At 50.7% G+C, this 57671-nt stretch carries 51 protein-coding genes and 6 tRNA genes (1 of these 57 running past the window's edge); 29 read left to right on the top strand and 28 right to left on the bottom strand.

Going from position 1 to position 57671, the window contains the following annotated elements; all coding sequences use genetic code 11:
- From GWK77_00285 to GWK77_00265, 5 genes are all read right to left on the bottom strand, one after another.
- Positions 1-820, bottom strand: partial view of a ribonucleotide-diphosphate reductase subunit beta gene (locus GWK77_00285; protein QHU92626.1) — the 5' portion only. The gene continues 158 nt to the left of window position 1, outside the view; only the first 820 of its 978 coding nucleotides appear in the window; its start codon is at positions 818-820; its stop codon lies beyond the left edge, outside the window.
- Positions 821-836: 16 nt separating this feature from the next.
- Positions 837-3239, bottom strand: coding sequence for a ribonucleoside-diphosphate reductase subunit alpha (locus GWK77_00280; protein QHU92625.1), 2403 nt, complete (start codon positions 3237-3239; stop codon positions 837-839).
- A gap of 373 nt (positions 3240-3612) precedes the next feature.
- Complete coding sequence (locus tag GWK77_00275; protein QHU92624.1) at positions 3613-4131, bottom strand: hypothetical protein; 519 nt, start codon at positions 4129-4131, stop codon at positions 3613-3615.
- Entirely contained in the window at positions 4131-4673 is a 543-nt protein-coding gene (locus GWK77_00270) for a GNAT family N-acetyltransferase (protein ID QHU92623.1), read from the bottom strand. Before GWK77_00270 ends, GWK77_00275 begins: the two co-directional genes overlap by 1 nt.
- 291 nt (positions 4674-4964) lie before the next feature.
- A tRNA-Ser gene (locus tag GWK77_00265) sits at positions 4965-5056 on the bottom strand.
- Between the two features lie 75 nt (positions 5057-5131).
- On the opposite strand from GWK77_00265, the gene GWK77_00260 reads away from it, so the two are divergent.
- Positions 5132-6286 (top strand): ATP-binding cassette domain-containing protein, encoded by a 1155-nt coding sequence (locus tag GWK77_00260; protein ID QHU93407.1) that lies wholly within the window; start codon positions 5132-5134, stop codon positions 6284-6286.
- Positions 6283-7500, top strand: a complete 1218-nt coding sequence (locus tag GWK77_00255; GenBank protein ID QHU92622.1) for an FtsX-like permease family protein — start codon at positions 6283-6285, stop codon at positions 7498-7500. The genes GWK77_00260 and GWK77_00255 overlap by 4 nt, the downstream gene beginning before the upstream one ends.
- A gap of 95 nt (positions 7501-7595) precedes the next feature.
- Here GWK77_00255 and GWK77_00250 read toward each other — a convergent pair whose 3' ends face one another.
- Positions 7596-8633, bottom strand: a complete 1038-nt coding sequence (locus GWK77_00250; protein QHU92621.1) for a hypothetical protein — start codon at positions 8631-8633, stop codon at positions 7596-7598.
- 77 nt (positions 8634-8710) lie between these two features.
- Between GWK77_00250 and GWK77_00245 the strand changes: the two genes are divergently transcribed.
- Entirely contained in the window at positions 8711-9181 is a 471-nt protein-coding gene (locus GWK77_00245; protein QHU92620.1) for a hypothetical protein, read from the top strand.
- Positions 9182-9237: 56 nt separating this feature from the next.
- Positions 9238-11166, top strand: coding sequence for a hypothetical protein (locus GWK77_00240; protein ID QHU92619.1), 1929 nt, complete (start codon positions 9238-9240; stop codon positions 11164-11166).
- Positions 11167-11249: 83 nt separating this feature from the next.
- Here the strand turns inward: GWK77_00240 and groL are convergent, their stop codons facing one another.
- The 4 genes from groL to GWK77_00220 form a co-directional block, all read right to left on the bottom strand.
- On the bottom strand, positions 11250-12893 hold the full coding sequence (gene groL, locus GWK77_00235) for a chaperonin GroEL (GenBank protein ID QHU92618.1): 1644 nt from the start codon (positions 12891-12893) through the stop codon (positions 11250-11252).
- 19 nt (positions 12894-12912) lie between these two features.
- Positions 12913-13179, bottom strand: a complete 267-nt coding sequence (locus GWK77_00230) for a co-chaperone GroES (protein QHU92617.1) — start codon at positions 13177-13179, stop codon at positions 12913-12915.
- A gap of 69 nt (positions 13180-13248) precedes the next feature.
- Positions 13249-13668 carry a hypothetical protein gene (locus GWK77_00225; GenBank protein ID QHU92616.1) on the bottom strand — a complete coding sequence of 140 codons (420 nt, stop codon included), beginning with the start codon at positions 13666-13668 and terminating at the stop codon, positions 13249-13251.
- A 28-nt stretch (positions 13669-13696) separates the two neighbouring features.
- Positions 13697-14554, bottom strand: a complete 858-nt coding sequence (locus GWK77_00220; GenBank protein QHU92615.1) for a hypothetical protein — start codon at positions 14552-14554, stop codon at positions 13697-13699.
- 141 nt (positions 14555-14695) lie between these two features.
- On the opposite strand from GWK77_00220, the gene GWK77_00215 reads away from it, so the two are divergent.
- A complete protein-coding gene (locus GWK77_00215) occupies positions 14696-15982 on the top strand; it encodes a hypothetical protein (GenBank protein ID QHU92614.1) in 1287 nt (428 codons plus the stop codon).
- Positions 15982-16509 carry a hypothetical protein gene (locus GWK77_00210; protein QHU92613.1) on the top strand — a complete coding sequence of 176 codons (528 nt, stop codon included), beginning with the start codon at positions 15982-15984 and terminating at the stop codon, positions 16507-16509. Before GWK77_00215 ends, GWK77_00210 begins: the two co-directional genes overlap by 1 nt.
- On the opposite strand, the gene GWK77_00205 is transcribed toward GWK77_00210, so the two are convergent.
- From GWK77_00205 to GWK77_00175, 7 genes are all read right to left on the bottom strand, one after another.
- Positions 16498-16797: a hypothetical protein gene (locus GWK77_00205; protein ID QHU92612.1), complete on the bottom strand. Its 300-nt coding sequence runs from the start codon at positions 16795-16797 to the stop codon at positions 16498-16500. The genes GWK77_00210 and GWK77_00205 overlap by 12 nt on opposite strands.
- Before the next feature lie 188 nt (positions 16798-16985).
- Positions 16986-17261, bottom strand: a complete 276-nt coding sequence (locus tag GWK77_00200; GenBank protein QHU92611.1) for a hypothetical protein — start codon at positions 17259-17261, stop codon at positions 16986-16988.
- Between the two features lie 29 nt (positions 17262-17290).
- A complete protein-coding gene (locus GWK77_00195) occupies positions 17291-17632 on the bottom strand; it encodes a hypothetical protein (protein ID QHU92610.1) in 342 nt (113 codons plus the stop codon).
- 147 nt (positions 17633-17779) lie between these two features.
- Positions 17780-18073, bottom strand: a complete 294-nt coding sequence (locus GWK77_00190; GenBank protein QHU92609.1) for a hypothetical protein — start codon at positions 18071-18073, stop codon at positions 17780-17782.
- Positions 18074-18140: 67 nt separating this feature from the next.
- Complete coding sequence (locus GWK77_00185) at positions 18141-21593, bottom strand: hypothetical protein (GenBank protein ID QHU92608.1); 3453 nt, start codon at positions 21591-21593, stop codon at positions 18141-18143.
- Positions 21594-21668: 75 nt separating this feature from the next.
- A complete protein-coding gene (locus GWK77_00180; GenBank protein QHU92607.1) occupies positions 21669-23825 on the bottom strand; it encodes an AAA family ATPase in 2157 nt (718 codons plus the stop codon).
- A 3-nt stretch (positions 23826-23828) separates the two neighbouring features.
- Positions 23829-25127 carry a UDP-N-acetylmuramoyl-L-alanyl-D-glutamate--2,6-diaminopimelate ligase gene (locus GWK77_00175; protein ID QHU92606.1) on the bottom strand — a complete coding sequence of 433 codons (1299 nt, stop codon included), beginning with the start codon at positions 25125-25127 and terminating at the stop codon, positions 23829-23831.
- Between the two features lie 40 nt (positions 25128-25167).
- Between GWK77_00175 and GWK77_00170 the strand changes: the two genes are divergently transcribed.
- From GWK77_00170 to GWK77_00160, 3 genes are all read left to right on the top strand, one after another.
- The gene (locus GWK77_00170) at positions 25168-26469 is read left to right on the top strand and encodes a hypothetical protein (GenBank protein QHU92605.1); all 1302 of its coding nucleotides are present in this window, start codon (positions 25168-25170) and stop codon (positions 26467-26469) included.
- Positions 26470-26487: 18 nt separating this feature from the next.
- Positions 26488-27411 (top strand): peptidoglycan bridge formation glycyltransferase FemA/FemB family protein, encoded by a 924-nt coding sequence (locus tag GWK77_00165; GenBank protein QHU92604.1) that lies wholly within the window; start codon positions 26488-26490, stop codon positions 27409-27411.
- Positions 27412-27581: 170 nt separating this feature from the next.
- Entirely contained in the window at positions 27582-30137 is a 2556-nt protein-coding gene (locus tag GWK77_00160; protein QHU92603.1) for a valine--tRNA ligase, read from the top strand.
- Here the strand turns inward: GWK77_00160 and GWK77_00155 are convergent.
- A complete protein-coding gene (locus tag GWK77_00155) occupies positions 30124-30477 on the bottom strand; it encodes a hypothetical protein (GenBank protein ID QHU92602.1) in 354 nt (117 codons plus the stop codon). The genes GWK77_00160 and GWK77_00155 overlap by 14 nt on opposite strands.
- Before the next feature lie 196 nt (positions 30478-30673).
- Positions 30674-30766, bottom strand: a tRNA-Ser gene (locus GWK77_00150).
- Between the two features lie 108 nt (positions 30767-30874).
- Here GWK77_00150 and GWK77_00145 point away from each other — a divergent pair.
- The 7 genes from GWK77_00145 to GWK77_00115 all read left to right on the top strand — a co-directional run bounded on the left by GWK77_00145 (position 30875) and on the right by GWK77_00115 (position 33571).
- Entirely contained in the window at positions 30875-31282 is a 408-nt protein-coding gene (locus GWK77_00145; GenBank protein ID QHU92601.1) for a hypothetical protein, read from the top strand.
- A gap of 31 nt (positions 31283-31313) precedes the next feature.
- Positions 31314-31844: a hypothetical protein gene (locus GWK77_00140; GenBank protein ID QHU92600.1), complete on the top strand. Its 531-nt coding sequence runs from the start codon at positions 31314-31316 to the stop codon at positions 31842-31844.
- Positions 31845-31951: 107 nt separating this feature from the next.
- Positions 31952-32028, top strand: a tRNA-Arg gene (locus GWK77_00135).
- A 9-nt stretch (positions 32029-32037) separates the two neighbouring features.
- Positions 32038-32125: transfer RNA gene (locus GWK77_00130), tRNA-Ser, on the top strand.
- A gap of 23 nt (positions 32126-32148) precedes the next feature.
- A tRNA-Ser gene (locus GWK77_00125) sits at positions 32149-32238 on the top strand.
- 11 nt (positions 32239-32249) lie between these two features.
- The gene (locus GWK77_00120; protein ID QHU92599.1) at positions 32250-33122 is read left to right on the top strand and encodes a hypothetical protein; all 873 of its coding nucleotides are present in this window, start codon (positions 32250-32252) and stop codon (positions 33120-33122) included.
- Complete coding sequence (locus GWK77_00115) at positions 33119-33571, top strand: 50S rRNA methyltransferase (GenBank protein QHU92598.1); 453 nt, start codon at positions 33119-33121, stop codon at positions 33569-33571. Before GWK77_00120 ends, GWK77_00115 begins: the two co-directional genes overlap by 4 nt.
- Here GWK77_00115 and GWK77_00110 read toward each other — a convergent pair.
- Positions 33504-34268 carry a hypothetical protein gene (locus GWK77_00110; GenBank protein ID QHU92597.1) on the bottom strand — a complete coding sequence of 255 codons (765 nt, stop codon included), beginning with the start codon at positions 34266-34268 and terminating at the stop codon, positions 33504-33506. The genes GWK77_00115 and GWK77_00110 overlap by 68 nt on opposite strands.
- A 95-nt stretch (positions 34269-34363) precedes the next feature.
- On the opposite strand from GWK77_00110, the gene GWK77_00105 reads away from it, so the two are divergent.
- Complete coding sequence (locus GWK77_00105) at positions 34364-34852, top strand: Hsp20 family protein (GenBank protein ID QHU92596.1); 489 nt, start codon at positions 34364-34366, stop codon at positions 34850-34852.
- Between the two features lie 113 nt (positions 34853-34965).
- On the opposite strand, the gene GWK77_00100 is transcribed toward GWK77_00105, so the two are convergent.
- From GWK77_00100 to GWK77_00075, 6 genes are read right to left on the bottom strand one after another with little or no spacing between them, the layout of a single operon-like run.
- Positions 34966-35346, bottom strand: coding sequence for a hypothetical protein (locus GWK77_00100; protein QHU92595.1), 381 nt, complete (start codon positions 35344-35346; stop codon positions 34966-34968).
- 58 nt (positions 35347-35404) lie between these two features.
- Complete coding sequence (locus GWK77_00095; GenBank protein QHU92594.1) at positions 35405-35779, bottom strand: hypothetical protein; 375 nt, start codon at positions 35777-35779, stop codon at positions 35405-35407.
- Positions 35780-35796: 17 nt separating this feature from the next.
- Positions 35797-36162: a hypothetical protein gene (locus GWK77_00090; protein ID QHU92593.1), complete on the bottom strand. Its 366-nt coding sequence runs from the start codon at positions 36160-36162 to the stop codon at positions 35797-35799.
- Positions 36159-36458, bottom strand: a complete 300-nt coding sequence (locus tag GWK77_00085; GenBank protein QHU92592.1) for a hypothetical protein — start codon at positions 36456-36458, stop codon at positions 36159-36161. The genes GWK77_00090 and GWK77_00085 overlap by 4 nt, the downstream gene beginning before the upstream one ends.
- A complete protein-coding gene (locus tag GWK77_00080; protein ID QHU92591.1) occupies positions 36455-36913 on the bottom strand; it encodes a hypothetical protein in 459 nt (152 codons plus the stop codon). The genes GWK77_00085 and GWK77_00080 overlap by 4 nt, the downstream gene beginning before the upstream one ends.
- Entirely contained in the window at positions 36913-37290 is a 378-nt protein-coding gene (locus GWK77_00075; GenBank protein ID QHU92590.1) for a hypothetical protein, read from the bottom strand. Before GWK77_00075 ends, GWK77_00080 begins: the two co-directional genes overlap by 1 nt.
- Positions 37291-37386: 96 nt before the next feature.
- Between GWK77_00075 and GWK77_00070 the strand changes: the two genes are divergently transcribed.
- The 12 genes from GWK77_00070 to GWK77_00015 all read left to right on the top strand — a co-directional run bounded on the left by GWK77_00070 (position 37387) and on the right by GWK77_00015 (position 54967).
- Positions 37387-37464: transfer RNA gene (locus GWK77_00070), tRNA-Asp, on the top strand.
- A 195-nt stretch (positions 37465-37659) separates the two neighbouring features.
- Entirely contained in the window at positions 37660-38676 is a 1017-nt protein-coding gene (locus GWK77_00065; GenBank protein ID QHU92589.1) for a hypothetical protein, read from the top strand.
- Positions 38677-38762: 86 nt separating this feature from the next.
- Positions 38763-40031 carry a hypothetical protein gene (locus GWK77_00060; GenBank protein ID QHU92588.1) on the top strand — a complete coding sequence of 423 codons (1269 nt, stop codon included), beginning with the start codon at positions 38763-38765 and terminating at the stop codon, positions 40029-40031.
- The gene (locus GWK77_00055; protein QHU92587.1) at positions 39998-41851 is read left to right on the top strand and encodes a hypothetical protein; all 1854 of its coding nucleotides are present in this window, start codon (positions 39998-40000) and stop codon (positions 41849-41851) included. Before GWK77_00060 ends, GWK77_00055 begins: the two co-directional genes overlap by 34 nt.
- Before the next feature lie 43 nt (positions 41852-41894).
- A complete protein-coding gene (locus GWK77_00050; protein QHU92586.1) occupies positions 41895-44507 on the top strand; it encodes a hypothetical protein in 2613 nt (870 codons plus the stop codon).
- A 24-nt stretch (positions 44508-44531) separates the two neighbouring features.
- Positions 44532-45431 (top strand): hypothetical protein, encoded by a 900-nt coding sequence (locus GWK77_00045; GenBank protein ID QHU92585.1) that lies wholly within the window; start codon positions 44532-44534, stop codon positions 45429-45431.
- Positions 45432-46078: 647 nt separating this feature from the next.
- Positions 46079-46516, top strand: coding sequence for a hypothetical protein (locus GWK77_00040; protein QHU93406.1), 438 nt, complete (start codon positions 46079-46081; stop codon positions 46514-46516).
- Positions 46509-48371 (top strand): DUF87 domain-containing protein, encoded by a 1863-nt coding sequence (locus GWK77_00035; GenBank protein ID QHU92584.1) that lies wholly within the window; start codon positions 46509-46511, stop codon positions 48369-48371. Before GWK77_00040 ends, GWK77_00035 begins: the two co-directional genes overlap by 8 nt.
- A 15-nt stretch (positions 48372-48386) precedes the next feature.
- Positions 48387-51458, top strand: a complete 3072-nt coding sequence (locus GWK77_00030) for a peptidoglycan DD-metalloendopeptidase family protein (protein QHU92583.1) — start codon at positions 48387-48389, stop codon at positions 51456-51458.
- Between the two features lie 9 nt (positions 51459-51467).
- A complete protein-coding gene (locus GWK77_00025) occupies positions 51468-53015 on the top strand; it encodes a hypothetical protein (protein ID QHU92582.1) in 1548 nt (515 codons plus the stop codon).
- A 184-nt stretch (positions 53016-53199) separates the two neighbouring features.
- On the top strand, positions 53200-53616 hold the full coding sequence (locus GWK77_00020; GenBank protein QHU92581.1) for a hypothetical protein: 417 nt from the start codon (positions 53200-53202) through the stop codon (positions 53614-53616).
- Between the two features lie 319 nt (positions 53617-53935).
- On the top strand, positions 53936-54967 hold the full coding sequence (locus tag GWK77_00015; GenBank protein ID QHU92580.1) for a hypothetical protein: 1032 nt from the start codon (positions 53936-53938) through the stop codon (positions 54965-54967).
- Here GWK77_00015 and dnaN read toward each other — a convergent pair.
- Both dnaN and dnaA read right to left on the bottom strand, forming a co-directional pair.
- Positions 54964-56064, bottom strand: coding sequence for a DNA polymerase III subunit beta (gene dnaN / locus GWK77_00010; protein ID QHU92579.1), 1101 nt, complete (start codon positions 56062-56064; stop codon positions 54964-54966). The genes GWK77_00015 and dnaN overlap by 4 nt on opposite strands.
- A 260-nt stretch (positions 56065-56324) precedes the next feature.
- Entirely contained in the window at positions 56325-57671 is a 1347-nt protein-coding gene (gene dnaA, locus GWK77_00005) for a chromosomal replication initiator protein DnaA (GenBank protein QHU92578.1), read from the bottom strand.

Raw genomic sequence — 57671 nt, 5'->3', positions numbered from 1 at the left:
TGACATATTGATTGACATAATCAGCGTTTAGGCCCAAGATGCCCTTTGGCAGCATGTCCTTGTTGTACTCTTTCTCCAGCTCAACCGCCTGCAGGATAAGCCCGCGAATCTCTTCAGCAAATTCCTGAGTTTGCAGTTCTGGATTTTCGTCCAAGATAGTCAGCAGCAAATTAATACCAAAGGTCAGGTGTAAGTTCTCATCCTTGGTGATCCAGTCCAGCAGTGTACCGACATTGCGCAGCAAGTTACGCTGGCGGAAGCTCATACCAACCATAAAGCCCGAATAGAACCAAATGCCCTCCAGCACAATATTATACGCCACCAGCGAGCGGACAAAATCTTTCTTGCCCTCCAGAGAGTAAATGTCCAAGTTTGGATCAAGCATCACATCCAGGTGCTTGTTCTGGAAATCTGCCTTGTCGGCCAGCGACTTCTTGCCAAAGCCCGCCGCGTAAATTTCCTCGCGATCAAACGGAAACGTCTCGATGATGTACTCAAAGGTCATGAAGTGGTTGGCCTCTTCCCACATCTGCTTTGACAGATACAGCTGTGCTTCAGCGGCGTTAACGTATGGATAAATACCAAAGGCCAGCGACTTGTTGATTAGTAGCTCGTTTGGGTTAAGGTAGCTAATTACCGTTTTGAGCGCGTGCTTTTCCTCGTCACTGAGTTTTTCAAAATCTGCCAAATCCTGTACCAGCTGCACCTCGTTAGGAAACCACGTGTTCGCCACCGCTTGGTTGTATAAATCATACGCCCACGGATAGCGGATTGGATGCAGTGATAAACCGTCGCGTAGTCCTGAACCTAAAATACCCATTAATATTTCCCTCCTTTTATTTATTAACCTTGGCAAACCCAAACCCGCGCGTTTTAGCACCAGTTCGAATCTTCTGTTCTGCTAATTTTTCTACCGATACCGTGGTCTGCTCTGACTGATGGCGCGGCTTGACGTGCAGATAGTAGGTGGTTTTCAAACCACGGCGCCACGCCTCAGAATAAATCTCCACATATTCATCAATATCGCGAGTTTCAAGATACATATTGCGGCTAATCGCCTGGTCAACCCACTTTTGCGCCCGCGCTGCCACCTCGATAAAGGCGTAGGGGCTAAGCTGGAAGCTAGTCTTGTAGACATCACGCAGTTTTTGCGGAATGCCGTCAATGTGCTGAATATCACCCTGCGCGGCAAATATTTCATCCTTCAGACGATCCCACAAATTCAGCTCTTTCAAGTCACGAACCAGATTATGATTCACTTCCAAAAACTTACCATTTAAGGTCGAGCGGCTGAAAATCTGCGCAAACTGCGGATCAATACCCGGCGTCGTACCCGCCACGTGACCGATGTTAGCGGTCGGGGCGATAGCCATCAGCGTCGCATTACGCATACCTTTTTTCACTTTTTTGCGCAAACTATCCCAGTCCAGGCGCGTTTTGCGATCAATCTTTACCTTTAGCTTGCGATCATCAGACAATGCATCCAATGTATCAACTGGCAGCAGCCCCTTGCTCCAGCCGCTACCGTTATATGTCGGATAACTGCCCAGCTTGGCTGCTAGATCCGCCGACTGGTCGATGGCGTGGTAGCTGATGAATTCCGTCAATTGATCAATTAACTCATACGCGTCATTCGACTCATAGCAGTAGCCGAGCTTTTCCAGCACATCGGTAAAGCCCATAACGCCGATACCGATTGCCCGCGTCTGCTGATTTGAGTGCATCGCCTCTGGAATTGGTGTCTGGGTAATGTCCACCAGATTATCGAGCTGGCGCGTTGCTGCCCGTGCCGCCTCTTGCAGCCGTTCCCAGTCCCATGTCTTATCCTCGCGCAAGAACGCCGACAGATTGATACTGATGAGGTTGCAGGTAGCGATATTTTTCTCATCCTGCGGCAGGGTAATTTCCGTGCAGAGATTAGACAGGTGAATCGTACCGGTATTGTTGTTCAGGGCGCGGACGTTAATGGTGTCTTTCCACGTCAGCCATGGGTGACTGGTGGCCTGCAGGCTGGTCAGGATTTGCTTGAACTGCTGACGGGCTGGTACTTTGTCAAAGACGCGCAGCTTACCAGCCTCCGCCAGCTTGACATACTCTTTGTAGCGAGCTGAGAACTCCTCACCATATAGCTCGGGCAGATCCGACGTTTCTGCTGGATCAAACAGATACCAATCTTGGTCTTTCTGCACTCGCTTCATAAACTCATCAGAGATGAACACCGCAGTGTTAGCAAAACGCGTTCGCATATATGGATCGCCGGAGTTGGAACGCAGGTCGATGAACTCCTTGAAATCAATGTGCCAATTTTCCATATACACCGCCGCCGCGCCCATCTTTTTACCCTTGCGTGACACAGCAAATAGCGCCGTATCGATCATCTTTATAAACGGGATCGGCCCGGTGCTCGTTGTGTTGGTTGTCTTGACTGGACTGCCCGACGCTCGTAGCTTGGTAAAGCTAATACCAATGCCGCCCGTACCTTTGGCAATCCACATAGTGTCGCGAATCGATTTAGCGATTGACTCCATGTCATCCTGTACTTCCAACAAGAAACAGTTACTAAGCTGCGGGAAGGCGCAGCCAGCATTAACCCGAGTCGAGCCGCCTGGCACATACTCCAGATTGCTCATATGATGATAGAACGAAATTGCTGCGGCTGTAGGATCTTCTTCGTTGTAGCTCAGCCCCATAGCGATACGCATGTGGGTAAACTGCGGCGGTTCAATTGGCTCACTGCCGTGCTTACGTAGAGCGTAGCGGTTACGGTTGGTAATCACGCCGAGATATTTACTGAGGTCATCTTTAGCAGGATCAAGTGCTTCGCCAAGCTTCTTTAGGTCAAACCGACCATCACCCATCCGCTCATCAAGCAGACCGTCCTTAACCGCTGCTCTAACAAACTTCGGGAACTCCCGCGCGTGCAATCTCTTTAACTCAGCTGCTGTCTCGTAATCACCTAGTGTATTTTTGTAAATATTCTTCAGTAGAAGCCGAGCCGCGATCTTATCATAATCTGGATCATCCTTGACATTTTGCAGTGTCGTCTGAATCACTGCCTCGTCTAGCTGCTCAGTCGTAATCCCATCAAATAGCGTCAGCTGCAACTCGGTCGCTACCTGCACCACCTTTGAAACCTGATCCGGCAGCCCGTCGCAGGCCTTCAAAATCGCCGCATTAATTTTATTTGCATCAAACGGCTCTTTCGTCCCATCGCGTTTGACGACGTTAATTTGTTGCACCTATTTCCCTCCTTGATGCTCAGCAAAACTACCGCCGACCTCTCTACAGTGGCGACTGACACCTCTCGTCTATTTGCTTTTTGTTTAGTACCCTCTACACATTTAGTGTATATATACTATGATAAAGCACTAGATGTGGCGCGACAAGAGGATTTGTGAATTTTACAATGAAAACAGCTCACTAACTGATTATTCTCTGCCAACGAACCACGGAGGCAACCGTTAGTAGTCACCCCTCGGGCATATCGGCGAGGATATCGTCCGGTGATCACCAGCTAATATCGACGTCTTGCATGAGCAGTATCCATAAAATCATACACAAAATCTCCGCTTCGCGGCAGGAAGCAAAAGGCTTCTCTGTTAGAAGTGGCGCTTAGTGGTTGGTCACCGGGAGCATAGCGAAGGATGCATTTAGCATCGCTGCTAGTAGCGGCATCGAACGTCGGTTGTGCTGAGCCGGCCACTTCATTGCGTATGCCGACAAATGGTAGCTCCACGCCGATTTCTTTGTACGATTTCCAATCCGTGCAGCGATATGGCCGGGCGCAGTTGGCAAATTGAGAGCATAAACTCCACCGTCAACTGCATCCATACCATAGTACATCTTAGCAATTCTGGCGTTGATACAGGCTCCAATGCACATCAAGCAAGGCTCAAGAGTTGAATACAACACAGCGTTTGAAGCCACACTCCAAATTCGATGTCCAAGACATTCAATCATTGAATTCTCTCCGTGACATGCAGGACCTCCGCGAGCAACACAGGTCTCCCCAATAGCAACCACTTTCCCGTCAACCGCCAAGACACAGCCAATGGAGTTCTCGCCATTCTGCATCGCGCTACGAGCCGCACCCAATGCACGCTCCATTAACCGAGAATCGTATTCATTCATCATTGACCACCGTACAAATTTCCACAAGTCACTCTTTCAAACCCTAGAGACGAGTACATCTCCTCCACTGGCGAGTCCGCTTCAGTCTGCAGCAGAATTGTAGGATTGTCGTGCTTAAACCGCGCGTTTACCTCACGCACTATTGCTTTTGTAGCAAGAGAGCCGTAGCCTTTTCTTCTGGAATCAGGGGCTGTTCCTACCGAGTAGATCGCCCCAACATCTGGCCCAATCAGGGCCGAGCCGACTGCGACACACCGACCGTCTACCGTAACCTTGCTATGTACGGCATGAATCAACGGATGCTTGGGCTCCTGTTGTGCATACGACCGCACATATGCAAAGGGGAGCCCAGAATAGCCAATCCCCTCGCCCTCCTCCTCGGAAGTGCCATACGCGGCCTCGAAGACCATCAACATATCCTTATCGGGCCGATCCACGATCGTGGTGGAAGCTCCCGAAGAATCGGTGGTCGAATCGTCTGTTAGCGCAGTGTTATCGGCCAAGACCATCCATGCTTCACGAGATTCCAGAGAAAAGGACATGTCGTTAAGCGAATCCGTAGTCCAGATGTTGAAAGGATATCCGTACTGCCTACAGTAGGTGGATATCTGCGCCATGTCCCCCTTCGAAGGCGCCCTCCCATCAACGCGGTAAGCGTAGTTCCAGTAGCAGTCGTCAATTCCCGACTGCCCTTGGGCATACCACCATCCATTCCCAATCGAATGAATCCCACGCAAAAAGACGCCAACGTTTGCTTCATTGTGGAATTGAACGAGTTTTGGTAGGATCATAACTTTCATTCTATCGATGGCGCCGAGGAATAAGTATCACTCTGGCGGAAGGACGGGGATTCGAACCCCGGAGGCCCCGTGAAGAGCCTACACACTTTCCAGGCGTGCCAGTTCAACCACTCCTGCATCCTTCCATGATGCATATTATAACAGAAAGTCCGCTAGCGGTTGCAACCGGAGCGGCTTTTTGTCTATAATAAAAAGCAATGATGAACGATCCTTCAACGCGAATTAAACTTACTAATGTAACGAAACGATTTGGCTTTGGTGACGCCGAGCAGGTGGCGCTGGACAATGTCAATCTCGAGGTCAAAAAGGGCGAGTTTATCGCCATCGTCGGCCCGTCCGGTTGTGGCAAGACTACTCTGCTCAACATCCTCGGGCTGCTCGACCACCCCTCAGAGGGTGAATATTACCTCGACAACAAACCGGTCGAGGATCTGACGGCGACCCACCACGCCACAATTCGCTCTCGCGATATTGGCTTTATTTTTCAACATTTCAATCTTATTCCACGCCTGACGGTGATTGATAATGTTGCCCTGCCGCTTACTTATAAAGGCATCAGCAAAACCAAGCGCCTCCAAGAAGCCAGCCGGATTTTACGCAACTTCCATCTGGGCGAGCGCGAGTATTATCTGCCGCATCAATTATCCGGTGGTCAAGTTCAGCGTGTAGCGATCGCCCGAGCACTAGTCAATAGTCCATCAATCATCCTGGCCGACGAGCCGACCGGTAACCTCGACTCCAAGTCCAGCCACATCATCATGGAGGAGCTGTCCGATATTCATCGACGAGGCAACACGATTATCATGGTGACGCACAATCCAGAGCTGCTGTCCTATGCCAGCCGGGTGATTTCTATGCTCGATGGGCGCATTGATACTGATACGCACCATATCAAGAAGATCTTTAAGCAAAAGCTGGGCGGTGATGACCAACCAGCAACTCCAGCTAAATCAACTCCATCACATACAGCAACCGCCAAAGACGCAAACGATGAGTCGGAGGAAAAAGCCAAGCCAACCGAGCCAACAAAGACCACTCCCGAGAAGCAAATGGCTGAACAGCCGGCCATAGCGACTACTCCCGACAAACCTGCTAGCCCAGTGAAGTCCCCGGATGACCTCCCGCCAAAGCGACCGCTTGGCGCCACCTCGGCCAAAGCAACCACAAAGACTGTTAAAGCCGACAGCGATCATGGTAAAAAATCAGCAGATTCTGATGCCGCAAAAACCGCTGCTCCATCGACCGACAAGAAACCCGCCCCTAAATCCGATAAAGCCGACGACGCAAAAACCGATGCCGCCAAATCAACGAAGAAACCAGTCAAAAAAGAACGGAAAGCTACGAAAAAGTCATGAAAATGCTCCTCAATAATCACTTCGAGAACGCGGTCGAGTCGCTCAAGTCAAATAAAGTCCGCACCTATCTGTCGATTTTTGGCATCATGGTCGGCATCGCCAGCATTACCATTATCCTGTCATTACTGACCGGCACGAGCCGCCTGTTTGGTGATCAGTCCGCCAAAATCTCTGACACCACCGCACTAATCCGGTCTGGCAGCGAGGCGCGGCCGGATTCGTTACTGTCACTCAGCTCCGGACACGCCGCCCAGATGGTGAATACACTGACCGAGCAGGACGCCCGAGAAATTGCCAAGGCGACCAACAACAGCGCCGCACCACTGGCAACGTTTCGCACAAATATATCAACACCGGACGGCAAGACTAAACTAGAGCGCACCACCGTTATCGGTAGCTCAGGCGAACTGGCCAAACTCGCCGGCCTCAAGTTGCGCGAGGGACAATTCATCGACGAGGCCAACGGCGTCGTGATCGGCAAGCAGCTGTCAATTGACCTATTCGGTACTGAAAAATCCCTCGGCAGCGTCCTCAAGCTTCGCGGCGAAACGCTCACTGTCGTCGGCGTTCTCGACGAGCCAGAAACTGCGCCTAGTTACCTCGGTGTTGATTTTAATCGCTCCATTATCCTGCCGCTGGCCGTCAGCAAAAAGTTCACCCAAAACACCGCCCAGATCCAGCAAATCCTCATCACCGCCGACAATGGTACGGCGCTGCAAACCAAAATTGATGCAGCCAAAAAAGTCCTCGCCCAGCAACATCAGGGCGATACCGACTACCACACCTTGGTCGGCCAAGCCATCACCGCACCGAATTCACACCTGGTGAACGCGCTCTCGACAGCCATGGCGGTTATCGCCGGCATCTCGCTACTGGTCGGCGGCATCGGCATCACTAACATCATGCTGGTTTCGGTTGCCGAACGCCAGCGCGAAGTCGGTATCCGTAAAGCCGTTGGCGCCACCAACCGCACTATCGTCGCCCAATTCCTCATTGAATCAGCCATCATCGGCCTGTTTGGCGGTATTCTCGGCTACGTTATCGGCCTCGGCGCGTCATTCCTCCTCGGTATGTACCTACCATTCACCCCGGTTCTCGAATGGCAAGCAGCCGCCCTGACCATCGGCGGAGCACTGATCATCGGTATGCTCTTTGGCATCTATCCAGCCAGCCGCGCTGCCGGTAAAGACCCAATCGAGAGCTTGCGCCACTGATTCACACAAATCCGCCACGACCTTCAATGGGCTCTAAAATAAAAGCAACGCCCCGCTCCCCGGGCGCCGCTTTTCATGTTCTAGATCAAACTGACTTACGACAATTCTTTCTTTAACTGCTCCACCAATGCCACTGGCTCTGGATTAACCCCGTTGAGAATGCCCGCATAAATACTGACAATCTCACCAAGCGCCAGACCCCACAGCAGCTGCTCAAGCAGCGTCTCGCCCTGTAGCTCGACTACTTCGGCCTTCGGGCGCATACCCGATAGCAACCGATCGGTCAGCTCCATCCGCTCCCGAATTCGCGGACGCTCAAGACTGCTCCGAAAATCCACGACCTTATACGGCTTATCGACCGGATGTGATGACCAGCCGATGAACTCATTGTGGCTGAACTCCGGATATTGATTCCAAAACGCCACGTTTTTCGCTGACTCGTTAAAGCTAATCTTCCACTTATACGCCAGCGGCCATGTCAGCTCGCCCGCATAAAACACTTGGGTCGAACCAACGAGCTTGAGCGCCAGTTGCTTGGCATAATTATCCGCCGTTGGCACCTCCTCAGCCCACTGGCTCAGCTGGTCCTTCAGCCACGTACCACTAGCTGCCACTGCTTGGTACAGACTATCGTCAATCACCTCAAACTGACTGAGCAGCTTTAGCAACCCACGCAAATGATAAATCGTTGACATCCGCGGCTGACCGCCCGACGGAACGCGCACCCGCGGCAGATTATCTGCCTCGGCCGCCGCAAACAATTTTCCGCCCGTCGCCATCACCGCCAACTGACAGCCGCGCTGACGAGCCTGCTGATAGCAACTCATCGTCTCCTCGGTGTTTCCCGAGTGGCTGATAGCAATAACTAGTGTTTTTTCATTCACAAAATTCGGCAACTGATAACCCTTCGTCACTTCAAGTGGCACCGTGACCCGATCCGCCGTCAGCACCTTGACCATATCCGCCGCCAGCGCTGAGCCGCCCATACCCGCCAGCACCACATTAGCCACCTCACCGGGACTCGCCGGTGACTCCACCTCGGCCGCAAAGTCCGTCTGCATCGTTACCGCCACCGCACTCGTTCGTGTACTACCCGGATCGCGCTGCGCTAAAAGATTTTTATCGTCAAGCATCTTGAAATTCCTCCTTTTCCTGTGTTACAGTATAGCATAGAAAGCAAGCATAATCGTAATGTGAAAAGAGGTGGGGTATGACAATTCAAGACAGCGGACAAGTCAACAGCGATCAAGATCTAGCTAGCGTGTTAGCGGGCGTCTCTGGTGGCAATGATGATAATCTACGATTTGAAGAAACCGGCGCCCAGGACGCTGACACAACTAGCCGCCCGACCAAGCCACAAACCAACACCACGCCCGGATTGGTCACGCCAGCACCGCGGCCAACCACCGACAGCACTAGTCGGCCATATGCCACGCCGACCGATATGTCGCTTGATGATATCAAGCAAAATGCCCTCAGCGAGCTTCGGCCACTGGTTGGCAAGCTCAACGTCTCGCCCGAGGAAAAATTCGACACCTACCTCCTGTTACTGCGCTCGACTGACGACACCTCGCTGATCGGCCCGGCGCATGAAGCTGCCGTTGCTATCCCCGACGAAACCCGCAAAGCACAAGCGCTGCTTGATATTATCAAGGAAATTGATTTCTTGTCGCAGAGCTGAGACCTGCTATTTATGTATAATTTGCTAATTTATTAGTTTTATTGTACAATTCATACATGTCTTTAGTTACATCGGAGCGTAGCGACAGGTATTGTCCTATTTCTGAAACATCAAGTGTCAGTCCAGAAACTATGCGGGATGTCGCTGCGGCAAAACTCCAGCTCTATGAAGAAACACTCCATGACCTCCTCAACCAGCAATCCCCAGACCAATTATCAGGCCTGTATGACATGCCAAGTTACGACGCCCCCTTTGTTCGTGACATGCTCGGGCTGCGCGGTGGTGGCGTCAAAGATTTTTCAGATATTGCTAAAACTTCCACTGATCATACAGCCATTCGCAATACAGCTCTCAACCTGGGCTTTCTCCATGAAGAGCTTGGTGACAAACTAGAACATAGTGGTAGACAGCTTGATGTTGCGCTGCCCCGTGACATGCAACCTATCGGTGATGTATCTGCAATAATTGTACCAGGTGGAGCTGGTGCCACTAATGGGATCCGCCTACTCGGTGCCCTCGCGGCAATACAAGAAGGTAAAATCAACACCTCAGAAATTATCCTCACCACCTGTGACCGTCCAACCACTGAAGCAGAGCGCAAGCGAGCCGAAGCACAGGGTTTTAAAAGCGACGCGACTGAATTTGAACTATGTCTTGGCGCTGCAGCATCCCTTTTGGGGGACATTTCTTGGGAAGAAAGTACTCTACCAACTCCATACGAAAGTAATGACTTGACAAAAGTACATCAGGGGTGGGCGAGAATATCGACGCCACACGGCACGCAAATTATCAGTCTCAGTGTATTGTCGGCTCCAATTGACAGCAACCGTACCATGTCCGATGGCAGTAAGCCGCGTCGTGCCAATACCCAAGAAACCTTTAGGGCTGCCTTTCCTCTGCTCGATGAGGGCGGCAAGATAGCAATCGTCTCGTACGATACTTGGATACCGTATCAAGAACTAGCGGGACTCGATACCTTTCTGCTCGAAAACAACACGGATGTCGTTGCATTTGGCCCACAAAAAACCGAGCGCCTCACAGGTGGTTCTATCCAGCAACCCGAGCAAGTCATTGATGAAATTGTCAAAGTATACACTTATTATGTCAATCTTTTAGTCAAGGCCGAGACCCGTATCGAGAACCAGCGCCGTATACAACAGTACGCCGAAACGGCTATTCCAGACATGACCGAACTACGCGACGCCAAAATGCGTATCGGCTATCGCGATATTCCATTTGCAGCGAGCAGTGGCTTACTTCATGAACTGCGTCAAGAACCGTTGGTTGACCTAGCCAGCCATGGTATTGCCGGCCAATCTTATTATTCTCGGCGCAACGCCACGACCGGCGCACGTGTTCCTAGCGTCAACAAATCGATCTATATCCGAGAGTCAGTTGCAAGAAAACTGGCGGACATTAACACCTTTCTCCAAAGCCCCGAAGTTACCAAATTTTTTGGTAGTGCCGTGGAGGTATATGTTGAGGAGGGGCTACGCTCCACTGACATGCAATCATCACTATATCACCAACTCATACCAAATAGCATTCGACGCCATAACTCTGACCTCCAGGAAGATGATATCTATAAACGGCGCGACGAGATCATAGCCAAACCTTCGACTGCCAACAACCCGTCGCCACACGCAACGGGCGGAGCGATTGACATCCGCCTGCGCGCCAAGCCGAGCCCCTGGACACCAGACTTTGTAGCAGACAGCTTTATTGACATGGGTCATGTAGACGGTGACACCGGGCCGCGCAATAATCCTGATTATTTTGAGCAAGCAACGCCACTGGCGGACGAGGATATAACCACTCAGCGAAATCGTCGCTTTCTGTATAATCTGCTGACCGCCTATGGGTTTACGGTCAATCCTCACGAATGGTGGCACTTCGACTACGGCAACCAGCTATGGGCATTTGTGCGGAATTACCAGCTGGGCGAAAAAGCCGTACAGGCGCTGTTTGGAGCTACCGATAACTAGAGATGAAGACACCCTCATTCACACGTTAAAACTCCCCGCCGTTTCCAGCGAGGAATTCCATTCTTAACGATGTATGTAGAGCCTTACATCATCCCCATACCTGGCATGCCGCCAGGTGCAGCTGGAGCTTCTGGCTCTGGCACGTCGACGACCAGTGCGCCCATGGTTGCTGCAGTTGAGGCGATGGATACTGCGTTCTGCACCGCTTCCTTGGTGACGCGCGCCGGGTCGATAACGCCAGCTTTTTTAACATCCACCAATTCATTCGCAGGCTTCATAACATTAACGCCAAATCCAGCCTTGCCCGCTTCGACTTGCGCCAGTAGCGCGTCGGCATTCAAGCCGGCATTACGCATAATCTGCAGGAATGGCTGCTTCAAGGCGTCCTTTAGAATCTGCCGGCCAGCCGCGATGCTGTCTGCACCAGTCACCTTCAGACCGCCAGCCAAGTTCACCAAGGTTACGCCACCACCAGCGACGATTCCCTCAGCCAAGGCTGCCTTGGTAGCCGCCACAGCGTCGTCCACGCGGAACTTCTTTTCGTCAATTTCTGTCTCGGTCGCACCGCCGACTTTGATGACCGCCACCTTGCCAGACAGGGCGGCTGCCCGCTTGTCAAATTGTTCCTTTTCGTATTCGCTGGAGGCATTGTCGGACAGTGCCTTGATCTGAGCGATCTGCTCCTTCACGGCTGATGGCTTGCCCGCACCCTCAACGATGGTGGTTTCGTCTTTACCGACAATCACCTTGCGCGCTGAACCCAAGACCTCCAGGCCAGCATTCTCAAACGTCAACCCATGATCTTCAGAAATCACTGTTGCGCCGGTCAATACCGCGATGTCGCGCAAAATCTCCTTGCGGCGGTCGCCAAAGCTTGGCGCCTTAACAGCCACGGTGTTAAACACACCTTTCAGCTTGTTCAGCACCAAAATACTCAGCGCTTCACCTTCAACCTCATCAGCGATCAACACCACGTCCTTTTTCCCACTTTGTGCCAATTTCTCCAGCATTGGTAGGAACTCCTGCACGCTAGAAATTTTCTTATCGGTGATCAAAATCGCTGGCTTTTCGTAAACCGCCTCTTGCCGACCAGTGTCGGTGACGAAGAATGGACTGACCCAGCCCTTATCCAAGCTAAAGCCTTCAACGACCTCTGCCTCCAACTCCAAACCTTGGCCAGCTTCGACTGTCACCACACCGTCTTTGCCAACTTTCTCGATGACACCAGCGATCAATTTGCCAATTTCCGCGTCACCCGCCGAGATAGTTGCCACCTCGGCCACGCGCTCAGACTTGCCCTCAATTGGCTCAGCTAATTTATTTAGCTCTTTGACAATTTCTGCGCCAGCCTGCTCGATACCCTTGCGCAGCTCCATTGGGTTGTGGCCCGCTGCGATCAACCGGTTGGCTTCCTTCAAAATCGAATAGGTGAGCACTGTTACGGTCGTGGTGCCGTCACCAGCCTGCTTGTTCAAGTTCTTGGCTGCCTGCTTGATCAAATCAGCACCAACCTTGTAGCCCAGCGTCTCGTCGTCTTGCTCACCCAGCTCAATGCCTTCCGCTACCGTCACGCCGTCGTGCGTCACCGTTGGTCCGCCAAACCCCTTGGCAATCACCACATTGCGGCCCTTTGGTCCGTAGGTTACCTTAACTGCGTTATACAGCGCCTCGGCACCACCCAACACGCGAGCACGCGCATCATCATCGTAAAATACTTTTTTTGCCATAGTTTAAACTCCCCTTTTCTCAAACAACCGTTGCTAAAATATCTTCCTCGCGGACGATCAAATATTCTGTACCGTCAATCTTTAGATCCGTGGTCGAATATTCCTTATAAACAATTTTGTCACCCACGTTGACATTCTTGACGTCGCCGCCAACCGCTTTGACCTCGGCTACCACTGGCTTCTCCTTCGAACTATCCGGCAAATATAATCCGCTGGCCGTCTGTGTCTTCGCCTCCTCGCGCACCGCTACCACGCGGTCACCGAGAGGCTTGATAGGTGTATCCATATCATCCTCCATTTCGTTAACAATACACCCATTGTACCGCACTAAATTAGCACTCGTCAAGGGCGAGTGCTAGAAATCAAACTCCATGACCGCCCCACCCGGTTCCTCTGGATTTACCTGCTCTTCACTAACAACCAACTTTAGCCGATCATCCTCACCCCTCTCAATTCTCCCCGATCCACGAACTGCTTTCCCTGCCCCAACCGTAACATCTCCAGTCGCTCGAATAGAGGACTCATCATAGCCCGTCAAATCAAGCACCATGGTTGCATTTAGCATAATTGTCTCAGCACCACCGTCCTGTTGGTGTCGCCGTGTCGCCAACTCATTACCATCAAAATTAGGAGTCACGACCAACCGAAGCGCAACCGCGCCTACCTTGCCAGGTATCTCAGTGCTACGCTCGAGTGCTTCTATATATTGTTGTCTCAGAAATACTTCCGAGTTTAAATCGTCAGGGGTGATAATATCATATAAACGTATAGGCATCTTTAGTATTATAAACTATTCTGATATATCATGCAACATTATGTCCAACTTGCTGAATCACTGCATCCATAACGGAGCGGTAATAGCCTTGTTGATTTCTAAGCTGCCAATTCTTCAAAATGAGCTCGTCACCAAAATCACGACCCGTAAACCCAGACCACACTGCCATATACTTAGCATCTCTATGTTTTCTAGCAATTGCATTTGCTTCATCAGCGGCAGCTTGACTTGATTTAATATCAATCCCAACCTTAACACCGTTATAATTCACGACAATATCTATACCGTCCAGTTCTTCCTCATCGTTTGCACCCCTGATGCCGTGCACTTCCTGCATTGAACTTAGGACGCTCTCTGCTGCAATCTCCTGTCTCATACCAACGAGGGTTATTTGTGCTGCATTTTCTGCATATCGAGCGATTTCCTCGCTCTTACCCATCGTTAAAGCAACACCGCCAACAAAATCAGTTAACTGCCACATCCGCGAGCATTGCTCCGCATCTATTATCTTACGAAGAGCATGGTTAAATGTTATTATTGGACCAAGTAATTTCTTTTTCTCAGGACGCTCCATCATTTTGCCATGCTGATCAAGCTGTCGCTTCGCTAACAGCCAATTTGGTGTCGCCGCCATGAGCGCTAATTGACGAGTTTGGTCGCTCTCATATTTGCGGGTTCGCCCCACTCGCTCCGATACGGCTTGTGCAGCCATAATAGCAACTGCTTTTGCGCGCAGCACACTAGGCAAGCTTTCGATAAGGTGTACGCCCCACTCTTCGGTGTTACTCTTTTGTGCTGGCTGTCGCTCAGCTCTTTGAGACCTTACTTCATCGATTGTTTTTTGATACTCTGGTGTTTTTGTGACAGCATACAATAAGTCATTCACCCTGCCCCAACGAGGTGGCGTCAACCTTCGTGCTGATGTCCGTTCATGATTAAACATAACTACAATGTATACTAGCATAAACTTGATAAAAAATCAACTTCCTGACTCACTACCTATGTCAAAAGATGCTATACTATATCCATGAGACTCTTCAAAACCCTCATCTCGCGCATTCTCGCCCGCTCTGTCACTACATTCTTCCTGCATAATCCGCACATCAAGCTCGTTGCCGTCGTCGGCAGCGTCGGCAAAACTACTACCAAATCAACCCTCGTCAGCGTCCTAAACTCCAGCTATAAAGTCCGCACCAACCGCGGTAATTTCAACGCCGAGTTTAGCGCGCCGCTGGAAATTCTCGGTGTTGACTCACCACAGAATCCCCGCTCGGTATGGAATTGGTTATCGGTCTTGGGCCGAGCCCGCCGTGCTGCCCGCCGCCAGCATGACATCGACGTTGTCGTCCAAGAATTCGGCATTGATCACCCCGGCGAAATGGCTGCGTTTGGTCGCTATATTCGCCCTGACATCACCATCGTCACCGCCATTGCACCCGAGCACATGGAGTTTTTCGGCTCACTAGAAACTGTCGCCCGCGAGGAGTTCGCCCTCGCTGAATATAGCGAAAAAGTGATCTACAACCGCGACGACATTCGCCCCGAGTTCGTGGACTTCGCCGATTGCAGCCAAATCATTTCCTACGGCACCGAGCCGGGCGCCGACTACCAGATGGCTATCGGTAAATTTACCAGCGGCAAGGGCTTTCAGTGCCGGCTCATCCACGCCGACCAAACCTCGCGTCCATTCATCATCCCCGTTGTCGGCGCGCATCAACTCCGCGTTGCCGGCGGCGCAGCGGCGGTGGCGTTGGAGCTTGGACTTGACATCGAATGTGTGATGACCATGCTCGAGAATTTCACGCCAGTCAGCGGCCGCATGAATATCCTACCTGGCATCAACGACGCAACCATCATCGACGATTCGTATAATTCCAGTCCCCTCGCTGTAAAATCCGCCCTGACAACCCTCTACCAGCTGCCCGCCAAAACCAAAATCGCCGTCCTTGGCGACATGAACGAGCTGGGCGAGACCGCGGCTGCCGAACACGCTGCCGTTGGCGCACTGTGCGACCCAAAGCAGCTTGACCACGTCATCACTGTCGGCCGCTTGGCCGAGCAATTCCTCGCTCCAGTTGCTCGGCAAAATAGCTGCACCGTCACTTCGTTCGCCAAGGCCACCGACGCTGCCAAGCTCCTCGCTCGCCTGGCCAATAAAGACACTACTTTTCTCTTCAAGGGCTCCCAGGGTGGCATCTATCTCGAGGAGGCCATCAAGCCACTCCTCAAAAACCCCGCCGACCGCCAAAAGCTCGTCCGCCAGTCAGACGCGTGGCTCGAAAAGAAACAGCGGTTTTTTGAAAGCGACCATTGATGAGTGAAAATGCTCCATCAAAAAAATCAATTGCTACCCGCATTATGCGTTGGCTTATTTATGGCCTGACGATTCTCATTTTTGTGCTTGCAACTGCCCATAATGACCACCTACATAAGCTCAACTCTGACCAATTTGGTCCACCCGACTATTATTATGATTACTATCTGCACGACTCAATGTGGTTCATTGTGGCCATGCTTATCACCTTGCTCATGATAGGGATAACGGACCGGTCAATCGCCGCCCGCCGTCAGGCCCTACGCAATCGCTGGCCACTGGTTATAACAGGCATCCTGTTTTACCTCACAATACTCATACTGCTCCTCGACATGACGATCGGCGGGTGGGGCATTCCTGGACGCTGCGGTAGCGGATTTTCCAGGGGTAATTGCTTTCTGGCTGATGGGCTGGGAGAGTTTGTGTACCTATTCTGCGTACCACCACTTTTCATCTGTGGAACAATTCTTATGACTATCAATCACCGCACCAAGTACCGCCAGGGTCGTAAAAAATCACTGCGATAGCTTATAAAGGAACGCCAGCCAGAACAACGCCGCTACCGCGAGGCTACTGAACGCACAGAGTTTATATACACCCCGCAGCCACACCACCATCCACACTCCCGCCGCCGACAACAGCATCGGCAGCGCCATTGCTGCTATCTCAGTAACATGATATTCACGAATCCACCACGTATCCCACCTCGCCACAATAAAGAGCAGCACGCACAAAGCTATCGGTGCGACTACCAGTAAAATCACGACCGTATCGCTTAAATATGGCTTGTCTGTCGTCGCTACATTGTCTTTCATAACCTACCCCTCATGATAAATCGGTTGTGTTAGTTAATCAACCTATCACCGCGACCAAACAGCCGCCAAATCATTGCACCTAAATTTATTTCTCACAACTCACCCCCTTCGGTAGTCTATTTAATTTTATTAATCCTCGTGGTTTGTAACCGTTTGATCCTGGCCTCAATGCGGGCGATAAATAGTCTTCAGGCTTTAAGGCGTAGCACTTCTCGTTTATGTCTTTTACCAAAACTAGGCATGCCTTTTGAAATATTATTCTCTTTATCATCTTCTTTATCTTCGTTAAGCTCTGGTTTACCATTGCGGGCTGTATAGAGAATTGGGTCGGTGATTTCAGGATCGCAGGCGTCGTCGATGCCGTCAAGGTCTTCGTCTTTCCCTGAAGGTTTCAAAAAGGCTCCACAGGGTTGATTTTTATCTGGTGTACCGTTTTCGTCGATATCCTGAGACTTGTAGACCATAGCCACATATTCTCCTCTTTTTCTCACCGCTAAAAACGTATATCACTATATAAATCCCAACCAATCCAATAAGTTAAGATTGCGACAAAAATAAGAACAATAAACACCCAGATAAGTCGTTGCCACCATTTTTCAAGTAGAAAGACATTTACAAGCGAGCACAAAATTACTACTCCTGCTATAATTTTATAGAGCATAGAGGTTTGGTCACTTATTAGATTCGCTACCATCCAGCTATATAACCAGAATACGACTAGAAGTCCGGTGAACGTTTGAATATACAGACCAGCCACCCGTCTTTTTTTACTGATAGATTTTTCATTTATTAACTTACCAGATATATTATCATTAACCATTTCTTTATTCTTCACAACCAACCCCCTTCGGTAGTGTATTTAGTTTTATCAATCCTCGTAGCTTATATTCTTTTGATCCTGGTTTGAGTGCTGGTGATGGATGGTCTTCTGGTTTTAGGGCGTAGTAGCCTACGATAACTTCAGTATCGTTAACCCCAGAGCTTAGAACTGAAATTCCCTCAGCCCAATAGCTATGATGTAAGCTAATACCGCAATAACCCCAACAAGTATCCCAGGAATACACCATAATTTTATCCTGCCTCGACAACAAACTAGGATAGCTCCCCCGATGACAAAGGCTCCAATTCCTATGAGTAGATAACCGAAATGAGCTTCAGAGTAATGTGGAAATATGAATTTTTCAGCTATTATTTGATAGATTACGAGCGTGAGGATGGGAATTATCCCTATAATTATAGTGATTATGTTTTGACACGTTTGTTTATTCTTTTTCACAACCTACCCCCTTCGGTAGCTTGTTTAATTTTATTAATCTTCATAGGGTGATTAGCCATGTGCTACTTCACCGTCCCCCTGCGAATGGCTGTGAAAACCAAAAATAATGAAAACATCCTTCTGCCAGTGCAAATGTGCATACGATGAGCAGCACTACGGCAATGGAGCGTAGACTTTTTATAAAAATTACCGTGAGCAGGTTTATAGCTATACCGATCACACTTGCCCACACAAGAATAATCCCTAACAGTGAGTTAACTTGCCTCGGATTCATGTCTAGATTCGGTATTCCCGCGAATAGGCAAAATGCCATTATTACCAACAAACACGTATATACTATCAAGACGTATTTTGCAACTTTATTGTTCTTCACAACCAACCCCTTCGGTAGTGTATTTAGTTTTATCAATCCTCGTAGCTTGTAATCTTTTGACCCAGGTTTGAGTGCTGGTGATAGGTAATCTTCTGGTTTTAGGGCATAGCACTTTTCGTTCACATCTTTTGCGAGGATAATCGGTGTTCCTTTTTTAATATCACCGTCATCTTCTTTCATAATGACCAATTTCTCGAATGCTAGTCCACGAGTTTCTTCGCTTAAAGTATGTCCTATCAGTGCATCAGCATTATTCTGGTTTTTCGACTTGCCAACGTAATCGTTTGTGACACCAGTCAGGTTAGCTGCTCGCGTATTGCGAAAGAGATAAATCCGATCCTCATCTTCGCCAAGCGACGATTTACCGTTGCGAGCGGTGTAGAGAATTGGGTCGGTGATTTCAGGATCGCAGGCATCGTCGATGCCGTCAAGGTCTTCGTCTTTGTTGGCGGCTTGGATAAATGCACCACAGGGTTGATTTTTATCTGGTGTGCCGTTTTCGTCGATATCGTCCGGGTTTGGACCTTTGATGAGAATGGTTTGGTAAAGATTAAGTTTGTGCCCTTTTTCGTCAACTCCAGACAACTCGAGGGTATGATAACCAGCCGGTATGGTAGCTGGAATAGTTACGGAACTATCTATTTTTCCATCAGCTCCCGCGAATACCTCACCTAGCTTTATTGGATTTGAATATAGGGTTATTTTTATCGGCGATAGTGATTTGTACGGTATTTCGTGTGTCTTAATAGTTAAAATTTCTTTTTTAACAATTTGACCACTAGCAGATTGATAATGTACCACTCGCATATCCTCATCTTCATTCTGCACGGTAAAATACTCTGTGTCAGGAATTGATTTTTTAGTAGCAGAGTCGTCTGGACAATATAACTTCCCAGTTCCGGGACAATTTTCGTAATGCAAAGGATTTTCGCCTCTTAATTCCTCTTTAAACCGTGCTGCTATCGCAGAGTGTCCTTTGGCATTTGGGTGGAAACTTTCTTGAAGTTCACTGCCACTAAACGCTAAATCCCGAAGACTGGCCACACCGTTGACGTAACTATCAGTCTGGTCACACAGACGATGATTACCTAGTGCCGTTTCGGTATCAATATACTTCACCCCAGCAGCCCTGGCGGCCTGCTTTATGACACTGTTATAATACGTTACTGCATTTGTAATCATCTCTCGTTCTCTATTGTCAAGATTTAGGGTACTTTTACACTTTGCGTTTGGATCGCCATTTACAAATTGGGGGTACCCTAAGACATATATTTTGGCCTTATGACTAGAGGCCGACTTAAGCTCATCATAGAAGTTCTTAAGTTTGTCAAATTGATTTTGCAGATCATTTTTGAGCTCATTCCGCTTTGATGAAGTTGCCCAATTACACGATACGGGATATATGGCACAGTTCGCCAGTTTACCGCCAAAATCCACATCATTCCCGCCCGCCGTCAGCGTGATCACCTTTGGTTGGTACTTCTTCACGAACTCAATTTGCTTGACGCGCCCTGGGATCATCTCGTTGAGTGCCATCTTCTGCAACGTTCCTTTATTATCATAACCATGCAACCGCCCGAGCGGGCTGTCCTGTCCTTCATAGCCGCCTGAATTGTCCCAATTCATGTCGTACACCGTTGCCCCACTACACACAACCGACGCCCACGCTGCCGACGGGCCGCTACCCAGCCCCATCCAGTTCGCTAGCTTGTACGGATACGAACGCGTGCTGACATGGCACTTTTCCCTTGGCGCACCCTTCGCCTTATCTTCATTCACATCCGTCCACTGGCGATAATACTTCCGGTCAGTCGCCGGATTTTTATCGGTGTCACCCTCGCCGCTGGAGAAGGAATCGCCGAGAGCGAGATACTTGATATTGCGTCGATCACCAGGAATCGGCTTACCCTTATAGCCGTCTGGATATTCGACATCGAAGGTTGAGGTGAAGATTTTCATATTATTGCCGCCGTACCATGGCATATACGACTCGTTGAACTGGGCACTGGGTATAGCGTTGTTACTATAATTCCCCTGTAAAAACTCAACCTCACAACCACCCTGATCCCAGAAAGGTTTGACATTACCGGCAAACATACCGTATAGTTTAGCATTACTTCCCCATTTATGCGTGATGGTAGCTGTTCGATACGGGGCGTCACCATAAAACTTAATATGAAAATCTTTTCTATTTTCCGACCAATATACAATTATATACCGAGGGCCGCTAGGCTCAGCGCTATAGGCAACAGCGTACGCACCAGTTGCCATCGCCCGCTCAAGGCTCGTCATATAGTCCTTATGATAGAAATGGCCTTTCGCCATAGAAATGTTTGCTTGTCTCAATGCTGTAAACCAACTATTTGAGTGGTCGGCCGGTGCACAAAATTTCTTATTACGATTTACGTAACTCACCAAATCATTTGTCGTTATCTTCTCCGTAAAATCATCGTATTGAGACGAGTCTGGCCACCATCCGATCGCCGAACGAGTATCTGGAAACTTGGGGCCTGCATAGCCACTTGGATAATCAACAGGAAACGTAGACGTGAAGAGTTTTTTATTTGATCCTGCAGATATATTCAAGTCAGATATAAAAGCCTGTGACTGTTTATGTCCCCATAAGTATTCAGGGGCGCAATTGCTACCCCCTAAAACCAATTTAGGACTGGCAATAGTAGCCACATAAAGTTTTGTCCGACTGCCCTCCTTTCTCGCTAGAGCAATCCCGCTTGTCTGATGATTTTTATAAAAACGATAAACATAATCGTCCTTACCATCTTCTGTCCAAAAGACTTTTATAAGGTACGCTGTGCCGTTATGTTTTTTATTCTGCTCATAAACAACCGCGTACGCACCCTTTGGCGACGACATAGCGCGCTCTAAACTTTCTACCGCCGCCTGGTGGTCTCTGGGGTCGCCTGAATAATATCTCTTTTGCTTAAAAGTAAACAGCCACTTCTTCGCATAATCGTCATCAGGACTTCCGCAGGTCTTGCCATGATAATTATCAATATGATGAATTAGTGTTTTTGTTGAGACTTTATCAATAATGTCATCATACTCAGAAGCCGCTCCAGCTATCGCCGGCACCGCGATGCACACCGCTAACGTAGCCCCAATAACACTAATAATAAGTTTCCACATAAGCGCCCCCTCCGTTATGCTTATGTCAAAATTGTACCAGACCGCCCTGCGTAGAACAAGAAACCAACCACTCGCCTACTCAAACCGTCGCCGCAGCGCGATAATGTCCATCCGCGCTAAGTCCTCGGTGGGCAGCTGGCGCATATGTTCAATCACCCGCGCTGCCAGCGCCGGGTCAGGGCAGTCGGGCCTCGTTGACGGCTGCCGACCAGCCTGCAGTGCCTCCAGCGCTGTTCGCATCTGCCGCCAAAAGGTATAATAATCAAGCTTGACCTTAACCTGATGGCCGCGAGCATCTTCGAGCACAAAGCCCTCAACCCGCTCACCCTGCCACTGGTACGCCATGCCGTGAAGCTGGCCAAACCACGTCATAAACTCTGCCCACGACGAAAACTCCGCCGCCAGACGCTTGCTGTTCGCCCCGATCTCGCGCGCAAATCGCTCCCGCTCCTGCCGGTCGACCGCCTCGTATGCAACCTGCCGCTTGACGATATCGAGCAGCACCAACTTGTCTGACTTATACGCGATAATATGCGGATCAAATCGCGGCAACACGACCTCAAACAATAGGCACGCATTATGACTGCGCAGATAATCAGTGACGTATGGCAGTTTGTCTCGAAATTGCTCCAAAAACTCTCGCCGAAAGGCCGCCGCATAGTCACCCTCGGTCGTTGACTTTGACGCCATCACCAGCCCACCCGCTGCCGAATCATACCCGACCAACCCCAAAAAGCCATTCTCCTTCACCCACGCCCGCACCGGAAAGGCCATCGTCTGCTCCAGCGCCGCTAGTTCAGTATCGCGCCGCTCACCAATGTTAAAAAACTTATCATAAGCTCGAATCACGATTTCGTTTGTCAGCGTATTGAGAAACAGTCCACGCGCCCGCATCGTCTGCGTCGTCCATGCTTGGCGATAAAATGCCTCGGGCTTGAAATTAAACGAGCTAATATCACCCGGCAGAATTGATTCACGAATGTAGCGATTCTGCCGCAGCTGGCTCAGGAACGCTTCATTTTCCGGATGTAGCCGCGCCACTGCCTGTTGGTTTCGAATAGCGATCGGTGTCATGCCATTCTCGTCCAACCGCACTGTTCGCAGCTCGCCGCCAAACTCAACCTTTCCCTCCAAATTATAGCAACGCTCGTTGTACCGCGTAGGGTAATTTTGCCTGTTGCGATGCCCGTGAATCTGAAACGTCGCGTCATCAGTCTGCGCCATAAATGCATCATCCGCCGCCCCAACCTCATCATAGGCCCCCGCGCCGTGGATCAGCTGGCTGGTCGCCACCAATGGTAACCGCTCCGGCAGCGTACTGAGCCCGCCATGCGTCACCAAGACCGTTTGACCTCGAAACTGATATAAAATATATTGATCCATCCGCCGCATTAGCCGCGCTACCTTGCGCTTATCAATGCCTGCTGCCTCCAGTTGTGGCTGGGTTTGTTCGCTAAATACCCGCGCCGTGATTGGCTGATCAGTCGCCCACTGCCAGAGATATAGCTCGTGATTTCCCTCGACGAACCGCACGTTTGGCCTCTCAAGTAACTCGTCACACACAAATCGCATCACCGCATCATTCTCCGTGCCGCGATCCAATAGATCGCCGACAAAAATATACAGCTCATCATCCCGAAGCGGATACCGCCCGAAATATTCCTTGAGCGGCGTAAAACACCCCTGCACATCGCCGATATGATGAATCGCCCGATACCTATCGACGTTCTCGGGCTGATTAGTAAGCAGTTGATTCACCTCCTCAGCCGTCCGCACCATCGTCACCCATTTCGGCAGTGAACTTTGCTGCAGCCGCCGATGCATACGTTCAAGTACGCTACTTGGCACGACCTTATAGCTCGGCCGCTCTTTATTACGTTGCTGACACACCGCCAGCGGCACATCAGCAAAATCAATCACCACCAGCCGGTAGCGATATTTCCGACACAGCTCACCGTACGTCTTGAAATAATTTGGCGTTGTGTGTGTTGCATCAACCACCGTCGTCTCACCCCGCGTCATCCGCTGCTCCAGCATCTCGTGTAGCAGCCGCCACACCATTGCATCCTGACGCGACGGCATAGTCGTTTGCCCGTCAAGGGTCAACTGCGGCGACGCCAGCATCAGCCGTATCGCATCCGGCGACAACGTATAGGCATCAAGCCCCTGCTCCACGAGAAACGTCGACTTACCAGAACCGGGAATCCCTCTGGTTACCAGCAGCAGCCGCATACCTCACGCCGCCCGTTCCCGACCAACGATCTCGCGCACCACCTGGCCATCATTCCACGGCAGCCGCTGACCATTGACGATCCGATATTGCTCGTGGCCCATACCGGTGATCAGCACCATATCGCCCTTCTTGGCGCAGCCAAGCGCCCGCTCAATCGCCTGGCGTCGGTCGGCAATTTCCGTCGTCTTCGCGTCACCGCGACCGCGCTCAATTCCCTCCATCAACATCCGCCGGATCTGCCCTGGATCTTCGTTATAGCTCTCCTCATCGGTCAGGAAAATCCGATCCGCCCCACGCGCCGCGATCTCACCCATGATCGGTCGCTTGCCCTGATCACGATCACCACACGCCCCGAACACCAAGATCACCCGCTGCTTGGTGATGCCGCGGGCCGCCGCCAACAGTTTTTCCAGCGCATCCGGCGTATGAGCATAATCAACGATCACGTCATAACCCAGACCCTCAACCGCCCGCTCAAACCGCCCCGGCACCGCTTCGACATTAGCCACGCCTTCCTGAATATCCTCCAGCTTGACACCCAACAGATACGCCAGCGTCGTCGCGGCCGTCATATTCATCACGTTGAACTCGCCCGGCAGATTTGTCGCCAGCTCCAAATGCGTCTGATGATCCAGCACTACGTCGGCCTCGGTACCCTTGCGATACAACTTGACATGGGTAATTTTTGCCTCAGCCTCCACGCTTCGGCCATACGTCATCTTTTGCTCGCTGGCGACAAACTGATTGAAATAGTCATACCACTCGTCGTCGCGGTTGAGCACGATAAACCGTGGGTGCAGCTGAAATAGTTTGCTCTTGGCCGCCGCGTACTCTTCCATCGTCTTGTGATAATCCAGGTGATCCTGCGTCAAATTCGTCATCACCGCCGCCTCAATCGGCACGCCGTCCAGTTTATGCTGATCCAGCGCATGACTCGTCACCTCCAGCACCACGTAGTCAGCGTTCGCCCGCTTGGCGTCACGGAAAAACCGCTGCATCCGCGCTGTGCTCGCTACCGTGGCGTTGAGATCGTTGAGTTTTTGCCTGCCCGCCACCTCGATCACCGCCGTGGTAAACATCGCGGTCGTGAAATGAGCCTCTTTCAAAATCTCATTGATATAGCACGACGTTGTCGTCTTGCCATTCGTCCCCGTCACCGCGATCACCCTGAGGTGCTTTGACGGATTACCATACCGCGCGCTAACCAGCTTGACGCGCAACCGCCGATACCCATTCTCTAGCCGCCGGAGCATCCCACCGGGCAGCACTTTCCTCACAAACTTCACCAATATGGCTTTCATGTCCCTATTTTACCACTTATATTTGCTATAATAAAAACAAATGAGGATTTTGGGAATCGAGTCCAGCTGCGATGAAACAGCAGCGGCGGTCGTTGAAGACGGCGAACGCCTGCTTTCTAATGTGGTCAATTCCCAAATCGACATCCACGCCGAATACGGCGGCGTTATCCCGGAGATTGCCGCCCGCAGCCACCTGGAGGTTGTTAACCCGGTCATCAAAAAAGCCCTGTCTGACGCTGATTGCACCTGGGACGGTATCGACGCCATCGCCGTCACCTACGCGCCCGGCCTAATCGGCTCATTACTCATCGGCACGCTCGCCGCCCGCACCCTCGCCATCATTCACAATAAGCCGCTCTACAAAATACATCATGTCGAGGCGCATGTGTATGCTAATTTTGTGACAAAACAAGGATCTCGCCATATTATTGACAAGTCAAAAACTGTCGAGCCAACCTCAGCAGTCGTCTTTGAGGAGGCTGTGACGGGCGCGTCAAGCCCCGTCAGCCGAACGCCACGGGCTGGCGAAGCCACCCGTAAAGAGTACTCCGAAAAGGTGATTGCTGAGGTTGGCGATGTCTTCAATGCAGTCGCCAAAGAATCTGACGAGAAAGCATCTCGGCGTGCGGAAGCCGTTGTTAATTCTAGCGATTTGGCGCTGTCTTTACCGCATTATCAACCCACCTTCCCCCTCCTCGCCCTCATCGTCTCGGGCGGTCACTCGCAGCTTGTCCTGTTCCAGAACCACGGCGACTACCGGCTCATCGGCCAAACCCAAGATGACGCCGTTGGCGAGGCGTTCGACAAGGTTGCTAAAATCATTGGCCTGCCCTACCCTGGCGGCCCTGCCATCGCCAAGGCAGCCGAACTCGGCGATCCCCGCGCCTTTCACCTACCCATCGCCAAGCTCGCCGGTGAGTACGATTTTTCCTTCTCTGGCCTCAAGACAGCCGTTCTGAGGACCGTTCAGCGCGAGGTGGGCAAAGACTTCACCTTTCCGTCGCACGAGCTTCCTGCCCTAGTAAACGATGAACTAAGACATAATATGGCAGCCAGTTTCCAGTACACCGCCGTTAAAACCCTGGTCGATAAGACTAAAAAAGCTTATGACAATTTCCAGCCTGCTTCCGTCGTCATCGCCGGCGGCGTCGCCGCCAACCAAGAATTACGCCGCCAACTGCGCCGGGCCTTGCCTATCGACATCGAGTATGCGCCCATCCAGCTCTGCACCGACAACGCTGCCATGATCGCCGCGCTCGGTTATTTCCGCGCCCACATCGACCAGCCCGCCGACCCGTACGACCTGGAAGTCCAACCAAGTTTATCAATGACAGCAATCTAACGTTGTGAGGATTACAACATGAACCAACATTTTTTACAATCAACCGCCTGGCAAGCCTTTCAAGAATCGCTCGGCCGCACCACCTTTCGCGATAGCGGCCCGGGCTGGGAGTACTTGGCTATTTTAGAGCGCAGCACTGGTAATTCCCGCCTGTATTGTCCGTACGGCCCGGCTGCCAATGACAAGCATTCGCTAGCAGCAGCCCTTGATTCCTTAACTCAACTTGGTAAAAAACACCGCGTTACCTTCCTGCGCGTCGAGCCAACCAATCTCGACTTTGCCACCCATCTCCAAGCTCACGGCTGGAAAAAGGTTACCTACCAAAAGCTCCAGCCGGAGCATTCGCACGTCATCGACCTGACTCAGCCGCAAGACCAGCTGATCGCCCATATGGCACAGCCAGTTCGTAATGTGTACCGCAATTATCATAAAAAAGGCGTCTCTGTCCACCGCTCGACTGACCCGCACGACATTGATATCTTACTGAAATTTGTCCACCAGGTCGCCCAGCAGCGCGGCATTACGCCACATCCTGATAGTTATTTTCGCCAGCAAGCCGCCACTCTCTTCCCGCTCGGTGCAGCCACGCTGTACTACGCCGCGCTTGATAATCAACCCATCGCCGCTGCCCTGTTTTATCATAGCAGCGACACGCTATATTACGCCCATGCTGGCGCCTCGTCAGACCCAGCTCACCGCAAGCTCAATGCTGGCACTGCCCTGCTGGCCGAGGCAATCATTGACGCTCAGCAGCACGGATTAGCCAAAGCCGACCTCTACGGCATCGCCCCCGACGGTGCCGACAAAAACCATCCGTGGGCTGGCTTCACCAAGTTCAAACGCTCATTTGGCGGACACGACGTCACCTTTGCCGGGGCTTGGGATTTGCCATTACAGCGCAGTCGCTACTGGCTGTACCGCGCCTACCAAACGCTGCGTTAACACCCCTAGCCAGGCATCATCCGCGGTTTTGCCGCCCCTTTTTCTGTGGTATAATTGGCTTGGTAATATAACCGCGTGGAGAGATCATTTACGCCTATTGTCTGAGTTTTCACGTGAAAAATCTTGACGGTAGCGATGCTCGCTTTTCACGTGAAAAGTAGGAATTATTCATGCAATTAGCCAAACAATACACCCCAAACGATTACGAACCAAACATTTACGCCATGTGGGAAACTAGCGGTGCATTAGAGCCGACTGGCACTGGCAAACCGTACTCCATCGTCATGCCGCCGCCCAACGCTAATGGTAACTTGCACATTGGCCATGCCCTAGACATGAATTTGAAGGATATCTTGATTCGTTATCACAGGTTAAAGGGTGATGATGCGGTGTTTATTCCTGGGGCAGATCATGCTGGCTTTGAGACATGGGTAGTTTATGAAAAAGAACTGGCAAAACAGGGAAAAAGCCGTTTTGACTTTTCACGTGAACAACTGTACGACCAGGTTTGGCAATTTGTTGAAGAAAAACGCGGCAACATGGAGTTGCAGCTGCGGGCTCTGGGCGTCAGCGCTTCTTGGCGGCATTTGACCTTTACGCTGGACGATAAAGTCATCGCTACAGTGTACGAGACCTTCAAAAAGCTGTGGGATGATGGTCTGGTATATCGCGGTGAGCGGATCGTTAATTATTGCACCAAACACCAAACCAGCTTCGCCGACATTGAAGTTGAGCATAAAAATGAAAAGGGGAAGTTGTGGCAAATCGCTTACCCGACGCTGGATAAAATCGGCGAAATCGTAGTCGCCACCACGCGGCCGGAGACCATGCTAGGCGACGTGGCAGTGGCTGTCCACCCGGATGACGAGCGCTACAAACACCTCATCGGTACGCGAATTTTATTGCCAATCACCGACGAGGAAATCCCAATCATCGCCGACGAGTACGTCGATATGAACTATGGTACTGGCGCAGTGAAAATTACGCCAGCACACGACCCGAACGACTTCGAGATGGCCCAGCGCCACAATCTGCCGCTCAAGCAAATCATCAGCCAAGAAGGCAAGATGATCAACGTACCGCCGCAATTCCTAGGCCTGACGCCGGCAGAAGCCCGCACTCGCGTGTTGGCAGCCTTGGAGTCGCTAGAACTGCGCCGCGGCGAAACAGACATTGAACATGCCGTCGGACATTGTTACAAATGCGGCAGCGTCATCGAGCCGATGGTTAAGGAGCAATGGTTTATTAAAATGCAGCCGTTGGCTCAGCCAGCCATTGAAGCCTTAGAGGGGGAAGAGATTACCTTTTATCCAGCCGCTAAGCGCAAAGAACTCATCGCCTATCTCAAGCAACTGAAAGATTGGAATATCTCCCGGCAAATCCCGTGGGGCATCCCGATTCCAGCATTTGTCAATGAAAGCAACCCGCGCGACTGGATATTTAACATTCGTACTGACGAACGAAAAATAGTTGTAAATGGTACAACATATATCAGGGAAGAAGATACCTTTGATACCTGGTTCTCATCTGGGCAGTGGCCATACATCGTTACTGATTATCTAAATGGCGGGGAATTAGCCAAATACTTCCCAACCAGCCTGATGGAAACCGGCATGGACATTATGCGGGCGTGGGTAGCGCGCATGATTATGCTCAGCCTGTACCGCACTGGCAAACTACCGTTCAAGGACGTTTACCTGCACGGCATGGTCAACGACGAACATAATCAAAAAATGTCCAAATCCAAAGGTAATGTCATCAACCCAATGGAGCTAGTTTCAGAATTTGGCTCGGACGCCACCCGCATGGGCATCATCGCTGGCCGCGCGCCAGCCCAGCATCAAGCCTTCAACAAGGGCGCGGTCATCGCTGCTCGCAACTTCTGTAATAAGCTGTGGAATATCGCTCGTTTCGTCGAGGCGCAAATCGGCGATGAACACCAAATCGTTGGCCTAGAGCCGCAGACGCCGGCCGACCACTGGATTATCCGCCAGCTGAATGACGCCGCTAATAACGTCGCCGTCCGCCTGGAGCAGTACCGCTTTTCTGAAGCCGCAGACACGGTCTATCACGCTATTTGGGACGACCTAGCCGATTGGTACATCGAATCGTCAAAAACCGCTATCAACCGCCCATTGCTGTCATGGGCGCTGGCAACCAGCCTGAAAATCGCTCATCCATTCGCACCATTCGTTACCGAGACAATTTGGCAGACACTTAATTACACCGATGGCATTTTAATGCGCGACCATTGGCCGACCCCAGAAAAGTTCGACCCCATCGCCGCTGAGCAGTTTGAGCAGCTGAAAACACTGGTCGCGGAAGGTCGCTGGGTAATCGCTGAGTTGCCGGGCAATAAAAAATACCGCTTGTTATACGGTAATGACAATTTAATTGACGAAAATCAGGACACCATCAAACACCTCATGCGCCTGGAGTCAATTGCACACACCGACCAGCCACGGGGCCTTAGGTTGGCGGCAGCAAACAGGGAAGCATGGCTGGATATTGACGAGAAGACTCTCTATCAGCACCAGACCGATCTGGAAGTACGGCTAAGCGAGGCGCGGCGAACCCTGGCGAACCTCCAGGCGCGGCTGGATAATCCAACTTACGTTGAAAAGGCGCCAGCCTATCTCGTCGAGGAAACTCGCCAGCAGCTAGCTGAGCAGGAAAGGCTCATCCAGCGCTTTATCAGTGAGCTCGAAGTCATCAGCTCACGCTAATCGGATCGACCATCAGTCGATGCCCGTCAATATCACCATCACCACCGCGGCTGACGAGTTTGGTATGTAGGTGCTTACGATCAGCACTACGCGGTGTCGTCCGCGGGTGGGTTTGCCCGTCTTTTAGCGCCCCCGAAAAGTCATGATGGTCAGAGTGAGTATGCGGCGAGGAATGAGGCTTGCTGTGGTGGTCGTCATCAACCTGGCGCGCATCACTCATGAGTTGCCAAGCAGAAACAATCGCTTTATCAATATTCGTGTCATGCAAAAACACGCCGAGGCTGGTCGACAGGCCCAATGCCATCGTGGTAGTGGTAATAATGTGTGATAAATATTTCATATTCTTTTTATGTTTATCTCTATGGACCCAACCATAGCAATGTTAGGATAATAGCATAAGGTTTTTAATTTGTCAATAATATTTCCTGATTTAGATGGTGCCGTCGGCCCAAAATTCTATTCGATACCCACTCCGCGTACTAAACAAAACAATTAAAATAAGTCCCGGATAAACCGGGACTACAGTAGCATAATTCTGGCGGAGGAGGGGAGATTCGAACTCCCGCTACAGGTCTCCCCGTACTAACGATTTAGCAAACCGTCCCCTTCAGCCACTTGGGTACTCCTCCATGAGCCAAAAATAGTGTATCATAGAAGCAGTGGTCTGGCTAGCCCCGCGGCCAGCAGGCAGACCGCAAAACTTGACAATAAACCTAAGAAAGAGGATAATAACGCGCATGAAGAGGTTTTTCGCAGGTATCGTTAGTATCATGCTGACCATCGGTGTCGGCACGGTAGTTTTGAGCACTCCAGCGTTCGCGCTTGGCGAGGGCGGTGTTACTCGTGGCATCAATGATGCGCGTGGCGACGGCGTGCCGGCTAATTTAACCAATGGCGACAGCTCACTGGTGAAAAAAATTATCAACATCATGCTCTATTTCATCGGTATTCTCGCTGTGGTAATGCTGATCTTTGGTGGTTTTCGCTACGTTGTTTCTAGTGGTAACAAAGACGCGGTCACCTCGGCAAAGAACACCATTCTCTATGCGGTCATTGGTCTGCTGATCGCCCTATTTGCTTACGCCATCATTCAATTTGTCCTCAATACCGTAATTGGTCTCGGTGGTAACTCTACCGACGTATAGCAGATCATACCGCTCATGGTATACTAGACATATGGAAGAGCAGCCACACGCAACCGACACCGAAAACACCCAGCAAGACGCGGCCCAGCCGATGATTGACTTATCGCAGCCCATCGCCTGGCAGGCTCCCGAGGGCGTGCAGGCCCACCGCACGACCGGCTGGTATGTTGCTGTTAGTTTCGTGGTGCTTGCCTTGATGGCGCTGGCGATCTTTGTTTTTAATAGCTGGACGTTCGCGATTTTGCTGCCGATTATGGCGGTGGCGCTCGTACTACTTCGATCCAAGCCATCGGTGATGGTCAATTACGCCATCAGCCCCAAGGGCGTTTACGTCGCCGACCGTTTGTATGATTTTAGTGAGTTTCGGGCCTTTGGGCTGGGCCAAGACGGTGATCAACACTCGGCGATTTTACTACCGGTCAAGCGGTTCTCGCCAGCACTGACCATCTATTTTTCTGAGGCCGAAGGCGAGGCCATTGTCGACATGCTGGGGGCGCGGCTGCCGATGCAAGAAATCGCGCCAGATGCACTGGAGAAGCTCATTCGGATCATCAGGCTATAGCTTGCCCCGAGCTAACAGGTGTGCTAGAATACAAAAGTTCATTGCCACTGGCATTGAAAGTTCTTTATATTTTTGTTATAGCCAATCGGATTTCCGAAAGGCTGTATGCACCCGTAGCTCAGCTGGATAGAGCGTTGGCTTGCGGAGCCAAAGGTCGTACGTTCGAATCGTGCCGGGTGTACCATTTTTATTTGGAGAGGTGCAGGAGTGGTTGAACTGGCCGCTCTCGAAAAGCGGTATGGGGCAACCCATCGAGGGTTCGAATCCCTCTCTCTCCGCCAGAATCCAGTCGCTACGATTAATTGGAAGGGTGACCGAGTGGTTGAAGGTACCGGTCTTGAAAACCGGCGTACGCTAACACGTACCGAGGGTTCGAATCCCTCCCCTTCCGCCAGACACGATATCATGAGAGAAAGATTAGAAACATTAGCCAAGCAGGGGGTCGCTACGATAGCGGCCCTCGCTTCATTAGCGCTATCAGCGTCCAGCCGCCCGAGCATTTCGCCCGAACAAGCCGAGCACACCTACGTCGTCGGCATGGGCGATTCAGTGGCCAGCGGGGCAGGGCTAGGAAATTACGACGACACAACAACGGAGTGCCGGCGCTCACCCGAAGCTTACGCGCGGCAACTCAAAGCATTCGGCATTCCCTCAGGTAACATTACCCTCGTGGCCTGTCGCGGCGCCGGGCCAGAGCATATCTCCAGCCAGCAGTTTGACGACCAGCCGCCGCAACTCAACGCCCTTGGCCCCGAAACCGATATCGTCACCCTGACGCTTGGCGCAAACATGATTGACCTTAACGTAGTGTTCGACGCCTGCCTGCACGAACGGTGTGGTACGCGCAGCGAGATGTATATCGATGTCTTTCGCCGACTGTACTCAGACGAATATCGTCAGTCGCTCGAGCAAGCCTACCGCTCTATCCTTGAACATGCTCCCAACGCCCAGCTATACATCAACCTCTATACCACGCCTATCCAGCCACGCGACATCTGTCCAACGATTATCAATAACGATACCGATCATTTTGTTGCCAGCTTTATCGAGACGGTCAATCAAGCTATCCGCGACGTTGTCGCCAGCATGCACGAACCGCGCATCACCTTGGTCGAGCCGCCAAAGAACGTCGATGCTTGCGCCACGTTTGGTCTTGGTGTGGTAACCGGAGGTGACGACGTGGGCCATCCGACCGCTTATATCCATCACCAAATCGCCAAGGCAACCGCCGAAGCCATCCTACATGATAATAACGCCCCACCGAAAGCCCGCACATGAAAATTACCATCCTCACCATCGGCAAGCGGCACGAGCCCTGGATAGAGCCAGGCATTAAGCGCTTTTTAGAGCGCCTTAGAGCACCATTCGCCGCAGAAATGATCATCATCCCACATTCCGGCCAAATCGGCTACAGAGCGCGCCAGGACGAGTCAGAGCGCCTGATGTCTCGCCTCAAGCCGCACGACTTCGTCATCCTCCTCGATGAGCGCGGCCGCAACCTGGGCTCGCCAGAACTATCGCAGCTCATTCTCGATCACACCGATCAGCACATCGTTATCATCATTGGCGGGGCCTATGGCGTCACCGAGACGCTTCACCGGCGAGCCGACATCGCTTGGTCGCTATCACGCCTGGTATTTCCGCACCAGCTGGTGCGGCTCATTCTCGCCGAGCAGCTGTACCGCGCCCAAGAGATCGCTCGCGGCAGTTCGTATCATCACGACTAGGGTTTGGCGGCGTCTTTGCAACAGCCTTTTTATCATTCCCATGGCGAGCGACAATCCCCACGCGAATGTCCCGCGCACCAGCCGCTTGTAGCGTTTGGGCTGCCGCTGCAATCGTTGAGCCAGTGGTGAAAATATCATCCAAGATCAGATAGGGAACATCGGCCCGAACGCCACGTGCGCGGAAAAACTGCTGCGCCTGCTTTCGACGCTCAGCCGCCGAGCGAGCATAATGCTGCGTCACATTCGTCTGCCTGACCAAGGGTCGCTCGACTCTCAATCCCCGCCGCCGGGCAAACTGCCGAGCGATCAGCAACATATGATCATAGCCGCGCTTACGAATATTGGCAGGGGCCGTCGGCACCGGTACAACCACCGTCGAGGCGTCGTATTCTGGAAGCAATTCATCTAGGAGTCTAGCCAACACCCCACTGACAGCGCGCACGCGATGAAACTTATAATCATCAATCAGCCGCGCCACTGCACCTCGCCGCCACAGCACACAATTGAGCGCCTCGTAGGGCAGGGCATGTCGCCGACACACGTTGCCACCGGCGCACGGCTGTCCACAAATAACGCAGACCTGACAATGATGCCGCTTCACCGCCTCAAGACACGACCGACACAAAAGCGAGCCAGTCGCACCACAACCATAACAATAATGTGGCGCGATATATGATAATAGCGTATCAATAGGCATTTTTCGCTTTTTCGCCTTTCACTCTTGATTATAGCGCACATAACCGTTATACTAATAGATGATATTGTCAATCAGCCTATAAAGGCGGAGGAAACATGGCACGCAAAAATGACGATTTGTTAATTGAGGATGAGCTAACTGCAGCTTTCTTGAATGATGATCTGGCTAATGACGCACCACAACCAGCCGCTCCTGCAGCAACACCGGCTACTGCAGCGCCCGCTCCTGAGGATGACTGGGAGGATGAGGCCGATGATCTGATGGGGCAGCTAGCGGTCGATGTATTTGAGTCAGAAACCGAACTTATTATCAAAGCCCGAACGGCTGGTGTTGATCGTAACGACCTAGACGTTAGTATCTCCGACGGCATTCTCACGATCAGCGGCACCCTATCAAGTGGCGACGAGACCGACGTCAAGAACTGGCATATCCAAGAGTGCTACTGGGGCGAATTTAGCCGCACCCTGGCGCTACCCGTCGCGGTCAACGAAGAAGGCGTCAAGGCCGAACTCAAAGACGGCGTGCTCACTATTACGTTCGAAAAGATTAAGCAAGAACGTGCCAAAAAGATCCAAGTCTTGTAATCCTTCGCCAAACCCGTTAGTGTCGTAGTCGTCGTATTTGACGCCGCCAGACAACCAGAATAAAACACCCTCGCCATAAACGAGGGTGAATTTGTCGTAGACAGGGCGCGGTCTTATGAACTTACACCGCGCGACGTTGTGAGAACAAAGTTAACGATCGCATAGGCAAAGATCGCCACCACCAGACCAATCACCGCGTACATGATGGTGTTTTTGGCAGTAGTCACCTTATTCGAGTCACCAGATGAAGTCGTGTAAAGGATACCGCCCCAGATCAACATAATCACCGACAAGATACCGACGAAGTAGAGAATACCGTTGACGATACCCTTGATCAGTTGCTGTGGATCATCAACCTTTTCAGCAACCCGATCACCCTTTGAGTCGCTGATGCCCTTGTCCAAGTTGTATTGTGCCTGGGCCACTGGTACTGTCGCGAACGCTAACGCTAGCGTAGCCACGATACCGACAACGATGAGTTTCAATTTGTCCATTCTTGATTCCTTGTTTACCAGTTAATATAGTTTCAGCTGTTATTCTATCATCATTTAGCTACTTAAACAAGCCAAAGACCCAGTTAACAATAGCATACGACATGACCACCACAACGATACCAATCACCGCGTACATGATGGTGTTTTTAGCAGTGGTCGCTTTCTGGCTATCGCCTGACGAGGTGATGTACTGAAAACCGCCCCAGATCACAACGATAACTGCCACCGCACCGACAAAGTAGAGAAAGATATTAACCACCTCGCCTATGGTGGTGCCGATAGGCTTCGTGCTCATCTCATCGGTTCGGGCTGCGTCCAAACCGCTCTTAAACTGGGCCGACGCGGACGGCAAAGCGATTGGCATGACGACGGCCGCGACAGCAACTGCTAATGACAAAACGGCGGCTACGAGGGTTTTTCTATATCGTTTCATACATTTCTCCTTTTTTCTTATATTTTTCCAAACACAAAGTCAACGATAGCATACGATAGAAGCGCGACGGCGACACCGATCACCGCGTACATAATAGTCGACTTGGCGGTTTTGACCTTGTTAGAGTCGCCAGCCGAGGTTACATACTGAAAGCCACCGATGATGATCATGATGACAGAGATGGCGCCGAGGATGAGCAAGATAGCATTGATGAGGTTCTTGAACAGTGGTTGCACCGTCGCGCCACGGTTTTTACAGACTTCACCACTGGAGCCCGAGCAGGCGCCGTAAATGTCGACATTCTGGGCGGATACGCTTGATGCCACCACTAGTGGGGCAACGAGCGCCGCTATCATGCCGATAATGACTACGAGTTTTTTCATATTGCCGATCCTTTCATGCCACTAATGACAAAGTTAGTAATGAGAAATGCGGAGAGGATGATAATGATGCCGATAACGGTACCGAGAATGGTGTTTTTCGCCTTGGTGAGCTTGTTGGTGTCGCCGCCCGAATTAGCGTAATTAATACCGGCCAGCACCAACATCAAAATCGCGATCGCCCCGGCAAAGAAATACACCGTATTGAGAATGTTACCCAGTGCATCCGCCGAAGCACTGTTCGTCGGAATGCCCAGCGAATCTGGCGACCCCAATACACCGGCTACAAATCGCATCATGATCGCGGCAACCCCAATCCGTCAGCCACGACATTCACCAGTGCCACCGAAGCTATAGCGATCACTAGGCCGATCGCCGCATTAATCACCGTCTTCATACCATTGGCCATCTGTCCCGGCTCGCCATTGCTCGTCAAGTACAAAAAGCCGCCGTATATCACAAAGCCGACCGTCACAAAGCCCGCCAGCTGCAACAGATCCTCGACAACATTCAATATCGCCCGCCAGATAAAGCCGTTGAGCGTGGCGTAATTACCTGGGTCGTTTTGGGCGCGCTTATCGTTATTGTCGACGATCGCCTTGAGATTACAATCCGACTTGGTCAGCCCGTCGTACCACGGCTTGAGCGTCAAGATGTTGCCGCCACAGGCCGCGCTAGCCGGCGTTGCCTGAACCACCGACAACATCAGCGACCCCGCGATCATCAGCCCCAGCGCGATCACAATGTGCTTCATCAGAACACCCCCCCAGGGATCAGGAAGTTAGTGATAGCCACAAAAAACGCGAATATGATGAGGCCGACGGCAGTATTGACCCAAAGCTCTTTGGCTTTTTTGATATTGTCCGGACTACCGCCAGACGCAGAGTAGAGAATACCGCCATATATCACCGTACCGACTGCCAAGATGCCGATACCAGCAGTCATGATCTGGATAACCATTTTGATGATACCGAGAATAGCAGCATCACCAGTCGCGCCGCCGCAGTTGATAATCGAGGTCGGTGCATCGCCACATTTACTCTCGGCAAATGCAACACCGCCAAATGACATAACGCCGCAGGTAATAGCTACGAGGAGGGCAGTAGTAATGAGAATATTTCTTTTTGTCATAACAATCTCTTACCCTAAATTGTAAAATAGTGGCAGGAAAAATGCAAACGATTTCTTGAAAAAGCCATAAAAGTTTGCTATCATACGGAAAGTTATGCGCCCGTAGTGAAGTTGGCCTATCACGCCTCCCTGTCACGGAGGAGATCGCCGGTTCGAATCCGGTCGGGCGCGCCAGAATTAGATTTTTGTTATTCAACAGCCCATTTTTCTAAAACATAAGGGTTGTTTTATTTACTTTGTTACCGCGGGGGTATTGCTAAATATACAGAATGTGTTACAATGATGTTATTCAGAGTTTATTACCTACTCTGAGGTGGATTAAAACTACTCTATGACTGGCCACAGGCCAGAGAAAGGACTCCAAGCGTTATGGAAAGACACGACCATGACCCAAGTAGTTCATTAGGTACTAAGCCGTCTATCTGGGAGAAAGCTAAAGATACGACTAGGGGCTGGATCACAAAGGCTGCGGCCAGTGTCGCCCTCGTAGCCACGGCAACAGGCCTTGCGGGCTGTGGTGGGGGTGATCGCTTAGCGGTACCAGAGAAAAGCCCATCATCAAGCGCCTCACTAGACCCATCAGAGTCACCATCTGTCTCACCATCACCGTCTGAGACTGTTGATCCAGAAGCGGCAGCACGAATGCGGGCCAGAGAAGAATACGACGAACAAGTAAAAAAAATTGACAAAATACCGTACGACGAATTCATTAAGCTACCGCCAGAGGAGAGAAACAAGATCCTCCAAGCAGAAATCACCTATCTGGAGGCATCTGGCCGTACGGAAGGTAAGACGGATCCCATACTCTACCCGAAAGATAGTCTACCCTTTGGTGACTACTATAAGAAGTCACCTGCGGACCGAGATCCAAAAAAGATGCTCACTGATCCGTTTCTTGCTGTCCAAGCTGCTCTCTACGGGAGGTTTACTTACACGAATAGTGACGTAGAGCGAAACTACGAGGAGTATGCTAAAAAGTTAGTATCAGAAGCCTTTTTGAATCCCCAAATGGACATGGACACACTGCTTGAGGAGATGCGAGCCGGCAAAGTCTCGGATGAAGAGTATTTCGCTAAACGTAAAGTAATGGAGCTCATTCATAAAAGAGCAGAGCAGATTAGGTCTAACTCCGGTAGTTCCGAAGACGATGTCGAGCTCTGGAAAATAAAAGACATTGAGGTCTTTCCTGCCAGCCAGTCGGATGTAGTGGTTGATCCCAAAACGGGCAAGTCGCTTGAGACGCATATTACGCACTTCTATTCCTACGACGGGAATAAAAGAGGTTCTACACCGGACGGCCAATTCTACAAAATTGTTTCGGATCCAACAGTGAATAGGTGGAAGATTGCAGGATCTTCACACTCAGGCCCTATTCTTTCTAAATAGCGTCAATGACGCATCTGACAAAAGAAGAGCTAGTTTTTAGCTCTTCTTTTGAATTACTAGCAATAGCGTGGTAATATATTCTCATAATGCTTACGCAAAAAAAGACCCCGCATCAACGTATTCGCATTACCTTGGTTGGGCTGGCCGCACTGTTAGTCGTTCCGGTGCTCATGACGTTTTTTGCATTGTCACCGACCGCTAACGCGGCTCGGGCGCGTCTTGATCATTCTCCATATCTCGCTCAAGTCAAACAGCTCCTACTCGCACGCGCCATGCATGGTTGTATCGTTGGCGGTGCCGGGTTTGACGGAAATCTTACCTCCGCAAAGGTTGCGAGTGGCGACTGGGGTGGTGCCATTACTACCACTGTCGGTCCAATTCTTGACGGCGATGATGACGGGCTATTTGATTGTAAGCAAGTGGTATCTGCTGCGCGAAACGCATTCGGCTACGGTTCTTTTACTGATATGTTCTGTGCGCTAAAAGGTGAATGGCGAGATAACGCCAACCTTGACTGTACCAGCAATATTACCAAGGGCGAGTACAGCGGCGATAAGTGGAATATACCGAGAGACAGAGGAGTATATGCGATCCAAGTCCTTGAAAAAAAGGCCGGCAAAAGCCTGAAATTCGACTCAGCATTAGTCAACTACTCTATGGCAATGGCGGCGCTCTTGTCGGGCCAAAAGATTGGCTGTAAAGCCGAATGGCGAGGATACGATAGCGGAGATGACGCCGCAAGTAATGACATAAAGGCCGATCAGCGTAACAAAAAAATAGCCGTTGCCCTAGCTGATGGTACGGTAGCTTACGGATACTATTATATACCCGACGCAAATAAAAGTGTCCCCCTATTTAGCGGAGCAGGAGCGCCTTATACCGCTCCTGGCGGCATAGACACAAAAATGTCATGTGAGCGAATCGCGCAATGGGCATCAGACAATGCTGAAGTAGCCGCAAAGTCAGCAAAAACCGAGGCCGCCGAGAATACTCGTAGGGCCATCTATGACGCCCTCCTAAAAAAATGTATTGAGAAAAGTGGCGGAGGCGCCGGAGGGCCAGCGGAGCAAATATGTAAACAACAAGTTGACAGCTGGATGAACGCCTGTAAGGATAAGATGCCATCAAGTGGCGCTGTGGCGAGTTCTAAGGAGTATGTCAAATGTATTGCTGAGCAATCAAAGTATGACGAAAAAGAAATCAGCGACGCCCTCTCCGGCATCTCCGCCGACCCCCCTCTGGCCAGAGTGGGGGCGACGAGAAAAAGCCAGAGTGTGCCGTCAAAGACCTTGGTTGGCTCATTTGTCCAGTCGTTAATTTCTTGTCTGATATTTCAGACGCAGCTTTCGCCATGATCGCTGACAACTTTTTAAAGATTGAGCCGGGCCTCAGCTCTGGGGGTGAAGTACAGGCGGCCTGGGGAATTATGCGTAACATTGCCAATGGTGCGTTTATCATTATGTTCTTAGCGATCATCATCTCTCAGCTCACCGGCTTTGGTATCTCGAACTACGGCATCAAAAAGATGCTGCCACGGCTCATTGTCGCCGCAATCCTGGTGAATGTATCAATTTACATCTGTCAAATTGCCGTTGACCTGTCTAACATCCTCGGCTATGGCCTGCGTGCTGGCATCGGCGGCATTGGCGACGAGATTACCCGAGCAAATGAGATCTTTCAGTCAGGTCAGGGGCGTGGTACATGGGGGGGCTTTGCGCTAACCGTCCTCGCCGCAGGCACGGCCGGGATCCTCGCCCTCGCGGTTTTGATTGGAGCGCTTGTTTCTGGGCTGGTTGTTATGGCGACCATTGCTGTACTACTCATCGCCCGTAAAGCACTCATCGTCATTCTCATTGTTATCTCACCGCTGGCTTTCGTTGCCTTTCTGCTACCAAATACCGAAAAATTCTTTAGTAAATGGCGCTCAATCTTTGTGGGGCTACTCATGGTCTTTCCGACAATCGGCCTGCTGTTCGGCGGCGGCATACTAGCGGGGGCCATCGTTAAGGCCGGGGGTGGAAACGACATGATCATGCAGATTGTTGGCGAGCTGATCAAAGTTCTGCCGCTCATCGCCGTGTGGGGTGTCCTTAAGAAAGCCATCGACGTCGCCGGGTCAATCAGCCAGCACATCAACAACGCCGGTGGTCGCCTCGGTGGCGGCGCCAAAAACTGGGCAAAGGATAGGTATGCCAATTCACGACTTGGTCAGATGCAAGACTTTCGCAAGAAGCAAGTAGCACGCCGCAAACAGCTCATGCGAGCCGGGGCCTGGAAGGGTAGCGGACTTATGGATCACATATGGAGAAATCGAATGTCTGGGCTTAATGAGAAATTCAACAGGAGCAGGTTGGCAAATAATAAATTCCTCGGAGCAGGCAAAGACGTAAATTACGGCATCCGGAGTGCAGCCGCGGGTCAAGATGCCGTGGACAAAGAAGAGCTCGAGGCAGCAGAAGATCTACTTGCCTACCAATTCAATGGTGATGCGGCCGCTGCACTGAGAAACGCCGGGGACAATGAGATACTTAAACATGTTGCCTTTAAGAAATTAGAGTCAACTGGTAAGCACGGCGCCGAACAAATGTACGAGTATCTCCAGGGTGGTGGAACTATCAGCAACCGCCGCATGGCAGAAACCCTTACCAGAATGAAGGATGACCATGCCGGCCTGTTTGAAATGGGTAGAACGGCCATCGACCAGATGGAGCAGGACGGAGCAAGCTCGGTCAGCTTTAGCCAGCAACAAATGGCCGAGTTGACCGCCAAGGGGGTTAATGGGTTGAGCGATGAAAAACTGGCGCGACAGGCATCCAGTGCCATCAAGGTCGCTGGTGAAACTGAATTTACTAAGGGGGGTCAAAGAATGGTCGGTATTTCCGCCGACAGGGCAGCCTCGGTGCTTGATAATAAGCGTGTCAATACCTCAATATCAGGCAGCGCCCGTAGGGAACTCGAGAGTATACGAAACAACAGCGTGGGAACCGAAGAAATCAGAATACCCCACGACACTGCATCGTCAAACAATATTACCGAAGCAATTCCGTCAGACACCCCGATGGGGCGGACATTCGTCGCCGGAACAGGGAGGGGGCCAGCTCCACCGCAATCCCCGCCTTCAGCACCGCCAAATAATCAAAATAATCGCAACAATAATCCACCTGCCGCCAGCTAAAAACTATTGACTTTTCTCTGTAAAAATGCTACCATTGTCGGTAATGGAGTGGTTACGTTCACAAGGGCGATCGTCGATGCGATGGTTGCAATGGTTTATATTGCTGGCGGTGGGCCTCCTAGTCAGTATTTTTTTGAGTACGGTCGTAACCTCGGGCCAGGCGCTGGCGGCGGACGCGAAGTGGGATAGTAGCAAAATATCCTACGACAACGAGACATTTGAGCGAGTTTCCGACGTCGACAAACTAAAGGCCCTCAACTTAGGGTCTGACCAAGTGGTCTACATGTCCAAGAAAACTGTGGCCAATAATCAAGACGTTCGCGTCATTCACTTTCCGTCAACAGGCGACCTCGGATCAATGACCTCGGTGTCCCTAACGACATTTACGTATACTGCGCCAAACACTTACACAAAGAAAGAATCGACCACATTATCAATTGACCCACCGAGCCAAAACTCTGCGTCTTCGTGTGAAGTTGCTGGCGGTATCGGCTGGATCCTTTGTCCCGTTTCGGCGTGGTTAGCTAGCTCCATCGACTGGATGTTTGGGGTGCTCAAAAGCTTCCTCGTGGTGCCGCCGCTTCAGACGGGTAATCAGACTAGCGGTATCTTTCTGGCCTGGAATATCGTTCGCAATATCGCCAACAGCATTTTTATCATCATGTTCATAGTCATTATTTATTCACAAGTTACTTCTATGGGCATCTCCAATTATGGCATCAAAAAGATGTTGCCTCGCTTAATTGTCGCGGCGGTACTAGTCAATTTGTCGTTCCACGTCTGCGCCATACTCCTCGACCTGTCAAACATCGCCGGAAGTGCACTCCAAGACATGTTCATGAATATTCGTAACACGGTCGCCACCCTAGGCGGATCGGCGCCAGCGTCTGAACCAATGACCTGGCAAGAGGTCACCTTCCAGATTTTGGGAGGTGCTGCTGGCGGTGCGGCACTGGCTGCGGGAATCGTCATGCGGGCCGAGCTACTTCCTTTTATTGTGCCGCTTTTGTGCGGCATTGGACTCGTTATTCTTCTCGTTGTTATCATTATGGCCGCCCGTCAGGCGTTGATCGTTATTTTGATCATCATTTCACCGCTGGCTTTTGTGGCTTATTTGTTACCGGGTACGGAGAAGTGGTTTGACAAGTGGAAGGACGTCTTCTTGACGATGCTGATATTCTTCCCGGGGTTTGCGGCAGCCTTTGGTGGGGCACAGCTGGCGGGTTCAGTCATTATGCAAAACGCCGCGGGACCAAACGGGGCGGTAATGTACATTCTCGGTATGGCAGTCCAGATCGCACCACTCGCCCTGACGCCGTTGATGATTAAATTGGGCGGCGGACTCCTCGGCAAATTCACCGGTCTCGTCAACGACCGCAGCAAGGGATTGTTCGACCGATCTAAGAACTGGGCAAAAGAGCAAAGCGAGATTACGAAACTTAAAAAACTCAACAAACGTCCAGATAGCAAATTTACCCCAACAGCATGGCGACGCAGGCTGGCGCAGTCATCACAAAATCGTAAGGATAGGCTCAAAGAGTTGCAAGATGAATCTGATGTTATACGAAAGGGGACTGGTTCCTATGCTAAGATTGATCAATACCGACGGATGGTTAACGAAGACAAAAAGGCTATCGAGGGTCGGCTAGAAGCCGCTTGGGGCAATCATCTGATGTCTAATTCCGCCGCCTTTGACCGATACGCACAAGCACAATCATGGTCTGAGCAGGCTGAGGCTTCTAAGGGGGCGGCTGACACTTATTATAAGTCGATGCGGGCACTCAAGCCTACCCAGACCAATGAGTTGTCTTCGTCATTCCAAGAAAGCCTGGAGCGTGCCCGAGGAGCAGCGCAGCAAGTGGCTCTCCAGGGCCTGCAGAACGCCTCATCGCAGCGTGTTGCCGATGATCGATGGGCAAATGAACTGAAAGAAAACGAGACGATGCGCAATCTGGCTGGACAAGTCGAACAAATATACTTCGGTGACAGTCGCGGTGCCGATCGAGCAATTGCCATGGCAGAACAAACGCTCAGCAATGCCTACAATGAAGGCGTTGAGAGCGCAAATCGCTTGCTTGATCGATACAATGCCGATGAGTTTGACATGGTAGATATGGCTCTTGGTGCTATCGGCAGCGAGGTCAAAGGCATTACCGTTACCAGGGATGTCAAGGCTGCGTCACTTCGTCGTGTTCTTGGCGGTAAGAATATTAAGGCTATCAAGTCGTTGACCAGCCAGCTTGACTTTGCCCACCTTGACGATGCCCTTGCCCAGGAAGCTGGCGACGCTCTCAAGAACAACCCTGCACGACCGTTCTGGATCGGATCTTCAATTGCTAATAAGATTAAGATTAATAATATGCCATGGTCTGGCCAAGAATTTATCACCCAAACGACCATCAAGGCGCTTAGCGAGGATAAATTGTCGACCGAAGGCCTGGTCACGCAAGATGCCGTCTATCTTAACACCCTGGCTGATATGATTGAAAATTCAAACTTCCGAGGACAAATTTCACAACAGCATCTTCAGATTCTGCGCGACCGACTAAATGAGGTGCAGACGGTTCCGCAGTACAGTGGTCGTATAGGTGAAAGTATCGGTGCAATTAAGCGAATGGAGGCGGCCCTTTCGTATCTGCCGCCAACAGAAACCTAAGCTAATCTGCTATAATAATACCCAATGGCCGTCTACAAAGTTCCCCAGGATGTGGAAGCTGAAGACAAGCTGCTCGGGCCGTTTAGTTTCAAGCAGTTTGTTTTCCTGATCGTTGCGGTCGGTATGATTGCGCTGGCGTGGGGGCTATTCTCGGTGCTGCCGCCACTGGCGATTATCCCGGTACCGGTTGCGCTGTTTTTCGGGGCATTAGCCTTGCCGCTGCGCAAGGATCAGCCAATGGAGGTGTACCTCGCAGCGGTTATTTCATTCATCCTTAAGCCCAAGCAGCGACTGTGGCGAGCCGATGGCATTGAGCGAATGGTCGAGGTGATCGCCCCGCGGGTCGAGGAAAAGCAATACGGCAAGGGGTATGACCAGGCCGAGGTCAATCGCCGGCTGTCATATCTGGCGACACTGGTGGACACGCACGGTTGGTCGGTGCGCGGCGTCGATAATCCAAACAGCTCGGTGATGAATAGTTCGATGCAGGCGGATTGGTACAACGAGGCCCAAACCGCCCAAGACCCACTCGATCCAAGCAGCAAGACAGCCCGTGCCTTTGAAACACTCATTGAGCAGGCCGACGAAAAGCGTCATGATGACATTGTCCAGCAAATGCAGCGGGCCCAAGCCACCCCAACTACCCAAACCGCCCAAGACAGTCAAGACGACCAAGCCCTCTCGCCGCAACCCTCGACCTTCGACCCCTATCCAACTATGCAGCAGTCCATCATCACGCCCATCAGCGAGCAGACGACCGCGACGGCCCACGCCGACCAGACACCCCCTAGCACAGCACCCGTCTCGCCTGCTATAATGGACTTAGCGCGTAATCACAGCGACCTATCGGTCGCCTCGCTCCAACGAGAGGCCGGTCGCATCCAAAAAGAACATGATAAGGAAGTCGTGATTTCGCTTCACTAGGTGGGATGTCTATGCAACCAGATCAGCAACAGCAACCATATCACTATCCATCAGATGCAGCTGCTGCATCACAGTTTGGTGCGCCGTCAACCCCGCAAAATATGCCCGGCGTTATTGCTTCTGGGCCCGATCCAGTCTCTACGGAACCAACCTCACCGTATGCTCAGTACCCTGATCAGTTCAGCCCGCTGCCACAGCAATTACCGCAGGCGCCAGCCCAGCCACAGCCGATGCCAAGCGCACAACCCGCGGCACAACCAGCCCCCAACCCACCGTCCGCACCCGAGCCCAACCAGCCACAGCCAGCCCCGCAACAGCCCGCCAAGCAGCCAACTAACCAGGCAAAACCTCAACAAAAAGGCCCGACCAGTACTCAGAACACGCTGCTATTTTCTGAGATGCGCGAGAATATGATTATCATGAATGACGGCAGCTTTCGGGCGATTGTTCAATGTCAGTCAATCAACTTCGATCTGATGAGTGGCCGTGAGCGTGAGGGAATTGAATTTAGCTACCAAAACTTCCTTAATTCGTTATATTTTCCGGTTCAAGTGCTCATTCGCTCGCGTCGCGTTGACATCGGGCCGTATATCGACCGCCTGATTGACATCCGCCGCAACCAAGACAATATGCTCCTGAACGTGCTGATGGACGACTATATCAACTTCATCGATGTCCTCGCCCAAGAAGCCAATATTATGGATAAGGATTTTTATATCGTGGTGCCGTATTATCAGAGCGGCGACATGCAAGTTATTAAACAGCAGGCCAAGGGTCTGTTCGATAGTTTTTTTGGCGGCAAGAAAGACAACACCATCACCAAGATTGAACAAACCGCCTACGAGAAGGCCAAGGATGAAATTAAGAACCGAGTTGATTCGGTAATGAGCGGACTGTTTCAGATGGGCGTGAAGAGTTCGCAGCTTAATACCAAACAGCTGGGCGAATTATTCTACAGTTCATACAACCCTGACGTGGCACCGCAACAACCATTGAGTGTTGGCGCCGATGAACTAGCGACGACCTATGTCCGCAAGGGACGAGGCGAATCGCCACATGGATATGGAGGAGTACGACATGGCTAGAAAAAAGAAGCTGGACGCCATTGATATCGCCGCCCAACAGCGGGCCCGCGAGCAGGCCGAGGTTGAGCAGGCTTTTCTCACCGGTGTGAGAACCTTGCGCGACTTTATCGCCCCGAGCAGTCTCGAGCTCAAATCCGACCACTTCCGCCTCGGTTCAAAGTATGGGCGCACCATGTACGTCTACGGCTATCCGCGCGAGTTATACACCGGTTGGCTCAGCTCGGTGATCAACATCGACGAGGTGCTAGATATTAGCATGTTCATTTATCCAGTTGACACCCAGGTGGTGCTCAACAACTTACGCAAGAAAGTGACTCAGCTCGAGGCTAGCCTCAGCATCAATTCCGAGAAGGGCAAGGTGCGCGACCCAGCGATGGAAGCGGCATTACAGGACGCCGAGGAACTACGCAATCAGTTACAGATCGGCTCGGAAAAGTTCTTCCGCTTTGGCCTTTACATTACGATTTATGCCGACAGCATTGATGAGCTCAACTTTATCCAGCACAAGATCGAGACAATTTTTGGCCAACAACTGGTATTCTCTAAGGTTGCCTCGGCCCAGCAGGAGCAGGGCCTCAACAGCACTATTCCACAGCTGACCGACCAGCTCCAGGTTCGCCGCAACATGAATACCGGCGCTATTTCCACCAGCTTTCCGTTTACCTCGGCCGACCTGACCGACGGCAAGGGTGTGTTATACGGTATCAACATGCACAACAATGGCCTGGTGATTTTTGACCGCTTTTCTCTCGAGAATGCCAATATGGTGGTGTTTGCGAAATCCGGTGCCGGTAAGTCGTTCACGGTCAAGCTCGAGGCGCTGCGCAGCATGATGCTTGGTTCGGACATCGTGATCATCGACCCAGAAAACGAATACCAGAAGCTGTCCGACGCCGTTGGCGGTAGCTACATTCGACTCAGCCTCAACAGCGATACCCGCATCAATCCGTTTGATCTGCCACGGGTGATTGATACCGATGAGGCGGACGATGCGCTGAGGGCGAATTTAGTGACGCTGCATGGTTTGTTGCGACAGATGCTGGGCGGCTCACAGACGACAGCGGGCGGACAGATTATCGCTGGACTGACGGCCGCCGAGGAGGCTGATATTGACCAAGCACTGATCGACACGTACGCTCGCGTCGGCATCACCGCCGACCCGTTGACCCACCATTCAACGCCGCCAACTATCGCCGACCTCTACGATACGCTGCTTCATATGGGCGGCACTGGGCCAAGCCTCGCTCAGCGGCTGCGCAAATTTACCTCCGGTACTTTCGCTGGTATCTTTAGCCAGCAGTCAAATATTGATATCAATAACACCATGGTGGTCTTTAATATCCGCGACCTCGAGGACGAGCTGCGGCCAATCGCTATGTATATTGTGCTGAATCACATCTGGAACATTACGCGTACCGACCAGAAACGGCGCATGCTGATCGTCGATGAGGCATGGCAGCTGATGCGCTACGACGACTCGGCCAACTTCTTGTTTTCTCTCGCCAAGCGCGCCCGCAAATATCAGCTCGGTCTCACGACCATCACCCAGGACGTCGAGGACTTTATGGGTAGCAAGATGGGTCGGGCCATTGTCGCCAACTCGTCGATGCAGCTGCTGCTCAAGCAGTCAACCAGCGCCGTTGACGTCCTTTCCAGTGTCTTTAAGCTAACCGAGGAAGAGCAAAAACGCCTCGCCAATTTCCCGGTGGGGCAGGGGTTGTTCTTTGCCGGGCAAAACCACGTTCACATCCAGATTCAGGCCAGCGACACCGAATACGAACTCATCAACACCTCGCCGATCTCTCGACATCAACTACCATCAGAAACACCGCTCGGCGGGTACGGGGCAGTGTAGTATAATTGGAGGTGTATGGCAACAGCAACAAAACCGCCACGATTTGACACCACGACCGATCCTGATGCTGATGGGCGAGCAAATCCGTTTGAGCTACATGATGGTCCCTCGGAGAGACTGAATGCTGGTGAGCAAGCAGAGCTTGACCAGATAGAAGCGGGTCTAAGGGACGATGGTTTTGACCTCGACAATAGTCAGTTTGATAAGCAAAAAAAACAAGAAACTAGCACTAACGCCGCTCAAACGCTAGCCAATCTGGAGAATGAGTTTAACTATCCTGACGCTCAGGCTCAACAAGAAAACAAAGCATCTTCTAGAAGCAGAAACTTCATGAAAAAGCTTAAAAAAAATAAGGGTGCCTCCATTGCTGTCGTCCTCATTCTCGGGGCATTTGGTATAGCCGCACCGTTTACCGTTAACTTATTTAAGCTCAACTCCCTGTTGGAGCCCATTATTGGTAAGGTGACCAAAGTCCCCGAGCACGCCATTGAGCAGCGATTTGAGTATCTTGTCACGCGCTGGCTATCTATGAGAATTATGAAAGAGGCGTATCCAGGCGACAAAAACCTGGTCTTTTGCGCTGGCGGCGGTTTGTTGTGTCACCTCGGATCAACTAAATACTCCGACTGGTTTACCAAGCAACTAGACGCAAAATTCGAGAAAGAGGGTAGAAAAATTAAAACAACCCTCAACGCAACCGGTAAATCGAGCTTGGGAGGCAAGGCTACTAGTTTCACGGTGTCGCTAGAAAATATCGGTAAGGATGTTGGCTCTCTCACGCGCAACGTATCAAAAGAATTAAGTGGACATAAAGAAGCCAGGCGCTTTGTTAATAATATGGTCAAGCAGGCCCATGGTAAAAATTATGTCCTCCGCTATATATCAAAAAAAATTCTCATGCGTAAATATGGCATTAAGCGCTTCAATATTATCCCTGACAAAACAGCCAAAAACCTGACGGAAGTCTCCGCAAAGATTAAGGCGTCAATCATCAAGGGGCTTGTCGGTAGAGTGTCCACGAGGATGACTGCCTACATCGGCTGCCTCCAGGGGGCAAATGTCGCAACTTGTAAGCAGCTGCTCGATAAGCTAGACTTTGATATTGATAAACGAATAAAGGAGGCCGAGGACGCAGTCAACTCATCAAAGGAGGGATCCGAAGAGCGCAAGCGAGCCGAGGCACAACTCAAAAAGGCCCAGGGTAGCAAGGCATCGCTCGAATCAGCAAAAAGTGTTATCAACGGCGAAGTAGATGGTTCACTCGGAAAGGTTATCTCAAAAGAGCTCATCAAGAAAGTACTGGGGCCAATCGCTGTTGTTGGTTGGATTGATATGGCGTTTAGGGCGGTTGGTGCAATTGACGGACGAGTGCTTGAGGCTATCTTCTACGATGCTATGACACAGGCGGTTACAGCATTTGCCTTTAATGAAGACTCCAGTCCAATGGTTGCCGCCGATCAGATTAAGGACGGTAGTGCAGATATGAACACTCTCGCCGTTGCAAGTAAAATGTTTGACGGAGCAGAAAGGTCGCCGCTATTCCAGCTATTCCAGCTTCCTTCGACAGAATCAGCTTCGCCAATGCTCGCTAGCTTGTCGAAAGGTATTACAAGAAAGTGCACAAATGAAGCCGGAGAGGAGGTAGATACCAAGCTGCCACCGGGCGAGTCAATTTGTCCTGAGAATAAAATGGTTCGTGATTTTACAACGATAAAAAATAATTCTTGGTGGAGGGGATTGGCGTCAGTTGCCGGTTTTTGGAATAGTTCCATCGGGCAAGCTTTTAAGGCGCTGGATGACATCACCTCGACAATAACCGGCCCCCTTTGGGATCTTGTCAAACATCTTCCGGGTGTTAGTTTTGGTGTAGAAAAACTACAGCAACTCGTCCAGTGGATGATTGGTCAAATAATCCCCCTTCCGTCGCTTGGAGTTGGAGCATCAGGTGTATCAAACTATGAGGCGCTTGCTGCCGCCCTACACTCAACCAGCAACGAATCTATGGCGCACGGACAGAACAAAGACAACCCGTCCGGTAAGACCGATGGTGCTGGCGGAGCTGCCCTATCCGACCAACAGTTAGCGTCAATTGTTCAGCACAAGAACCGCCAAGAAAAAGAGGAATTCGACGCACAGCCAATGCTCGCAAAACTATTCAACCCATCCTTGCAGGGTTCTATAGCTAATCAGCTCCTGGCAAAAATACCAACCAATGGCTCGTCGGCACTACGATTCCTCCTCAACACCCCTTCGACTATAGTTAATAGCACCACAAAAAAAGCAAAGGCCGGCACGGCAGACATACACACCCTCAAGGCGTTCGGTATTCCAAACTACGGTTACGCCGACAGCTCAACCTTCAGTGCCGACCCGGGCACTTATACCCAAGAATACTGCACCGCTAGCGCCAAGGCCAGGGAAGACAGTCTCAGCCTCGAAGATGGTGAGCTACTCCACACCTACAAAAAAACCGACCCGTGCGCACTTGAAAAAGTTGTCGGCGGACTACTAGCAACGGCAGCCGACGACAAGGAAAGTAATCTCTACATAGAAGAGGCTGGCAACAAAAAAGACGAGCAATCATCGGGACAGTCTGGATCTAATGACAGTGGAAATCTCAGCGGTGCACCAAGCCGTGATGGTTGGGTGTGGCCGATGAATCAGAAAGTTGACCCAGGACCGTGCTGGGGTCGCAACGTCGGATCACTGGGCGTGCACGCAGGAATGGATATGAACTCTACTGTAGTGCAAAACGTTTATGCTGCACACGACGGTGAAGTCGTTTGGGCAAAAAACTATGGAGCAGGGGGTAATGCCGTGCGCATAAAAACCCCTGAGGGTATCTACTACACCTATCAGCACTTAACGAGTTACAGTGTGTCTGCTGGTCAATCCGTTAAAGCGGGTCAGGTGGTTGGGGTTGGTGGTCTAACCGGTAGACTTAGTGCCGCAGGTTCAACAAAAGTTCATCTACACATGGTGGTGTCGCGTTCCGACGACCACCCATCATATGGATCGCTTAAAAATTCCTTCAACCCGATGGATGTATTACCGAAAGAAGCGCCAAATAATTATAAGTGTTACTAGAGGCAGCCTATGAAGAACTATCGCAAAACCACCCTCAGACAACACCTATATCAGCTTGGTATCCTTTTGAGCGTAGCCTGTCTCGTCATAACGAGCTCAGCGTCACCGGTGTCGGCGCTTGACGAAAAATCTTACCTGAATAATTCCATATATTTTCTGAGCAAAAAAGACGAACAGTGTACCCCAGGACAGTCCAATAGTCAGGGTTACACAACCATCGGCGAAGAGGTAGAGGTGGGTGTTTCTATTTATGGCGGCACGTGGGATGGCAAAAACCTCAAGCGCAACCCTGGAGATGATAATGGTAATTCGCTAACCGGAAAGCTTAATGGTCGTACGACATTTGCTGAACTAAGCAACGCAAAAAGCCTGGACTTTAAGGCGCTCACCGACGCCCTTAAGGCTCCTGAAAATATGCGCACCCCGGCTAATCACGCCTGGAAGGGCGGGCTCAAGCCAAAGGCTAAGCTAAAAATAACCTATAACGGCAAGACTATTGTTATGGAAAAGGGTGACGTCGGTACTGGAGGTGGCAATGTTGAGGGTAAGGTGCGTGCCGTTGACCTGTGGTATGAAACAGCAAAATTACTCGACTTTAGGGTTGGTACGGGAGTTGCCAAGGTGCAGCTAGTTAGCGACGATACGCCAGTGACCCCCCTCGACGGACAGCCAGTAACAACCTCGCAAAACACAAATATTCCGATGTCTGTTCCTGACGGGTCGAGCACTGGTGAGCGTGTATTTAAGTTTTTACTCAACAAAGGGCTGTCACGCAATCAAGCGCTCGGTATCGTCGCCAACCTTATGCAAGAGTCTGGTGGAGGAACACTTGATCTAAAACCGGATCTACAAAACCACATCGGTGCATACGGCATTGCCCAATGGCTCGGAAATAGACGCACGGGCCTTCAAGAATTCGCCAAAAAGAACGGGATGACCGAGAAAGATTTTGTGGCGCAGGTTAATTATTTATGGGACGAGCTCAACGACAGCAAAAAACCCTATAAAAGCACCGTTCTTGACCCCATCAAGGCTAGTACCACTCTCGTTGAGGCTGTTACGATTTTTCTAGAAAAATTTGAGGTTCCGTGCCTACCAGGTCGTTGCGCAACAGAGATAGCCAAGCGCATGGCTCACGCGGCAGTTGCCGAGTCAAAATTAGCCGGCGTTAATGGGAGTGGTGGCTCAACCGAGGAAAAGTGTGAAGATGATAGTGCAAGTGGCGCAGTAAGCTCTAGCGGGTACGCCCTGCCGATTATTGGTCACGACAAGAATCCGAAGCACCTCAACTGTACACCACGCATGTCGTCAAACCCTTGCCACCACGACGGGACGCCAGCCTTTGACCTTATCGCAAAACCAGGCACAAAAGTTGTTGCCATCACTGATGGCGTTATAGACTCAACAAAGCCTTACACAATAGGGGCCGCCGCCTCAGACTCTAAATGTAAATCAATTCAGTTCAAGGGGGATGATGGCTGGTATTATTGGTATGGGCACACCACCATAGACGCCCCGAAAGGCACCCGCTTTAAGGCGGGGCAGGTTATGGGGTAGTCGGTAGTGTAGCATGTGGAATGGGCGGAGCATCACACCTACATATCGACAGAGGCTCTCCAAAAGGAAGAACAGCCGGAGAAAAGAATCACCGAGACGATGGATTTGTCTCATTAATGCAAAAACTGCTTAAGGAGGCGGGGGACAAGGGTAGTAGTCCAAATCCAGCACTATGATATCATTCATGAGAAATTTATCACCCACAGCAAAAATAGTTCTTATTTTTATATTTTTTGCAACGGCGACAGCAACTCTATCCCTATCTATCCAGAGATTACTGGGCGACCATGGCGCTAACGATCCACACGAAGACTCCACTGTTCACGATAGTACATTAAAAATTACCAACTCTGACGATCCCTTCCAAAAAGCCAATATCTCGGCAATAAAAGGCCGAATTCTCAACGCTATATACAAACGCCATTACGATGAAACCGGAAAAATCGAGCGACGGGCAAAAATTGATGGCGGTATCCACAGAAGCAACAAGAACTATAACTTTAAGATAGTATTCCAGCCTAGTAATCTACGCTACACTGTCAAATTGACAGTAATAAACCTTGAGCAGTTCAATTACACTATTGATATACAGAAAGGGTAAATAATACGTGATTGTCTTTAAAAAACTCACCATAGACGACATTATGAACATAACTATAATCGTTCTATGTGCTGCATCACTAATCGGTATTATTATGCTTGTATTTTCATATTTTCACACGACACCAACCAACCTAACTAGCCCGATAGTAAAAAACGCCATACGCATGGATAATGTTGTCCGTGACGGGCGAATTCGCTATTATAATGGCAATACGTTTGCTGAAATATCGCCATCGTCATTGCAGGTACAAAAAATCGTTAATTTCGATATGCTCCTTGGTGTTTCATCAATCACATGGCTTAGGAGTGGGGCAATTATGACGTTTGCCAACCTACCGTCAAATCCCTCAATTCGCCAGGATATGGATGCCGCGCTCAACAAGGTACGTCGTGAAAACCCTGAAGTAAATATCGTTGAAAGTAACGCCTATTGGTATCTCGACTTCAAGAGTAGTAAAATCTCCCTCCTTACATACAGCGAGAAAACTAATCCACTTCATTACGATAAAAATACTGGGCAAATATTTTTTTATGACCTACCGATACCAAATGCCACCGTATTTGGGACTATCAATCAAGATGGGAACATTCGCCGTGCAATATATACAACCGACAGCAGCCAAGAAAAAGTAATATCCGAAAACGGCGACTTGCTTTATTTCTTATCGAGTCTTGAAAGCGGCAAACTCACATTGAAGTCATACAACAAAAAGACCAAAGCGGTTACTGAACTTGTGCGAGATGTCTTTGATTCTGATACCGACCTCGCCTACGCTCAAGTGGCCATGGGCGACGGCAGGCTGTTCTATACGGATGGCGACGGACGGCACAATTTTATAAAGGCTATTGACGTCAATTCTAAAAATAAGTCCGTTATTCTCAAGGAGTCATATGCGTCACATTTCTATTTTGGCGCAAATTCTATGGTTGACGTTATCGAGAACGGAAAGATGTCGGCGACAATTTATAAATATGATATGAAACTTCAAAAAGAAGCCGCGCCACGACGCCTTGTCTCTAGCAATGCCGTCCTCGGTGAGAATGTTATTTACAACAACGATGTTCTGTATATAAAAGACGGGCCCAATATATACGACATACTTCACGCGAGAAAAAGAGACTTTTCAGCTGAGCAATTTGAAAAATCCTTCCGTAGTGACAATGCCTACCTCGATCGTGATATTTTCAACCAAAAACTCATTGATAATAGCTATAGCTTATTTATAGCAAAGGGCTCCCTAAAGGATGAATATCAAAAGGTGAAAGAACACCTCGAGTCAAAGGGGCAGAATATTCTTGATTTTACCATAGAGCCGAGGCTTGGCAGCCAAGCCACATTCGATCTCTAGCGCTTCAACGGCATAACAATATGCATACAATCCGGTGTAGGGGTCTGCTCGCGGATAACGCATGGCGACAGTTTGCCGCTAAACGAGAAGGTGATAGTCTCGCCATCAGTGACGCCAAGCGACTCGATCAGATAGCGAGAATTAAGCGTAATTTCGCCGTCGCTCGACACCTCGGCGCTGGCCTCAGAGGTATTCTCGCCGAGTTCCGAGGCGATTGAATGGATTGATAGTAGCGCTTGCTCGTGACTAGCCTTGAGAGTAATGCCGCCACCCGATTCGCGCGCAAATAGACTAGCGACCTTGGTGATGCGTAGGAAATCGGCTTTTTTAATTACCACCTCGGTCTCGGCGAGTTTGGGGATCAGTTGACGATAGTCGGGAAATTTGCCATCGATCAGCCGACTCACGATCTCTAGGTGATCCGTCCGAAACCCAACCTGCGTTTCATCAAAAAACAAACTTATGTCACTTGTTTCGGTATCGAGGCTCCGCAGCACTTCCTGCAATGTCGATGCCGGCACGACAGCTGTAATTTCGCCATCAAACTTCATCAGCCGCTTCTCCGCTAGCCGATAACCGTCCGTGGCCGCTAGATACAACTCACTATTGTAGGTATGCCAATACACACCAGTTAACACCGCCCGCGTGGCATCACTAGACGTCGCGATAATGGTTTGCGAAACTGCCTTTTTTAGCTCATCCGTACTCATATCCAGTCGCACCGCCGTCTGCTCGTCCACTGTCGGCAGCTCCGGAAACTCATCCGCCACGACGCCATTAATAACTGATGAGAACTTATCTGCGGTCAGGTGTAGATGCTCGTCCTTGACCTCCAACTCGACCGTACCGCTCGGCAAGCTGGCGACGAACTCGCTCACTAGTCGGGCTGGGATAGTAATCGAGCCGGGTTTTTCAACCTTGGCGCCAACATACTGGGTAGAGGCGATCTCCAGATTTGTTGCTGCTACGACCAGCCGAGAGCCATCGGTTCGTAGTAAAATATTGTTCAGTATTGCTAGTTCGTTACGACTAGCGGCGATGCGCCCAACGCTAGCGAGGGCTTTGGCGAGGTTTTCTTGGGTGACGGTGAGCTTCATATTCTTATTATAAATCCTTTCTTAATTTTATTCAGCGGTTAGTAATAATAGGCGCTGTGGAAACTGGGTAAATATTGTGTTCAAACAGGGGTAATAGTAGCATTGTGTCAGTGGAAAAGACGGTGGATTGGCTGGGTATGGTGTCGTGGATAAGACGCTGATTGTCCACGTGATACTGCTTGACCCGTTTGATAGCAACCAGATTGGTGGATAGTCGTTCACACGTTTGTCGCTGGTTATGCGCACGTTTTACCCAGGTTTTACACATAGAGCTTGTCTCGGATGTCGTTAATTTGTTCACGAATATTGACGCTGATGAGCATCTCCTTGCTGATTTTGTCAACCGAATGAATGGCGGTAGTGTGATCTTTGCGACCAAGCTCCTGGGCGATTTTTGGAAAGCTCATCTTGAGCTCGCTACGCAGCAGGTACATGGCGATTTGGCGTGGCTGCATGATATATTTATCGCGCCTCGGTGAACACACGTCCTTGACTTCGACACCAAAGTGACGAGCGGTTTTATCAATGATTTGCTTGGCGGTGATATGTTGCGGGCGAGAGCGCTTGATATTACCAAGCAGTCCCTCGGCGGTTTCGGCGTCAGGTGTGATGTTCTGCATCTCGGCGTAGGCAAGTAGCTGATTAAGCGCCCCCTCAAGTTCGCGAATATTAGTCTTGAAATTGGTAGCGAGATATTCGATAACGTCGGCGGATAATTCGACATTACTCAGGCCAGCCTTGGCGGTAACGATAGCGCAGCGAGTTTCATAATCAGGCATCTGCACGTCAATCGTCATACCCCACTCAAAGCGACTGCGCAGGCGGTCGGTCAGGGTGGGGATGCTTTTGGGTGGCTTGTCAGAGCTGATGATAATTTGCTTGTCGTGTTGGTGTAGGTCGTTAAAGGTGTGAAAGAACTCGTCCTGGGTTTTTTCCTTGTTGGCAATAAACTGCATATCGTCAACAATCAAAACATCGACGTTACGATATTTGTCGGAAAATCCTTTTTTCTTGAAGCGAATCGAGTCGAGAAATTCACTAACAAAGGTCTCGGTGGTGGTGTATAATACGCGGGCGGAGGGTTGGCGCTTAATAATCTCGTTACCAACGGCCTGCATCAAATGGGTTTTACCAAGCCCCGAACCGCCATACAAATAGAGCGGATTGTATTTGGTGCCAGGATTAGCGGCAATCGCTTGACAGGCGGCGTGCGCCAGGTCATTGCTCGAGCCAACGATAAAGTTGTCAAAGGTGTAGCGCGGGTTGAGGTTGGTTGTCGATTTGTTAGCTTGTTTAATAATTGATGGACTGGTCGCAGTTGAATGTGGCTCGTCGCGATTGAGGCGCTGTCTCCGAGTAGCCACCTTTTTTGGTCGAAAATGAATCGTCGAGACCGCAAGGCCATTTCGTTTCAAACCGTCAGCGATGCGCTGATAATATCGTTTTTCTAGTTGTGTCAACACGAAAGGGTTGGGCGACAGGACGGCCACCTCATTATCAGATATAATGTCAAGCTCGGTCGACTTAAACCAGGTCGAAAATGACGACGGCGGAATTGAAACTTCAATTTCACCCAGCACTCCCTGCCAAATAACTTGACTATTCAC

It is taken from the genome of Candidatus Saccharibacteria bacterium oral taxon 488 (assembly GCA_010202645.1).
In the GTDB taxonomy this organism is placed as follows: domain Bacteria; phylum Patescibacteriota; class Saccharimonadia; order Saccharimonadales; family Saccharimonadaceae; genus Nanosynbacter.
This window is presented reverse-complemented; position numbering and strand designations above follow the sequence as displayed.

Coding starts and splice junctions, on each gene's coding strand:
- GWK77_00275 (QHU92624.1), bottom strand. CDS start 4,131: ATGAATGAATACGATTCTCGGTTAATGGAGCGTGCATTGGGTGCGGCT.
- GWK77_00270 (QHU92623.1), bottom strand. CDS start 4,673: ATGTCCTTTTCTCTGGAATCTCGTGAAGCATGGATGGTCTTGGCCGAT.
- GWK77_00260 (QHU93407.1), top strand. CDS start 5,132: ATGAACGATCCTTCAACGCGAATTAAACTTACTAATGTAACGAAACGA.
- GWK77_00255 (QHU92622.1), top strand. CDS start 6,283: ATGAAAATGCTCCTCAATAATCACTTCGAGAACGCGGTCGAGTCGCTC.
- GWK77_00250 (QHU92621.1), bottom strand. CDS start 8,633: ATGCTTGACGATAAAAATCTTTTAGCGCAGCGCGATCCGGGTAGTACA.
- GWK77_00245 (QHU92620.1), top strand. CDS start 8,711: ATGACAATTCAAGACAGCGGACAAGTCAACAGCGATCAAGATCTAGCT.
- GWK77_00240 (QHU92619.1), top strand. CDS start 9,238: ATGTCTTTAGTTACATCGGAGCGTAGCGACAGGTATTGTCCTATTTCT.
- groL (QHU92618.1), bottom strand. CDS start 12,893: ATGGCAAAAAAAGTATTTTACGATGATGATGCGCGTGCTCGCGTGTTG.
- GWK77_00230 (QHU92617.1), bottom strand. CDS start 13,179: ATGGATACACCTATCAAGCCTCTCGGTGACCGCGTGGTAGCGGTGCGC.
- GWK77_00225 (QHU92616.1), bottom strand. CDS start 13,668: ATGCCTATACGTTTATATGATATTATCACCCCTGACGATTTAAACTCG.
- GWK77_00215 (QHU92614.1), top strand. CDS start 14,696: ATGAGACTCTTCAAAACCCTCATCTCGCGCATTCTCGCCCGCTCTGTC.
- GWK77_00210 (QHU92613.1), top strand. CDS start 15,982: ATGAGTGAAAATGCTCCATCAAAAAAATCAATTGCTACCCGCATTATG.
- GWK77_00205 (QHU92612.1), bottom strand. CDS start 16,797: ATGAAAGACAATGTAGCGACGACAGACAAGCCATATTTAAGCGATACG.
- GWK77_00200 (QHU92611.1), bottom strand. CDS start 17,261: ATGGTCTACAAGTCTCAGGATATCGACGAAAACGGTACACCAGATAAA.
- GWK77_00185 (QHU92608.1), bottom strand. CDS start 21,593: ATGTGGAAACTTATTATTAGTGTTATTGGGGCTACGTTAGCGGTGTGC.
- GWK77_00180 (QHU92607.1), bottom strand. CDS start 23,825: ATGCGGCTGCTGCTGGTAACCAGAGGGATTCCCGGTTCTGGTAAGTCG.
- GWK77_00175 (QHU92606.1), bottom strand. CDS start 25,127: ATGAAAGCCATATTGGTGAAGTTTGTGAGGAAAGTGCTGCCCGGTGGG.
- GWK77_00170 (QHU92605.1), top strand. CDS start 25,168: ATGAGGATTTTGGGAATCGAGTCCAGCTGCGATGAAACAGCAGCGGCG.
- GWK77_00165 (QHU92604.1), top strand. CDS start 26,488: ATGAACCAACATTTTTTACAATCAACCGCCTGGCAAGCCTTTCAAGAA.
- GWK77_00160 (QHU92603.1), top strand. CDS start 27,582: ATGCAATTAGCCAAACAATACACCCCAAACGATTACGAACCAAACATT.
- GWK77_00155 (QHU92602.1), bottom strand. CDS start 30,477: ATGAAATATTTATCACACATTATTACCACTACCACGATGGCATTGGGC.
- GWK77_00145 (QHU92601.1), top strand. CDS start 30,875: ATGAAGAGGTTTTTCGCAGGTATCGTTAGTATCATGCTGACCATCGGT.
- GWK77_00140 (QHU92600.1), top strand. CDS start 31,314: ATGGAAGAGCAGCCACACGCAACCGACACCGAAAACACCCAGCAAGAC.
- GWK77_00120 (QHU92599.1), top strand. CDS start 32,250: ATGAGAGAAAGATTAGAAACATTAGCCAAGCAGGGGGTCGCTACGATA.
- GWK77_00115 (QHU92598.1), top strand. CDS start 33,119: ATGAAAATTACCATCCTCACCATCGGCAAGCGGCACGAGCCCTGGATA.
- GWK77_00110 (QHU92597.1), bottom strand. CDS start 34,268: ATGCCTATTGATACGCTATTATCATATATCGCGCCACATTATTGTTAT.
- GWK77_00105 (QHU92596.1), top strand. CDS start 34,364: ATGGCACGCAAAAATGACGATTTGTTAATTGAGGATGAGCTAACTGCA.
- GWK77_00100 (QHU92595.1), bottom strand. CDS start 35,346: ATGGACAAATTGAAACTCATCGTTGTCGGTATCGTGGCTACGCTAGCG.
- GWK77_00095 (QHU92594.1), bottom strand. CDS start 35,779: ATGAAACGATATAGAAAAACCCTCGTAGCCGCCGTTTTGTCATTAGCA.
- GWK77_00090 (QHU92593.1), bottom strand. CDS start 36,162: ATGAAAAAACTCGTAGTCATTATCGGCATGATAGCGGCGCTCGTTGCC.
- GWK77_00085 (QHU92592.1), bottom strand. CDS start 36,458: ATGATGCGATTTGTAGCCGGTGTATTGGGGTCGCCAGATTCGCTGGGC.
- GWK77_00080 (QHU92591.1), bottom strand. CDS start 36,913: ATGAAGCACATTGTGATCGCGCTGGGGCTGATGATCGCGGGGTCGCTG.
- GWK77_00075 (QHU92590.1), bottom strand. CDS start 37,290: ATGACAAAAAGAAATATTCTCATTACTACTGCCCTCCTCGTAGCTATT.
- GWK77_00065 (QHU92589.1), top strand. CDS start 37,660: ATGGAAAGACACGACCATGACCCAAGTAGTTCATTAGGTACTAAGCCG.
- GWK77_00060 (QHU92588.1), top strand. CDS start 38,763: ATGCTTACGCAAAAAAAGACCCCGCATCAACGTATTCGCATTACCTTG.
- GWK77_00050 (QHU92586.1), top strand. CDS start 41,895: ATGGAGTGGTTACGTTCACAAGGGCGATCGTCGATGCGATGGTTGCAA.
- GWK77_00045 (QHU92585.1), top strand. CDS start 44,532: ATGGCCGTCTACAAAGTTCCCCAGGATGTGGAAGCTGAAGACAAGCTG.
- GWK77_00040 (QHU93406.1), top strand. CDS start 46,079: ATGGACGACTATATCAACTTCATCGATGTCCTCGCCCAAGAAGCCAAT.
- GWK77_00035 (QHU92584.1), top strand. CDS start 46,509: ATGGCTAGAAAAAAGAAGCTGGACGCCATTGATATCGCCGCCCAACAG.
- GWK77_00030 (QHU92583.1), top strand. CDS start 48,387: ATGGCAACAGCAACAAAACCGCCACGATTTGACACCACGACCGATCCT.
- GWK77_00025 (QHU92582.1), top strand. CDS start 51,468: ATGAAGAACTATCGCAAAACCACCCTCAGACAACACCTATATCAGCTT.
- GWK77_00020 (QHU92581.1), top strand. CDS start 53,200: ATGAGAAATTTATCACCCACAGCAAAAATAGTTCTTATTTTTATATTT.
- GWK77_00015 (QHU92580.1), top strand. CDS start 53,936: ATGACGTTTGCCAACCTACCGTCAAATCCCTCAATTCGCCAGGATATG.
- dnaN (QHU92579.1), bottom strand. CDS start 56,064: ATGAAGCTCACCGTCACCCAAGAAAACCTCGCCAAAGCCCTCGCTAGC.